This window comes from Cohnella sp. GbtcB17, assembly GCF_019091135.1.
Taxonomy (GTDB): Bacteria; Bacillota; Bacilli; order Paenibacillales; family Paenibacillaceae; genus Cohnella.
This window is the reverse complement of the sequence record NZ_JAGXJW010000005.1, coordinates 115,343-173,013: the sequence shown is the minus strand read 5'-3', so window position 1 is coordinate 173,013 and position 57,671 is coordinate 115,343. Positions and strand designations below refer to the sequence as shown.

Here is a 57,671-nt window from a genome sequence, read left to right as displayed (position 1 = left end):
CCCGTCGATGCGGGCGGATTCGAACAGCTCCTCGGGCAGGCCCTCGAAAAAGCTTTTCATAATCAGGACGTTAAAGCTCCATATCGCATTCGGCAAAATCATCGCCCAAATCGAATCGATCAAGCCGACGGACTTGACGATCAGGTAGGTCGGAATGAGGCCGCCGCTGAAAATAAGCGTGAACACGATCATGAGCAGGAAAATCCGGCGGCCGGGCAAATTTTTGCGGCTGAGCGGGTACGCCATGAGCCCCGTCAATATCAGGTTGACCGCGGTGCCGACGACGGTGATGAGCACGGTGACTTTAAACGCCTGCGGGAGATTCGACTGCGTGAGCAGCGTCTTGTAGGCCGAAAGCGTCACGTCCCTCGGGATCAGAATAAATCCGCCGTTGCGAAGCACTTCTCCGAAAGGCGTGATCGATACGGAGACGACGTAAAGAATCGGGAAGATGGCCAGCAGGGCGCAAAAGACGAGCACGGCGTAGACGAAGGCGTTGAACAGCCGGTCCTCCAGGCCCTTTACCATATCCCTTCCCCCCATCTCTTGGCTACTTTGTTGGCAAACAGGACGAGACCCATGCCGATCAGCGATTTGAACAGCCCGACGGCGGAGGCGAGGCTGAAGTTCAACTGCTGCAAGCCGGTCCGGTACACCCAAGTGTCCAAAATGTCGGCAACCGGGTACACCTGGATGTTGTAGAGAATGTAAATCTGATCGAAGCCGGCGTCGAGCAGATGCCCGAGCTTTAAAATAAAGAGCAGGACAATGACGCTGCGAATGCCGGGAATTGTAATGTGCCAGATCATCCGCATCCGGCTCGCGCCGTCCACCCGGGCCGCTTCGTACAGCGTCGGATCGATGCCCGCGATCGCGGCGAGATAGATGATCGCACCCCAGCCGAGATTTTGCCAAACCTCCGAGCCGACCAGGACGCTGCGGAACGTAGCGGTCGACGTCAGGAACGGGTAGGAACTGCCGCCGGCCTCCACGATCCAGCGGTTCACGATGCCCCCGTTTTGCGAGAACAACGCGATCAGAATGCCGAAAATGATTACCCACGACAGAAAATGAGGCATATAGGTGAGCGTTTGCACGATGGAGCGGAGCCAGCGGACCCGGCATTCGTTGAGCAGCAGGGCGAGCAGGATCGGCGGGACGGTGCCCCAGACGAGCTTGTATAGGCTGATCAGCAGCGTGTTCCGGAGCAGCTCCCCGAAGTAGGGCGATTCGTAAAACGTCTGGAAATGTTTGTACCAGGGATTCGCCCAGGGGCTGCCCAGAATGCCGTCCATGATCGAGAAATCCTTGAATGCGATCACCATGCCGTACATCGGAAAGTACCGGAAGACGAGATAAAAGAGTACGCCGGGCAACAGCATCACATAAAAGGGCCAGTATTTGCGCAGAGCGGCGAGTGCCATACTTTCCTCCTTTCAGGTTGTTCGGCTCGGATGTAAGCGTTATCTGCATTCAGTGTATGACAGACTCGGCCACGCCCGTTATGCGCAATTCCCGTAAAAATGTTCGATTTTCCAACCTTACATAGGCTGGGATAACGGCAGCTCCACGCGCACGATCGTGCCGACGCCCTTCCGCCCGCCGATGCGCAGACCGTACGGCTCGCCGAAATGGATGCGAATGCGTTCGTGGACGTTGGCGAGCCCGATGCCGGTAAAGGCGTGCTGCGAAGGCTCGGCCGCCTGCTTGCGGTACATGTCCCGGATGTCGTCCCGGCTCATGCCGACGCCGTCGTCGCGGACGTACAGGCGCAGCCTGCCGTCGCGAACGCCGCCCGTGACGACGACGCTGCCCCCGCCTTGCGGCGCGAGGCCGTGGAACAGCGCGTTCTCGACGAGCGGCTGCAGGGTCAGCTTCAACAGACGCTGCTGGAGCAGCTGCGGCTCGATCTCGATCCGGCAGTCATACTTGGCGCCGTATCGGACCTGCTGGATGTGCATGTACATCCTGAGTCCTTCGAGTTCCTCCTCCAGGGTGACGAACTCGCCCTGCCTGTCGAAGCTGAAGGTGAGCAGGCCGACCAGCGAACGGATCGTCTGCCGGACGTCGTCGATCTTCTGCTGCTTGGCCATGCTGCTGATGCAAGCGAGCGTATTGTACAAAAAATGAGGCGCAATCTGGCTGCGCAGCATTTTGAGCTCGTACTCCTTCTTTTTCTCCTCCGCGCGCTTCGTCTCGTGAAGCAGATGCTGGATGCGCGCCAGCATCGCGTTGAAGCTGCTCGCGAGCTTCCCGATCTCGTCGCGGCGGTCCTCGGGCAGCTTGGAGACGACCTGAAAGTCGTGCAGCCGGTCCATCTTGTTCACGAGTCCGCGGATCGGCCGGGTGAGCGTCCGCGACAGCATGTAGGCGCTGAACAGCAAAATGACGACCCAAAGCATGGTCGCATTGCGATAGTTGCCGTAGAGCGGCTGCAAATCCTTGTAGAAGCTGTCCTCCGGGATAAACGCGATGAGCGACCAGCCCAGCCGGTTTTTCGCCGATTTTACGGCGATGAGCCGCTCTCCCTTGACGGTCATGCTGTCCGCTCCGATGTTCAGGCCGGGCAGCTTGGCCGTAAATTCGGGGAGCAGCTCGGGCGGATACGTGCCCGGCAGGACGGGGAGCACCCGTTCGCCCGCCTCCATCCGGTTGATGACGTTGCCGTTTGCGGTCACAAGCGCGAACGCTTGATAAATAAGCGGGGAGATGCGCGATACGAGGAGATCGAGGCCCAGCTCGGCGACGATGACGCCCCGAACCTCGTTGTTGCCGTCTTTGACCGGCATCATATAGGCGAGCGTGCGGCCGGACAGTGGGGAAACGTACGGCTCGCTGACCTGGATCGAGCCGTAGTTGCCGAGCGCCTGCGCGTACAGCTCCGCCAGATGGGGATTGCCGATAATGTCGTAATTGACCTGCGTATTGGAAAACACCTTGCCGTCGCTACGCACGAAGTACAGCGTTCGGACGACGGAGCTGTTGTAGTCGGCGAAGCTTTGCAGCGTGCGAACCGCCTCCGCGTCGTTGCCGTCCTCAAGCAGATCCTGCCTCGTCGAGAGCAGGAGCAAAATGTTCTCGACGTTGTCCAGCGTCGCATCGATGTATTGGTTCGTCCTCGCCACGAGCAGCTCCGCGTCCTTCGTCACCTGGTCCTTGAGCAGCGACTCCGCTTCGCTCAGGTTGCTCCACGCCAGCAGCATAAGCAGGAGCAGCGTGACCAGAAACATATAAATAAACTGCTTCGTGGCGATTCCCATATGGCCAAGCCGTCCGATCAGCTTCATGGTCGCCGCTCCCTCTCGTCTTCGCTTCGCTCCGCCGCATAGCCCAGCCGCTTCACGTCGGTAGGCGCCGCCCCCGCCCAGTTGCGGAACGTGGACGCGAAGTACCGGTAATTCGGAATGCCGACCGCCTCCGCGACCTCGTAAACCTTCATGTCGGTCTCCCGCAGCAGCTTCAGCGCCTTTTCCATCCGGAGCCGAAGGACGAGCTGGTGCACTGTCTCCCCGGTCTCTTCCTTGAACAGCCTGCCGAAGTATTCGGCCCCGAGGCCGGCTCGCTGGGCGACGATCGGCAGCGACAGCGGCTCCCGCAGATTCGCTTCGATCCAACGCCGCGCCTCGACGATCTCGCGGCGCGGTCCGGCTTGGGGCGCCGCGCGCACGATGCCCGCCCATCTGGCCGCAAGCTCGTCCCAGGTCGGAGCGTCAACGAGCTCGGTATGCGGATCGGCATGTCCGGGACGCGAACGCGACAGCCATTCGGAGGTCCAGCCCGCGAGCCAGCGCTTCAGGGCGGCGGGGCGAAAACGGCGCTCGGCGCACCACGGCGCGACGTCGGCCTGCATCGCCTGCAAGAGGCGGTCGGCGTTTAACCCGGCTTGGCCGAGCAAGCCGGACAGATGACGACGGTGCGCGGGCTCGAGCTCGGCGAGCGGCCCTGGTGCGCCGATTCTGATGCTCGGCGACGAAGCGGCGTCGTAGAACTCGGCTTCCTGCCAGTCCGATGCAGCCTCGAGAAGCGGCGGAACGTCTTCCCGGCTTGCGGCCATGCCGTCCACCGTCGCACAGAGCGCGATGGCTTGCTTGCCGCCAAGCGGCGGCTCTCTGCGGTCCGCCTCGGCCAGCAGCGCGCCAAGCAGTCGCGCAAGGCGCGGCCTTACCGCCTCCGGCTCTTCGGCTTCCGAGAACCAGACGGCATACTCGCCGCCCCTTAACGGAAACCAGGCTTTGCAGGACGGCGTTCGCCGTTCGAATTCGAGCAGTCCCTCCTGAACGGCGTCCTGCGCGATTGCAAGCTCGTCCTCCGGCGCTTTCAGCCGAAGGTGGACGAATCGCAAAGGCTGCGGCTCGTCCGCGAAGCCCAGAAGCCTCCAGTCCTCGGCGGGAATTTCCGTCTGCGCGAACGTACGCTTTTTGCTGCCGGCTGCGGCGCGATGCGCTTTAAGCCGCGCCTCCAAATGTCTCGCCGCCTTCAGCCGGCGGAGCAGAATTGCTCTGTTCCGATGCTCCCGCTCGCGCAGCAGCGTCGCCCCGGCTTTGTGCAGTGCCTGCTTCAGCTCCTCTTCGTCCAGCGATACCTTCAGGATATAATCCGAAGCCCCTAGCGCGATTGCTTCCTTCGCATAGGCGAAGTCGCCGTGGCAGGTCAGCAGAATGATCTGCGTGACGGGATGCTTTTTGCGCAGCTCGCGGATAAAGGTCAAGCCGTCCATGATCGGCATCGCGATGTCGGTTACGACGATATCGGGCGCATGCAGCTCGCACATGGCCAGCGCCTCCGCGCCGTTTTCCGCCTCGCCGACCAGCGCCGCGCCGCACGCTTCCCAGGGAAATGCGCGCAACTCCTCGCGGATCGGATATTCGTCGTCCACGATCAATACGCCGATCGGTGTCATCGTCATGTCCCTCGAAGCCTCCTGTCTCTCTTTTGTTTTTATTTTATGCCCGGTTTCTCATAAAATGGCAACAGCAAAAAACAGGACAATGCGGATTCGTCCGCTTTGTCCTGTTTATTTTATCGTGCCATATACGCCGAGCGGTACGATTCGCCCGCGTCCGGGATTATGCGTTTTAGGTTTTGGGTCCGGGCAAGAACGCGAGCGTGAACACATTCTCGATCGGTTCCACCTTCTTAAGCACGCCCACTTCCTTCAACTGCTGCTGCAGCTCCGTCCACCGCGCTTCGCTCATCGTGCCCGTGCCGTTCGTTGCGGCGTCGCCGCCAAAGGCGAAGTCCATCTCCTTCTCGGCGCTGAACTTCATCATCTCGAGCGGCATATCCGGATTTTGCTTCTGAATCTCGGGATTGATCTCTTCGGAGTGGTCTTTATAGTAATCCCATCCTTTGACGGTCGCTTCTACGAACGCCTTGACCTGATCCGGATGGTCCTTGATCATCTTCTCCGTCGTGAAGTACACGCCGGCATAAATGTTGTAGCCGGAATCCGCATTCAGCAGGGTGCCGAATTCGACGCCTTGCTGCTGCAGCGTGTAGGTCTCCGAAGTGATGTAGCCTTGCGTGACCGACTGAGGATCGTTGACGAAGTTGACGAGCGAACCTGTATACTTCATTTCCTGCGCTTTGTCGAGGCTGAACTTGGTCTTCATGTACAGCCAGAAGCTGGCTGTCGACGCGACGTAAACCTTATGCCCGTTCAGATCGGAAAAATCCTTAATGCCGGATTCCTTGTGGTAGAACAACGCCTGCGGGCTCTTCTGGAACGCCGTGGCGATCGCCACGATCGGAATGCCCTCTTGTCTGGCGACGAGAATATCGTCCGCGTTGGCCATTCCGAAGTCCGCTTTGCCGGATGCGACGATCTGCGTCGAAGATACCGAGGGGCCTCCGTTCATCAGCGTCATATCGAATCCGGCATCCTTGTAGAAGCCCTTGGCGAGAGCGGCGAAGTTGCCGCCATGTTCCGGTTCCGCGAACCAATTCAGCACGAGCGTCGACTTGACGACCTCTTTGGGTGTCTCGGTTGCAGCCGGCATCGCCGAGCCGCTGGCGCTCGGAGAAGGCGCACCGCTTGCGCTCGGGGAAGGCGCGCCGGACGATCCGCTTGCAGTCGCGCCGGCATTCTCCGTGGCGTTGTTCCCATTGTTCGAGCCGCAGGCGGCCGTCAGAACGGATAATGCGACTACGATCGACATTGCGGCGCTTCGTTTAGCAAATTTGGATTTCATCGTTCCGCTCCCCTCCAAGGACTTGCTTCTATTTAATTTGGCTTTGCTAGGTTCATCGTATTTGTACGTCACACAAACGTCAACAATACTAACACATGATTTGGGCGGGAGCACAAAAGGAACGTTGGCGATTGTTCATCGAGCTGACTGCCGAGAGCTGACTACCGTTTTTTACAACGCGAGTTCGAAGAATGTGTTAGATATTATATCTCATCGAATGCCAAGCTAAGTCCAGATTGCCATTAAGCGGTCCCGACGACGACGCCCATTTCGCCCAGCCAACGACGGTATGCAACCGAGAAAATATCGACCCGGTGATTGAGCTCCGCTTGAAGATCGAGCGGCAACAGCTCCGGCTTCTGCGTCTCGATGACTCGCGCGTCCTGATCGAACACGATATCCTGAAAGCGGATGAAGTTCTCGTCGTCGACGTCGAAGCCGTAATTGCGCGAGACGACCATAAATACCTGGCATTCGTCATCCGCGACGGGCGTCGCAGAAATCATGATCCATAGCGTCTGGCCGTTGCCGGGGTCGGTCTTCGATAGACGACCGGACAATGCGCGATAGACTTCTTTGCGATAGATGTAGGTCGTCCCGTCCTGCTTGTCCGAACCCGAATGCGCGACAGGCTGGAAGATCGGGATGTTCTCGATATAAATGCGGTCCTTCTCCTTAATCACCTTAATCTCGGGAAGCTCTGCGTAATCCGGGTGGCCGAGCAGATCCTGATGGACGAACATCAGGTGGGCAAAATCGGTGAAATTCTCGATAACGCGCGTGCCTGCCGCCCTCACCGTATACGGCCCGCAAGGAAGAGGCCTATAGGAAGGGTCGGCGAATTCCTCGAAGTGAGGAACGCCGCCGGCCGGCTCCCCGAGGCACACCCAGATAAAGCCGTACTTCTCCTCGCAGAAATAGGGCGTCGCCTTCGCTCGCGGCGGAATGCGTTCGCCCTTGGGCTGCGCAGGGATGCACACGCAGCTGCCGTCTTTGTCGTATTGCCAGCCATGGTACGGACAGACGACCGTCCCGTTTTTCACCCACCCTTTCGAGAGCATCGCTCCCCGATGCACGCACAGATCCCGCAGCGCGTGAACCCCTTGCTCTGTGCGGAACAGGACGACCCTTTCTCCGAGCAGTGTAACGCCGATCGGTTTATCCGTCAGCTCGGAAGCCAGGCACATCGCATGCCAATCGTTTTCCAATACGGGATCGTGCAAGCGTACCATCGCCAAGAGATCAACCCTTTCGTGTAATTAGATTTTCTAATGCGCCGCCGCGAAAACGGGATATCGACTCGCCAGCTTCGCACGCAGCGTATCGACGCGGGATTGGGCCTTAAGCAAAATGTCCCGTTCGTCGACGAACGTGCAGACGCCCTTCTCCACGACGACTTGACCGCCCACCATGACGAGCTCGACATCGTTGCCGTTGGCGTTGTATACGAGCGCGGAGGAGACGCGATGAACGGGGCTGATGTGAGGCTTCAATAAATCGACGACAACGATGTCGGCCTTCTTGCCCGGCTCCAGGCTTCCCAGGTCGCGCTCCCGCCCCATGGCCTTCGCGCCGCCCAGCGTAGCCATGCTCAGCACGTCCATGGGCGGAAGCAGCGTCGAATCGAGCGTGTGGACCTTGTGCAGGCAGGCGGTAAATTTAAGCACCTCAAGATTGTCCTGGCAGTTGTTGCTGCCCGGTCCATCCGTGCCGAGCGCCACATTAATGCCGAGCCGCCTCATCTCGGGCAATCTCGCTACGCCCGAAGCCAGATACATGTTGGACACCGGGCAATGGACGACTGACGCGCGCCGCTCCCGAATCGTTTCCAGCTCGCCGTCGTCAAGCCAGATCCCGTGCACAACCTGAGTTTTCTCGCTGAGCAAACCGACCTCGCTTAACAATTCCAGGTTGCGCAAGCCGAATCGCTCCATCGTGTTGTCGATCTGGCCGCGGGTCTCCGCGACGTGAATGTGGTTGATCAAGCCGCGGTCGGCGCTGTAGCGGGCTGCATCTTCAAGGAAGGAACGCGAGCAGCCGTACAGATTAAGCGGTCCGAGCGCGATACGAACTCTTCCCGATGCAGCCCCTTCCCAGCGTTCCAGAAGTTCGTCCGTCGCCGCGAACATGCGTTCAGCCGACTCGCGCAGCTTCGGTTCGCCGGCCAGATCCGAACCGCCACGCGCCAGATGGCCGCGAATGCCGGAATCGACGAACGCCCGAAGGACGCCGGCCGTGTTTTCTAGCGAGGTATGAATGTAATGATGATCCATGAGGTAGGTGGCGCCGGATTTTAAATTTTCGATGCAACCGACGAGAGCGGCCAGATAGAAGTCCTCCGGCTCCATCGCGAGGCTGAGCGGCCATATAATCTCTCGCAACCATTGGGCGAGCGGGAAGTGGTCGGACACGCCGCGCATATAGGTTTGGAATAAATGCGTATGCGCGTTAATCAACCCGGGGATAATCGCCTTCCCCTCGGCATCGTAAACGAAGTCGCAGCTATCGCGAAGACGCTCGAATCTCTCTTCCTGCCGCCATTCCCCCACTTCCCGAATGGTGTCGCCCTCCACCAGTACGTAGCCTGGCTTGTATACGGCTCCGTCCTCTGACATCGTCAGAACGGTTCCGTTGTAGAATAGCTTGTTCGAGATCTCGTCCTCCCCCTTCCTCGTAGTTGGCGTACGGTTTATCCGATGGCGTGCCGAGGGTTGGCGCGAACGTGCTTGCCGAAGCCGGGAGCGACGATGCCTTTTTCCGCCGTATAAACGGTCTCCCCTCGGCATAAAGTGGCGACCACCTTGCATGTAAGGCGCATGCCGATATAAGGGCTGTGAGGATGGCGATGAAGCAGTTCGTCGCGGGTTAGCGTGCGGGGGCGGGACGGGTCGACGATCGCCAGATCGGCATCGAAGCCGACGGCGATCTCGCCCTTGCCAGGATAGAAGCCGAACCTTCGGGCGGGATTGGCCGACAGCAGCGCCGTCAATTGCGTGAGCGGCATGCCGCGCTTCTGCCATCCTTCCTCGAGCATCAGCTCCAGCGTGTTCTGCGCACCGGCAATGCCTCCCCAAGCGTCGAAGAACGTCAGCCCGCGGCCGAGCTTCATCGATTCCGGACAAGGAGAGTGATCGGAGGCGATCAGGTCGATCTCCCCGGCCAACAGGTGCGACCACAGCCGCTCGACCCGTTCGGAGTCGCGCAAGGGCGGCGCGCATTTGGCGACCGGACCGAGCTCCGCCATATGCCGCTCCGTCAACGTTAAATAATGAGGGCAGGTCTCTAAGCTGACGTCCATTCCGCGCCCGCGGGCCCTCGCGATTATCCGGACCGCTTCAGGCGAGCTGATGTGGACGAAGTGCAGCCGGCAGCCCGTGGCCTCCGCCATCGCAAGCGCCTCCGCCACCGCGAACGTCTCGGCTTCGACGGGCCGGGAGGCGGCAAAATCGCCAGGACCCGTGCGCCCTTCGCGCCGAGCCCGATCCGCCAGGAGGGAGGTGATCGCCTCGCTCTCCGCGTGCAGCGCGAGCAATCCGTCGATCTCGGCAATCTTCTCCATACCGGCGCGCATATCCGTCACGTTCACCTCGCGGAACCTTCCTTCGCCTTCGCCGCCCGGATTGGACATAAACGCCTTGAATCCGACGACGCCGGCGTCCGCAAGCTCCTGCAGATGGTCCAGATTCCCCGGCACGAGACCTCCCCAGAAGCGGTAATCGACGACCGAGCTTCCCTCCGCCAGTCTCTCCTTCTGCCGCAATGCATCCAGATGGACGGTCGGCGGATTGCCGTTAAGCGGCATATCCGCATATGCGGTACAACCGCCGGCGGCGAGCGCAGCGGTCCCGGTCGCGAAGCCCTCCCAGTGTCCGAAATTCGGCTCGTTCAGATGGACATGCCCGTCGATGACGCCGGCCATGACCAGATGTCCGCCGGCCATAATCGTCCGGGTCGCCAAGCGCTCGTCGATGCGTTCGTCGATCGCCGCGATCTTACCGTCCTTCACGGCAATGTCCGCTTCGACGACTTCTCCGGGCAGGACAACTGTCCCTCGCTTCACGACAAGATCGTAGCGTCCGCTCATCTTCGATCAGCTCCCTCTATACGTACTGTAGCCGCCTGGCGCTACCAACAGCGGGATGTGATAATGGGCATCCGGGTCGTTCACGCGGAATCGGACGGGCACCGAATCGAATATCGGCTCGGGAATCGCGGCGTTTGCGTCCGTCGCTTTGCGGAAGTAATCGCCTGCGTCGAATATAAGCTCATAAAGCCCTCGTTTCAGTTCGCCGTCCGCGAGCAGCGGCCGCTCCAGCCTGCCGTCCGCGTTCGTCTCCGCCGCCACGAGAAGCTCCCGGCAATTTTCGTCGGTATCATCGGAATGTTCGGCATCAGGCTTCGTAAGTCGAAGCAGCCGCACCTTGACGCCGACCGCCGGCCTGCCATTGGACAGATCCAGCACATGTGTCGTCAGACGCCCCGTCACGAAGGAATCTCCGGCGCGGACAACAGGTCGTCCCGGGTCATCGAGAAGCCCTGGAAGCCGTACGGCGGCCGAGGCTCCGTGAACACGCCGGCAGACGTGCCGTCAGCGGGCTCGACGATCGTCTCCCACGTGCGGTTGTTCGATTCGAACCGGACTTCGGCGAGCTGGGGGAAGCGGGTCAGGATGCGCTGACCGATCAGCCAGATCAGGTATTGGATCGAGGGGGTGGCGAATTCGTAGAAAACGTTCTGCGCGATATCGCGAATCTGCTCGGCCGCCACGTACTTTCCCGCCTCGGGCTTCTGCGCGTCCGCCGCGTCCTCGTATTTCCAAAGAATGTCGAGAAAGATAAAGAGCGGGCGGTCCTTCGCCTCCGGAAGGGTCGTATACTCGTCGCGGATAAAACCGTAGAAGGAGCTGCCGCTCACCTTGATCAGCTGCAGGTCCGACAGTCCGCACCAATGAGAGACGATGCGAGGGCCGGACTCGGTCTTCTCGATCGTAAGTCCCGCGCTTGCGCGCTCGTTATGCGAGCGCCGGAACACAAGGCTGCTGTCGTAAAATCCGCCCGGGCCCGGTACCTCGACCGGCTGGAACGGGATCCTGTCCGCGCTGATCTCGACCGCGTCGATATGGGCGTATTGCTCCAGAAAGCGTTCGCCCAGGAAGCCCAATAGTTCCTCTGCGGCGCATCCTTGGAACGAAGCGGCTTGCCGGAGCAGGAAGTTTTTCATCGAATCGGTGGCGACGACTTGGCCGTTATCCCCTTCCGTGAACGAGGTCAGCAGCGATTGTCCGCTGACGGCGAACTTGACGTTATGGGCGAAAATGACGTTGCGGTTGCCCGTATATGGCGACTCCGGAATCGCAAGGACCTCGAGCGGCCTGGCGTAAGTCCGATAGACGAGAACGTCTCCTTTGCCGTAATACAGCGTGCGTCCGGAAGATAAATTCAACATTTATGTTTAGCCCCTTCCAATTGGATATCAGGAATCGAGCCCCATATGGCTTAGGCGGATCTCGGCGATCCGGAGCACTTCCAGCAGCGCTTGCGCTTCCTCCTCCGCCTGCCCGTTCTCGATACGCAGTGTCATCGCCTGCGCGATTTGTTCCTTCGTTTTGCCGGATACCGCCATGATGAAGGGGAAGCCGAATCGATCTCGATAGGCACGGTTCAGACCGTCAAAGCGCCGATATTCCTCCGGCGACAGCCGATCCAGCCCCGCCCCCCGCTGCTCGCCTTCAGACCGCTCGGTAATCTTGAGTCGGGTGGCCAGGTCGGGATGAGCCCGGAACAGCGCAAGCCTCTCTTCATCCGAGCTATGCACAACCTGACTCTTCATCGCTTCGAACAACGCGTCTTTTGAACCAAACGGCCTCTTCGCCCACGCTCGCTCCGCCACCCAGGGGGAGTGCTCGAAGACATCTCCGAATACCTGCATGAAGCGGTCCCGATCCATCTTATTAACCTCTCCGATCGTTGTCTTCATCGCCAGTACCCCTCATGCGCGGCAATCGTCTCCGATTCCAGCTCAGGGAACGGCCCGATGACGACGATCGCTCTTCTTCCCTTGGCAAACACTTCCCGGCACGGGAGGTCAAGCGTCGGATTTTGCGGATGATTGCCCGTCAGCTGCCCCAGTCTCTGCTCCGATATGCCGAATACGACTTTGCCGACGTTGCCCCAGTAGATCGCACCGGCGCACATCGCGCACGGCTCGGCGGTCGAATACAACGTACAATCCCGAAGCCGTTCCTTCGAATATCGTCGCGACACTTCGTCCATGAGCTTGGTCTCCGCATGGCCGATGCACGACGATTCGGTAATCTCGACATTGCCCTGCTCCCACAGAATCGTCCCGTCAGAATCCGCAAGCAAGGCGCCGAAAGGCGTATTGCCCGATTCTCTCGCCTCTATCGACAGTTCGATGCAGCGCCTGAGAAGGCGTATATGATTTTCTCTCTCGGTCATGGGCGACTCTGTCCCTCCTCGATGGCTCGATGCACCGCACGTAGGATGCCTCCATAGCCGGTGCACCGGCACAAATTGCCCGACAGCGCCTCCTCCACTTCTTCGAACGAAGGATTCGGCTTCGCATCCAGCAGCGCCTTCACCGATACGATCATGCCCGGCGTGCAATAGCCGCATTGGTAGCCGCCTTCTTCGAGGAAAGCCCGCTGCACCGGGTGGAGATCGTCCTCGTTCGCGATTCCTTCGATCGTCACGAGCGTGCGGCCGGCGCACTGGTAAGCCATCATCAGGCAGGCATTGACCGGCGCACCGTCGACAAGCACCATGCAGGCGCCGCATCTTCCGATCTCGCACGAACGCTTCGTCCCGGTGAGACCCAGATCTTCCCGAATGATGTCGAGCAGACGCCTCGCTTGCGGCAGCTGCAGCGCTACCGCCCTCCCGTTTACTGTGCATGACCAATCCGCGATTGCCGCCGTTTCCTTATCGTTCATCGCTCATCACCGCCCATTGTCCGATAGGCATAACTTCCTGCAGAAGAGCGGGATCGATCGGCAATCGATGAATAAAAATGCCGGCGGCGTTCCGAACCGCCGAGGCGATCGCGGCAGCCAAGCCGACCGAGCCGATCTCGCCGACGCCTCTCGGCCCGTATGCGTCTCCATCCGGCAAATCCTCGATCGCCAGCACTTCGACAGGACCGCTCAGGTCGGCGATCGTCGGGATGAGATACGTATCGAAGTTGTTCGCGATGTATTGACCTTGTGCCATCGTCGACTCTTCAAGCAAAGCGAAGCCGAGCGCCATCGAGCTGCCGCCCTCGATCTGGCCAAGATAGCCCTGGGGGTTCATGACCGGGCCTGCGGCTACGGCATGGAATTGCCGTAGGACGCGAATCCGGCCAGTCAGATCGTCGATCTCGACCTTGACGACAACTGCCGCATACGAATACAGATAGTGGGCGCCGACAATGTCCGTATCGGGGACCGGGTAGCTCGTGCTCGCTTCGCATACGATCGGCTCCGCCAGCCGTTCGGCCAACGCCGGGTAGCCGATCGCCCGCTCGCCGGACTCACGGTCCCAAATGCCGCCCGGACCTAACCGCAGCCGCTGAACGGGCAGCCCGCAGCAGTTCGCCGCTTCGGTCAGCAGCTTCTCGGTGAACGGCGTCTGCAGCAGGCTTAGCGACTTCCACATCATGCTCGTCGCCCGGGACGCCGTGCTCGAGCCGCTGTCCGGAACGGCGTCGCTGTCGCCAATGACGATGCGAAGATCTTCGGCGGCGAAGCCGAACCGCTCGACCAGCATCTGCTCCAGCGTCGCGATCAACCCTTGGCCGCATTCCTCGAAGCCGAACGAGGCCTCGATCTTCCCATCCTTCCGAAGCGCAAGTCTGCCGCCGGACGGGTCCGGAATTCCGTATCCGAGCCCAGCGCCGTGCATGACGAGAGCGGCTCCAATGCCGGTGCGCTTCCAAAGCGGAAGATCCCCGCCGCCCCTCTTCGGATCAAATGTTGCTGACGAAGTTGATATAATATCAGAATTTTCTGAAATATCAAGATGCACTCGTTCCTTCCACAACGCACTGTCAGCCGCCGCGGCCCATACCTTCGCCAAGCCGTCTGTCCTTGCGATCGTCTGTCCGAATGGCCCCGGTTCATCCGCGGCCTTCATGTTCAGCCGCCGGAATTCCCACGGGTCCATGCCGACCGCTTCCGCCAGCCGATCCATCTGACCTTCGAGCGCGAAAATCGCCTGATTCCCGCCGAAGCCGCGGAACTCGCCGGACATCCCGTTGTTCGTAAAGACGGATATGCTCTCGACGTCGACGCTGCCGAACCGATACGCGCTGACGACATGCTCGGTCGCGAAGTTCAGCACCTCGGCTCCGAGCGTAGCGTAGGGCCCCGTGTCGGCCACGATCCGCACCCGATGCGCGAGGATTCGTCCGCTCTCGTCCGTTCCGGTTTTCATTCGGATCGTCATCGGATGCCGCTTCAATCCGGAGCGGACCGATTCGCGGCGAGAATTGTGAATTTTGACCGGGCGGCCTGTCACCATCGCCAGCAGCGAGCCGTAAGGCTGCACGTTCAGTTCATCCTTGCCGCCGAACGAGCCGCCGATCGGGCTGGACACGATCCGTATTCGCCGCTCCGGCATCGCCAGGATGCGAGACAGCTGCAGCCGGTCCATGAAGCCGTGCTGTGTGGGCGCATATACAGTTAAGCTGCCGTCCGGGCCAGGGACGAACAGCCCTCCTTCGGTCTCCATATAAGCATGCATCTGCCGTGTGGTGACGTACGTCTCTTCGACGACGTGAGCGCATTGGCCGAAGATCGCTTCGGCGTCTCCGCTCCGGTAAGACTTCGAATGGAGAATGTTGCCTTCGGGATGCAGCAGCGGCGCTTCGGGCAGAAGCGCCTGCTCCGGATCGCCAACAATCGGCAGCGGTTCGTATTCCACTTCGATCAGGTCCAAGGCGCTCCCGGCCAGTGCTAACGTCTCCGCCGCCACGGCGGCGACGGCATCTCCGACATACCTCGTTCGGTCTTCGCAGAATACAGGCTGATCCTGCCGGGCGATGCCGAATCGGTTCAGTCCCGGAACGTCGGCATGCGTCAGCACCGCCGCCACGCCGGGGAGACTTCGCGCCGCCTCTGTATGGATGGATACGATTCGGGCATGCGGGTGGGGGCTGCGCAGCACGAGGGCGTATAACGCTCCCGGAACGTCCATGTCGGTCAAGTAGGCGAGCGCCCCGGTGACTTTGCCCGGGCCATCCGGCCGGACGCGCCAACGTTCGCCGCTGTTCCGTCGATTCAGCAGCATCGCTCCCCCTCCTTTCCATGTGCGAATTCGCTTATTGCCCGCCATAGATGGGAAGCGGCGACGTTCGCCGCGGTTCGCTTCCGGTATTCATCCGATAAAAATGGATCTGGCGCCGGCGTATAAGACGCCATAAGTATCGCGTGAAGCAGATGCACGGAACGATCGTCTGCCGCCTTGCCCTCGAGTCTGGCTTCCGCTTCCGGATAGCGCCTCGGAATCGTCTTGCCGCCTCCTGCCGCCAGCCGAACGCGACGCAATCGGCCGCTTCCGTCTATCGTTCCGGTCAGAGCCGTCGTGACGGCCGATGGCACGAACGAATCCCGTCTTCCGATCTTTGCGTAATAAGCGAACGAATGCGCCGGATCGGCGGTTAAACTTGGATTCTCGCTTAGATTCTCGCTTGGATCAAGGTTCGCCGACTCCAGCGGCAGCCGCACCCGCAGAAGCAGCGAATCCGTCTGCGCCGTTCCGTCCTGCATTCGTCGGAGCCAATCTTCGAGCGATTCCGTGCGTTCTCCACCGTCATCGTACCAATCCAGCTGCGCCTCGTAGACGAGCAGGGCCGGAAGTGAATCTCCGACGCCGGACGAGACGTTGCCCCCGATCGTCGCCAGATTGCGTATAGAAGGAGCGGCGATCGAGCGCGACGCTTCGACGATAAGCGGATAAAGCGCCTGAAGCTGCGGATCGCTCCGGCAGGCGGATAGCGTCGTTTGAGCCCCGATCGCAAAAGTCCCGTTATCGGCGCCGGCTTCCTTCCATTCCGCTGCGCTCGACAGATCGATGAGATGGCCGGGAACGGGGCTCCCATTTTCCCATTGCGTTCTTAGCAGCGTTCCGCCCGAGACGTACGCCGCATCGTGCCCGAACTGCTTTTTGAGCCTGTAGGCTTCCTCGGCGTGACGCGGCCGCCACACGGTCGGGGTTGAAGCGGAAAACCCGACGGCATCGGACATTTGCATCACACCCCTTTAATAAGGTGATTATTACATCACTATAATGAAGTGCTACAGATACGTAAATATAGTTGACGTCATATTGTGTTCCGCTCTAATGAATTTCGCCTTTGGTTAGGCATGGCGCACAATCAACCGGTTAAATTACGTTATGTTATGTGACATAAATCTGTGCAGCGATACGCTTCGCGCGCTCTAATCCTTCCGGCGTATCTACATCCAACAAGCGCCAGGGTTCATCAAACGGCCGCTCCGCGCCGATGAATCCGGCGCTTTGCAGCAGCCGCTTGGCTCCCATGTCGCCTTCCAGCTCAATGACTCGCGAAAACGTCGAACGGGCCAGCAGAACGGGAGGCGTCATGACGTCCCCGGCGCTGCCGGCCACGTAGTCGAGCGCAGGGTTCGTTCGCCAGCAGTCGATCAAGTCTTGCACCATCGCCGGCGTGACAAACGGCTGGTCGGCAAGCATCACGATCGCGGCCTCTTGCCCGGCTGCCGCCGCTCGACCTATACCGCAGCGGAGCGAGTGAGCCATCCCCCGCTCCGCGTCGCTGCAGACGATCGTCTCCAGCAGCGTGCCGCCAGGCGCCGGCGCACTTTCTTCCGCGGTCGGTCTGTCGTCTTCAGCCGTTCCCAGACTTCTTTTCGGCTCCGGCGCAGCTTTCCGGAGCGCATCGTTCGAGAGCCCATAGAGCCATTCGAGCTCGGCTCCTGGCCGGACGATCGCGTACACGGCGTTAAGTCCGGCCGTCAACAGCGTCCGGAGCGCCAAAGCGCCCAGCGGCACGCCCGGCATCAGCTCGGCGGTCAGCTTCGGCCCGTTCATCCGCCTGCCCGCTCCGGCGGCCAAATAGATGGCCGCGATCATCGCGCTCCCACCCTTCCCTCGAAGGAAGCGCGGAGCCGACTGCGTCGTTCAATCAGCTCGGCGACGACGCTGACGGCGATCTCCGCCGCCCCCTCCGCCCGAATCGGGAGCCCGATGGGCGCCTTGACGAACGAAGGAGGAACCTCCCCTTCCAGCAAGCGGTCGATTCGGGCCTTCGAGCCGACGATGCCGAGATACGCAGGGCTCAGAGGGACCATTCGATCGTACATCTCCCTGTCCCGCCGCAGGTTGTGGCTTGCCAGCATGACGAAGTTGGTCTTCTCGACCCGAATCCGTGCGGCAATCGCGTCAGCGTCGCCTACAATCGTTTCGGACGAGGGAAACCGGCTCGCGCCGCAGAGAGCCGGACGCCAATCGGCGATTATCGTTCGGAATCCGACCCCTCTCGCCAACTGGTCTACCGCCAACGCCTCTTCTCCCGCTCCAAAGATCAATAGGCGCTCCCGCGGATAATGAAGCGATTCACAGAAAGGCGCATCCGCGATCTTATGGCTTGAGGTCCGGCCGCCATAGGGCAACAACGGACGGACTTCATAAGCGAGACGGCCGCCGATCAAGCGGCGGGAGAGCTGCCCGCCCAAGCCTTCGCGCACGAAGCGGACGACTTCGCCCAGCGCCTTCCGCAGTTCATCGGTGACGGGCTCGAGCAGCACCCGCATCGTTCCGCCGCATCCGATCTCCTCGCCCCACACGGCATCTTCCTCGGGTCTCAGATTGTACTCGGCGATCGTGTATCGGCCTGCGGCCAACGCCTCCTCGGCTTTGTACGCAAGGTCCTCCTCCAGGCAGCCGGGGCTGAGACTGCCTACAGTCTTGCCGTGCGCCATCAGGAGCATGACGGCTCCAGCTTTGCGGTAAGAATGCCCTTGCACCTCGATGAGCGTCGCCAGCACCGCGGGATATAGCGATCGTTCGGCAACTGCGAATATCGTCTCCGCGTCCATGGACCGTCCCTCCCTGTCTTGTTTGCGATTGCCGCTATCGATGCCGCGTATTGGGATCATACGTCCGGCGCGGAAAATGGCGAAGCCGGGCGGCATCGTCATGCCCCCGGCTTCGTGCCTGGCGTTCGGCTCGCCATCGGCGATTCATTGATACATTCCGCCCGTCCCTTCCGCTCGGGACCCCGGCGTCTCGCCTATGCCCGCTTCAAGCGGGAGCGGCGGTAATCGATTCCCGTGAGCAGCGTCGCCTCGTTCACAAGACGCCGGGCTGCCGCCTGAGCCCGCTCTGCCGCCGCTTCTTCGTCGATGCCGACGAGCCGGCCGTCCTTGACGACGACTCGGCCTCCGACGATCGTCATGTCGACCGGCCCTGCGCTCCCCGTCACGACGGGGAGCGCCATGTCGTCGAACAGCGCGCCGGCGAACGCCAGTCTGCGCGAATCGATCATGAACAGATCGGCCGCCTTGCCGACCTCGAGAGAGCCGATCGCATCCGCCCAGCCGAGCACCGAGGCCGAGCCGCGCGTTCCGATCGCAAGCGCGTCCGCCGCGTCGATTGAATCCGCTCCGTGCGAGAGCTTGTGGAGCAGGTACGCCATTCTCGCTTCGGTCAGCATATGGCCGCCGTCGTTGGAAGCCGATCCGTCTACGCCGAGCCCGACCCGCACGCCGGCGCGCTGCATCTTAAGAAGCGGCAGCACGCCCGATGACAGCTTCATGTTGCTGGAGGGGCAATGGGCGACGCCGCAGCTGTGCTTCCCGAGCAGCGAGATCTCGCCGTCCTGAAAGTGGATGCCGTGCGCGAACCAGACGTCGTCGCCGACCCAGCCGTGCCGTTCCATATACGCAAGCGGTCGGACGCCGAATCTCTCGAGGCAGTACTGCTCCTCGTCGAGCGTTTCCGCCAGATGCGTGTGCAGCCGCACCTTGTAGCTTCTGGCTAACGCCGCCGACTCGCGAAGCAGGTCCGATGTCACGTTGAAGGGCGCGCATGGCGCCACGCCGACGCGTACCATGGCGAATTTGTCGGCGCTGTGGTACTTTTCGATGACGCGTATCGTATCCTTAAGCGCAACTTCATCGGATTGGCATACGACATCCGGCGGCAGCCCGCCCTTCGATTGGCCCAGCGTCATCGAGCCGCGGGTCGGATAGAAGCGGATGCCAAGCTCGGCCGCCGCGCGAATCTCCTCGTCGATCAGCTCGCCGGAGATGCCGTCGGGGAAGCAATAGAAGTGGTCCGCCGCCGTCGTGCAACCGGACTTGAGCAGTTCGCCGAGCCCCACGACGGCGCCGGTGTAGACATCCTCCGGGCGCATGTGCCGCCAGATGTCGTACAGTGTGACGAGCCAGTCGAACAAGCCGCAATCTTGGGCGAGAGGAATGTTGCGGGTCAGCGTCTGATTCAAATGATGATGCGTATTGATCAATCCCGGATAGACGATCATCCCGGCGGCGTCGATGACGGTGTCGGCGTCCTCATACGGAATGTCCTCGCCGATGGCGACGATCTCTTGGCCGATCGCATACAGGCTTCCGCCTTCGACGACGTCCCGGGCATCGTTCATGGTGACGATCGATCTGGCGTTTTTGATTAGCAGCGTGCCCATGCTCCATCGCCCCTTTCTTCTTCCCACGGAACCGAAGCCAAATTTCCTGATTTTCGTCCGTCCTGCAGCTCTTTCTCTACGCTATTCCGCCGTCAACCGATTTTGCCCGGATTGAGCAGACCGAGCGGATCGTTCGCATCCTTCCGCCGGCGCATGCCCGGAACGGCGCCGCGCCCGCCGTTATTCAGCAGCCAGGTGTGCGGATCGTAGATTTCGACTCCGATCGATCGGCAAGTATCGATGATCTCGTACAAACGTTCCTCCGTCGTAAACTTGACGACCGGCAGCGCGTTGGGCAGCAGCCGTCCGCCGTCAAGCACCCATTCGAAGTGCATGAGAAGCTCGTCCCCGAACCTCTCTTTCAGCTCGCGAAGCTGCTCTATATAGCGATCGGGAGCGAAGCCGGCCTGCAAATACGTATACGCGGAGTCCGCTTTCAGCGCCCAGAGCGTCGTATGGTTCCAGGTAAAATCGGACAGCCCGATCGTCTTGCGGTACATTTCCGGGGAGATGACGTGACAGATGGCTCCGCCGTACTCGTCGGCCAGCCTTTCGAGCTGCGATAGCGAGCCTCCGTCCGTCTCCGCAAAGACGACGGACTTGTTCGGATGCAGCGCCTTGGCCAGCGGCTTGAAGAACGACGGCAGCGGCCACTCGATCGGCGTCACAAGGCGCTTCGGTACGCTGCCGTCGCGGGAGAGCGCCTCCCCGAATTGAACGGCCGATTCGAAGTCGTCGAACGCCGCGACCGTCTGCATCCAATCTCTTCTCGCGGCGAGCGGAAGTACAATTTCGGTTAAAATGCCCGTCGTCCCGTAGTTGTGGATATAGTCGAACAGTTCGGGGCCTTCGATCTCCAATCGTCGCGGATGCTGTTCCATCGTGTAGACGACGGCGCTCCGCACATTGCCGTCCCACAGATTGCCCCACGCGATCGAACCGACGCCGCCGGAGCCGCCGCATACGAAGCCGCCGACTGTCGCCTTGGCGTACGTGCTGGGGTAGATGCGCAGCTCCTGCCCTTCCTCGCGCGCCCGCTTTTCCAAGACGCCCAGCTTAACGCCGCATTGCACCCGTGCATAACCCGGCCCGATCTCGAGTATGCGGTCAAGACCGCTCAGATCCATGACGATGCCGCCTTCAAGCGGAATCGCCTGGCCGTAATTGCCCGTTCCTGCGCCGCGAACCGTCACCGGTATCCGATGTCGGTAGGCGAAGGCGAGCGCCGCTTTCACTTCGTCTTCGTTCTTAGGCGCGAAAACAGCTTCCGCTTTCTTCGATTTAAGCTTCCGCTCCAGCACCGGCGAGTACCAATAAAAGTCCTTCGACAGCTTCTCGACGGTCGCTTCGTCCGTATACACCGGGATGCCGTCTAGACCGGTTTCCGCTTCTAGTTTCCATGCGTGGGTCATGATCTTCCTCCTCCTCCATTCGATTACAACGCGGGCTGCTCGAGCTCGCCTGCCTGCCGAACGGGATTCGTCAGCGAAGCGAAGCCGGAGATCCGGCATTCTGCGGTAACCCCGCTGGCAATCTCGACCGAGCCCGGCGTTCCGGTCATAATGATGTCGCCGGGGAGCAGCGTCATGATGCGGGAAAAATAAGAAATGATGAAAGGAATCGTATAGATCATTTCGGCTACCGAAGCGCGATGCATCACGCGGCCGTTCAACGCCGTCTCCACCCGGAGCGAAGCGAGATCATCGATCTCCTCCGGCGTGATCAGCTCAGGGCCGATGCTGAAGAAGGTATCGAAGCTTTTGGACCGGCCGAGAAAACGCGGATTGCGCGCGTGAATATGCTGCGCCGTCATGTCGAGCGTCGCGGCGAAGCCTGCGACAACGTCAAGCGCCTTTTCCTCCGGGACATCTTTGCACGTCCGCCCGATGACGATGCCAAGCTCCGCCTCTGCGGTATAGCGGCCATCCTCCGAAGGCAGCACGATGGCGTCCCCGGGACCAATCAGACTCGTGTCCGGCTTCAAGAAGCAGATTGGCTCCGCATCCGGCGGAACGACGCTCATGTCCGCGGCTTTATCCCGGTAGTTCGCGCCGATCCCCCATATTTTCCGCGGGCGCCGATAGAGCGGCGCGTATTCTGCCCTCTCAAGCGGGATCGCTTCGAGGGTCGAGAGTACAGCAGCGCCTTTATCCTGCAGCCAGCCGTTCAATCGGGCAAGCTGTTCGCTATCGAGCAGATGCTGTACGGTGTCGCCCCACTCGGTCCCCGCCGCTTCGTTGAGCAGGCGAACGGGAACGAGACCGTACGCCGTTCGGACAACGGCTTCCTCCCTGCCGGCCGTTCGGATCGAAGTCAGCTTCATGGCGAGACCTTCGAAGCGCCGCGTACGTCGGCCACATCGAATGCGCACAGCTCCGCGAACGCTTCCGCCAAGATGTCGGCCACCCGCTCTTGGATGATCTCTCCCTTGGCCGCGGTCGCCTTCGTGGCGTCTCCGCAGATGCCGCTCTCCGAGATATCGGCCATCCGCCAAGCGAATCGAATGCCGCCTTCGAGCGTAAGGAACCGCTTGTCGCCGATATTCGGCAGCTCCGATGCGAGCCATTGACCCTGCACCCACTGCGGCTTGATCGCCATGACGATCGAAGTCTCGTAGTCGCCGCCGTGGATGCCGTATTCCAGCTCATGCGGATCGATCACGCCATCCGCCGCCCCCAGGCTGGAAGGAGACAAATAGAACACCGTCATGTCATGGGCGATCCGGATCTCGCGGGAGACGACATTCAGCAGGTCGACATTGCCGCCGTGCGTATTGAACAGCAGCAGCTTGCCGAAGCCGCTCAGCTTCAGGCTTGCCGCGATATCCGTCACGAGTCCCTGCAGCGTCGCCGCGGAGATGGACACGGTTCCCGGCAGGCCCAGGTGCTCGTTGCTCTTGCCGTAGGCGATCGGCGGGAGCAGCCACACCGGCGCGTCGGCCGGGAGGCGTTCGAGCGCGAGCGTGAGCGTCGCTTCCCCGATCAGCGCATCCGTCATGACGGGAAGATGGGGGCCGTGCTGCTCGACGGCGCCGATCGGCAAAATAACAAGGGCGTCCGCCTTGGGCATTTCGCGTATTTGTCTGCTGGTCAGCCGGGGCAGGAACCGCTCTTCCCAAGCGACCCCTTCATATCGGGCAAACATAGGCACGTTCCTTTCCTCGGGGAGAGTTTCTCTCAAGTCGCTGCCGTGCGATCCGGCTTCGAGCTTCGTCTGTATGCCGCCGTTTCGTCATTCCGCCAGCCCTAACGCTTCGTTCAGCCGGTCGCCGCTCGGCCTTGAACCGATAGCGCGGACTCCTCGCTTACCCAGCGAAGCAGGCGTCTATCCCGCTGCGGTCCGGCGATGAACGACAGTCCGACGCACAAACCGCCCGGGCCGTCAAGCGGAATCGTTACTTGAGGCAGCCCGCCGAGGCCGGCAATGCAGGACAGCTGCATCACTTTCGTTCGCGTCCGCTCGACTTCTTCGTCCGGCAGTCCGATGCGCGGAGCCGCACCCGGCACGGTCGGAACGACGAGCAGCCCGTCATCGCCAAGCAACGAGACGAGCCGCTCCCGTGCCCATTGCCGTTTGGGCAAGGCTGCATCGTAATCTTCCTGTCGAAGCTTGCTCGCCCAAGCGAACCGATCGGCGATGTCCCGGCCGAATCGAGGCTTGCGACGCTCGATCCATTCGCCATGCGCCGCCCAGATCTCGAAGCCTTGAAGCGTTCGGAAGGTGGCCGCCCAGTCTGCCAGTCCCGTCGGGGTCAAGGAGACCGTCTTGGCTTCCATTTTCCGCATCAATGCGTCTAGTGGAGTCCGCAGCGCCTGTCTGCAGCCGTCATCGGCGATCCCCCAGGCGTCGTCCGCTACGAGGAGACGGCGGAATTCGCCTCCATCCTTAACGAAGTCGCCGATCAGCGCCTCCCCGACGAGCCGAAGCGTCCGGGCGTCTCTAGCCATCCAGCCGACCGTGTCGAAGCTAGAAGCCAACGGGATGACGCCGTCGACCGGAACGAGCCCATGAGTCGGGCGAATGCCGTACAGCCCGCAATAGGCGGACGGAACGCGAACAGAGCCGCCGGTATCGGTGCCGAGCCCGAAGTCGGCGAGTCCGGCGGCGGCCGCGACGGCCGAGCCGCTCGAAGAGCCTCCGGGAATGCATCCGGGTGCGCGCGGGTTGATCGGCGTTCCGTAATGGCGGTTCTCTCCGTTCAAGCTGAACATGAGCTCGTCCGTGACGGCCGCCCCTTTGACGCGAGCGCCATGGCGCAGCAGGCGCTCCACCGCTGCCGCATGCTTCCGGGCCGGCTCGTGGCTGTCCAGCCAATCCGGATTGCCCGCGGAACTCGCGTGTCCGGCGATCTCGAATACGTCTTTGACGGCGAAGGTCAGCTTGTCGAGCAAGCCGGCGCCGGTCGGCTCCACCGTCAGCGCTTCTTTGATATAAGCGTTCCAGCCGCTCGGCATCGGTTCTCCTCCGTTTCTCTCTATCGATCCGTCGAATGCGGCCGGGAGCGGCATCAGCCCAGCTTCTGCTGCGCAGTCCCGCGTGCGCCGTTCAGAACGCGCAGGTCATCCTCGTCGAGCATGGCTTCGGGGCCGGACTTGATCAGATCGGAAAATCCCTCGTCCGGCACCATGGTCGTCAGCACGTATAGACGGCCCGAGCCGGTGTTGCGCACTTGATGGTTGTTGCCGGGTGGGACAACAAAAAACGATCCGGTCCCGATCGCCGCCTCCTTGTCGCCGACGACGGCGACGCCTTCTCCCGACAACACATAGAAGTATTCGTGCGCTTCCGCATGCTCGTTCGGCGGCGTCTGTCCGTCCTTATCGAAGATCTCGACGACCGACACGAACGGCGCCTGCGTGCCGTCGCAGAGAAGGACAAATTTGTTCGTATCCTTAGCCGATATTTTTCGCACCGGACATTGCTCGAAGCGGCCAAGCACCAGTTCGTTCATCGCAATCTCTCCTCCGCCATGCCGAGGGCGGCGCCCATCGCTCCGAGTAACGCGTCGGAGCCGGCGACGAAGCCGTAGCATTGCTTGATATTGTAATAGGTTGCCTCCGCGCAGAACGGCGGCGAGCTGGTCGCGCAGCAGTCCGCCAGCAGAACCGCGTCATAGCCCAGGCAGATGGCATCCTGCAGCGTGTGCATGACGCATTGGTCCAAGTTCACCCCTGCGAACAGCAGCGTCGTGACGCCGAGATTGCGAAGAATGCTGTCGAGCGGCGTATCCCACAGCCCGCTCATCCGATATTTGTCCACGAAGATATCTTCCGATTCGAGGATCAGACCGTCGACAACGGCCGCCCCCCAGCTTCCCTTCTCCAGCACGCGAGAACCGTTGGCCGGCAGCGGACTGCCTAGGCCTCGGCCTTCGCCGCTCGGATCGTAAACGTGAAGCACGGAAGGACTCAGATTCAAGCGATCGTCCCGGTTGCCCCAATTCAGCCAAATGACGGGAACGCCGGCGGATCGAAGAGCGGGCAGAAGCCGGTTCAGCGGCCGGACCGGCGCGAGCAGCGGCGCCGTATCGACGCCGATCGAAGCGAGCCAGCCGCCCGGAGAGCAGAAGTCGTTCTGCATGTCGACGACGACGATCGCGCATCTGCCCAGATCGAGCCGAAGACGCTGCGGCTTTGCATCGAACTCGACGACAACGGGCTTAAACGTCTCTCGCCGAAGGTCGGCCAGATCCTGCGAGACGTGCCAGCTGTTCTGTTTGTGACCCAACTTTCGCATCATGGCTATGTCACCTCGCGTCAACCGTTAATGGCGGAATCGTGCCAGGAGCGAAGCAGCCGGTTGGACAATGCGTTAATCAACAGGAAGAAGACGATTCCCATCACCGCCGCGCTCAGTCCGCAGGCGAACAAGTAAGCGGTTTGCAGCCGGGTCGAAGCGACCGTTATCGCATAGCCAAGACCGCCCTGCAGGCCGCCGATTCCCGCGATGTATTCGCCGACGATGGCGCCGACGACCGACAGCGAGCAGGAGATTTTCATCCCGGCGAGAATGTACGGCAGCGCGGCGGGGATGCGAAGCTTCCAGATCGTCTGCCACTTGGTCGCGTTGTACAAGTAGAACAAGTTTTTCATGTTCGCTTCCGTAGAATTGAGGCCGATGAGCGTGTTGGACAATATCGGGAAAAAGGCGATGAGAAAGGCGATCATGACGATGGCGTTCATCCCGGCGCCGAACCAGATGACGATGATCGGTGCGACGGCGACGATCGGTATCGTCTGGAGAATGATCGCGTAAGGATACACGCTTCGCTCCACCGTCTTGGACAGCGCAAGCACGATCGCGAACGCGACGCCAAGGATGACGCTGAACGCGAAGCCGAGCACGGCCTCGACAATCGTCGTCCGGACGGAGACGAGGAGGTTATGCCCGTTTTCGGCCGCGGCCTTCACGATATCCGACGGCTTCGGGAATAAGTAGGGCTTCACGTCGGCCAGGCGGATCGCAAGCTCCCAAAAGCCGAGAAACAAGATGAGCACGATTAGCGGAGGCGCGATATGAGTCGCGAATTTACGAAGCGGCGAGCCGGACGAGGCGCCGGCTTTCCGTTTTTGCGGTGCCGGTTCAAGCTTCTGCACGGAAGTCGCTTCGACGCCCCCTTGCTCCGGAATTCCGTTCACGCTGACAACCAACTTTTCCATTCGGAAATCCCCTTTCGCCATGTCATTATGGCAATGCTGCGTCTGTTCAATCGGCTTGAACGGACCCCATGCCCCGTTTGCCGCTAGTGCTTAAGCGACTCGTTAACGGCGTGGACGTAACCGCCAAACTCCGGCGACGACCGAAAGTCGTCCGTTCTCGGGAACGGCGCTTCGATGTCGACGATGTCCGCCACCTTCCCCGGCCTCGGCGTCATCACGACAACCCGAGTCGATAGGTACACGGCTTCGAACACGTTGTGGGTAATGAACAGCACCGTCATCTTCCGATCGCTGCACCATATGTTCAGCAACTCGTCCTGAAGGGTTTGGCGGGTAATCTCGTCCAGCGCGCCGAACGGTTCATCCATCAGCAGCAGCTTCGGCCTGGAGATGAGCGCCCTTGCGATGGACACCCTCATTTTCATGCCGCCGGACAGTTGCCGGGGCAGAACCTTCATGTAATCCTTCAATCCGACGAGCTCGAGCACCCGCTCGCCCTCTTGTATACGTTCCTTCTTGGACACCCCCCGGAGCGTGAGCGGCATCGTGACATTATCGATCAGCTTCGACCAGGGCAGCAGCGTATGCTCCTGGAAGACGAACGCAATCTCGTTCTGCTTGCGGGCATCCTTCGGCGTCGTTCCAAGCACCGCCAGCTCGCCCGACGTATGATCGGTCAACCCGGCGATCATGTTAAAAATCGTGGACTTGCCGCAGCCCGAAGGACCGACGAAGCACAGGAATTCGCGCTCCCCTGCCAGCAAGTTAACGTTTTGTACCGCAATCGTACCGTTCGGATAAGTCTTGCCGATATTTTGCATACCGACGAGGATTCCGGATGGTTCGCCGCTCGGGGCCGGCATACCCGGGCTTGAACCTGCCAACATCGTTGAATTCATCGCATTCCCTCCCAAAGGTAGATGGCTTGGGCTTATTCGCATTCGCCGTCGCGGGCGAATCACTGCAAGGACTCGTTTTAACGCGCAGCTATTTGTGTCACATTATATAACGCAATTTTCTGAAAACTCAACGAACAACTAGCAATTGTGTGCATGCTTACAATGAGAAGGCTGTCTTATTGGTCTTCGTTACGATGACAAAAACAAGATATGGAATGTTATCTCACATTTACGGCCGGCCGCCCGCCCCACATGAAGCACATGCCGATTTTATTGATCGAGAAATCCGGATTGACGGAGCGCTGAGGCGACGGCGGCCACCCGTTTTCCGAGTCTCCCGGCCATCTTGAGCTCTCTCTCGTCCGGCACGCGGGAGCTGTCCGGTCCTGCGATCGTCGAAGCGCCGTAAGGCGAACCGCCGATCGCATCCGCGGTCAAATACTCGGGATTTTTCGAATACGGCAAGCCGACCATGATCATGCCGAAGTGGAAAAGCGGAACCATCGACGTGAGCAGCGTCGCTTCTTGACCCGTATGGATCGAGCCCGAGCTCGTGATCAAGCCAGCGGGCTTGCCCTCAAGGCTGCCATCCGCGCATAAGTCGGAGGCGAATTCAAGGAACAGCTTGACTTGGGCCGGCATGAATCCGTAATAGGTCGGGAACCCCCAGACGATGCCGTCCGCCCAGCGCAGATCGTCGTTATTCGCGAACGGAATGTCTTTCTGCAGCTCGAGCGCGCGCTCGTACTTCTCGAACCGTCCGACGGTATTGAAATGAACGGCTAAGCCGGATTCGGCCTCCTTTTTCTTGAACTTATCCTGATAGGGCGTACGATTCCGCTCGGCTTCAAGCTCCGGAATTCGACGCAGTCTAACCTCGCAGCCGTTCGCAGCCGCGCCATCCGCCGCCGCTTTAACCAAATCGAATACGTGCCCGTAGGCGCTGCAATAAATGACGAGCACTTTGGTCATACGCGCACGCGCCTTCCACCGATCGATATCCTCTCGCTCGCGTCATCCCACCATTGCGCCAAAGCCCCGGACTGCCACGACGGCCGGCTCCCGGCGACCTTTATACAGGCGCCCTTCTGCCATACCCAGCGCCGCTCAGGCACCATCGTCAACAACTCCTCCGGCGTCGATGCGTCGAACAGAACGAGGTCGGCGTCGTTGCCGGGCTCGATGCCGCGTCCGGTCAACCCCATCACGGCATTCGGACGTTCGGCGATCATCCGCAGCACCTCGCGGATATCCGCAGGGCTGCCCATGTGCGCGGCGTAAGCCGTAATCAAGCCGATCTGCAGCAGATCCCCCTTGCCGAACGGGTGGAACGGATCATGGATGTTGTCCGACGCGGCGGCAAGCGGCACGCCGGCTGCGAGCAGTTCGCGGACGCGGGTCACGCCTCTGCGGACAGGGAAGCGATCTCGCCTTCCCTGCAAATACAAATTCGCCCCCGGCAGTGTCACCGCGCCGACGCGCGCCTCCGCGAGACGCGCGATGACATCGGCCGCTTCATCGTCCGTCATGGCCGCGAGCGAACACAGATGGCCGACCGCCACCTTTCCCTCCCAGCCGTATTCGATCGTTTTGCCTGCGATGTATGCGGCCGTACGGACGTTCGGATCGTCGCTCTCGTCCGAATGCAGGTCGACGGGACATCCATGCCTGCCCGCAAGCTCGAACAGCTTGTCGATGTCCGGCTCCGGCGAAGCCGAGATGTGCGGGGCGCCCCCGACGCCGGTCACCCCCATCCTTAACGCCTCCTCGCCGAGGGCGAGCGCTTCATCGTTCAAGTCGTAGCAAGGCAGCATCGGAAACGTCTGAATGGAGACGTACGGCGCGAGCGCCTCCTTCACCTCGAGAGCCGCTTCGATCGTGCGCAGCGCCACTTCCCTTCCGTGGCGGACGTGAAAATCCAGATGGGTGCGGATCGCCGTCGTGCCGCACGAGATCGCCTGCAGCGCCGATCGCATCATTCTCGCCTTCAATTCTTCCTTGGAAAACGCCGGAACGGCGGACGCGTAATTCGCGATCGCCTCTTCCAGCGTACCGGTTGCGTTGCCCACCTTCGGAAGAGAGAACGCCTTGTCGAGATGCATGTGGGCATCGGCCATCGCCGGCAATGCCGCTCTGCCTTCCGCATCGAGGCAGATCGCCTGCCCGGGCCCGGCCGCGGAACCATCCCAAGCGTCGATCGGCACCCGGCGATCCGCTTCCCGCTCCGGCGGCAAGCTGTCGCTAGCTTGCGGTTCGACCGCCGTCCATCGGCCGTCGGCCGCGATCAAGGTATACAACCGCGATTCGTCGCGAAGCGGCAGCGACACGTTTACGATTTTCAAAACGGATCCCATTGACGGTCACGCTCCTGTCGAATATTCAGCATTCATCCTGGCCCGCTCACGGGTATGAGAACGATTCGTTTGTCGGTTCAACCGCTCCCGCTCGTTCCGCGAACGATCGGCAGCTCCAGCACGGAGGCGCAGTCCGGCTTGCTGTCGACCGCGACCGCCGCGATACGAAGATCGCCTGCGCCGGCCAATACCGCTTCTGCGATCGATCGTCCGTTCGGATGACGCAGCAGCAGCGGGAATCCGCTGCCCGTCAGCTCCAGCCGAATCGAAGCGCCGGCCGGACAACGGATCGCGAATGGCCTTAGCTCGATCTCGGCCGTCTCCCAGCCGCAGACTCCGCCCTCGTTCCGGGTGGCCACTCCGATTTCCGTGCGCCCCGCGGACAGGAATCTCGCTTCGCCTCCCGGGAGCAGCAACGACAGCGAAGCGACCAGGTCGGTCGGCCCATCCATCACCTGGCATCGCACGCTCAGCTTCGCAGAGCCGAACAATTGAAGCTCTTCGGCCAGCGGCGCGCTTGTGTATACGAGAATCTCGTAGCGATCCTGGCGGCCGCTAACATCCGTAGGGACAGTCTGGGATAACGGCATCGGCAGTCTTGCATCGTAGACGAACACGTCAGGCGCAGACTCGGCCTGGATCGATTCGCTCCGTTCCACGAGCCGGCCTCCGCCAAGCGCTCCGTTCGCCGGCGTTTCCGAGCCCGATAAATAAAGGCATCTAACGTCTCCCTCTTGCAAGGGGGATTCATAGCGTTCCTTTCGCACCCAGCTCCTTGTCATCGGCTCGAAATACCGGACAGGCGGTTCTTCGAACAAGTCGTTGTCCCGATCGTCTTTCAACCAGTAATCGAACCAACGCACCTGAAGCAGATGCATCCCGCCGTCCGCTTCAGGTCCGTGATCGTACCCGCCCGCCCTGCGCCCCCACGGGATGTGCATCCACGGCCCGATCTCCAAGCGGTGAAATAACGACGGAGAGTACGCGTCTTGCAGCGCGGTATAGGATCGGATGGTTCCGTGAAGCAGAAAGTCGTACCAGCCTCCGATATGCAGGGCCGGAATCGGTTGCTTGCAAAACGGCTCCAACCAATTGAACCGTTCCCAGTAGTCGTCATACTCCGGATGTCGCGCCCAATCGAAGTAGGCAGGCATGTATCGTTCCAGAAGCGGGTGCCCCTCCGAATAAGGGAGCTGCCGCAGAATCGATCCGGACTCCGCCATGATGCGGGTACAGGCGGCTTCGGCTTCCGTATCCCCGGCCCGGCGGGCTGTGTCGCGAGCCAGCTGGTATGCCCAAGGCAGACAGTTATTCACATCGAAGCTGCCGTACGGATACATCCAGCCGCTGTACAGGTCGGCAGCCGTCATGCTGGGCGCGATCGCAACCAAGCGCTCGGGATGCAAGGACGCCGCAGCCCACTGGGTCGCTCCTTGATAGGAAAATCCGTACATGCCGACGCGGCCGTTCGATCCGGGCAGCGCAGCCGCCCATTCGACTGTGTCATAGCCGTCTTGGGCTTCGTGCGCGAACGGCACGAATTCGCCCTCCGAGTCTCCTCGGCCGCGCACGTCCTGTACGACGACCATATATCCTCGCGACGCGTACCAAACCGGGTGGGCATGGCTGACCGTCGAAGCGATCATTCTTCCGTAGGGCTGCCGCATGAGCAAGACAGGATATGGGTTGGCATCGGACGGCCTGTAGATGTCGGCATATAGCGTCACGCCGTCGCGCAGCATGCAGGGGACTTTCCGTTGAATCGTCACGTTCGCAAATTCCACGGCAACCCCCTCCTTTTTTTAGAAGCTCGCTTTTATGTAAGTATATATAACATTTATTCGATCCATAAAAGTGTCACGAGGGGCGGATTGTACGCATACACAATAAATCACCTATTGATTTGTAAATGCTTATAGCCTAAAATGAGTAAAAATCAAAGGCGTTGGCTTTTGTGTGATGTAATATTACATCCGGACACATTATCGATCGTCTGCTCTTTCCTTCCAAACAACAAACCCCAGCTCTTCCGCCGGGTCCGTGAAAAAGCTTCTTTTTTTCAGCTCGCCTAACTCGCCTAAGTTGCCGTTGGCAAAGGAAAATATCGGGAATTGCGATCGAGGAGGGATTCGGCCATGTATCTCACCGTGGAAGACGCGCTCAAAATTTATCCCCTATCCGAGGGTAAACTTACGGCCGGGCAAGATGGGGTCAATCGGATCGTCAAGTCCGTCAACGTGATGGACGCTCCGGATATTACCGATTGGGTTCGCGAAGGCGATATTCTGTTCACGACCGCCTATCTGATGAAGGACGCGCCTTCCGACGGGGTACAATTGCTCCGCAAGCTGGCTCAGAAGGGTGCCGCCGGAATCGGCATCAAACTCGGGAGGTTCTGGGCGCAAGTCCCCGACGATATGCTGGCGGAAGCCGACAGGCTTGGATTCCCGCTGATCGAGCTTCCGTTCCCCTTCACCTTCTCCGATCAGATGAAAGGACTGTTCAACGCCGAGCTGCAACGCAGCACCAAGCTTCTGCACGGCGTGCTCGACAAGCAAAAGGAGTTGATGCGCTTCGCGCTGGCGCCCGGACCTACGAGCGACATGCTCCGAACGATCGACGCCATCCTCGGCGTACCGATGGCGATCGTCGGCCTTCGCGGGCAAGTTCTCCATTGCAGCTTGAACCCCGCAGATCTGGATCCGATCCTGAAGCAGCCGCAGAAGCCGATTGCCCAGTGGCTCCGGACGGCGAATGCGCACATTTTGCGGCTGCCGCTAAAAAGCGCGGTCGCAGGCCAGGATATTATCGGCAGCGTCGTCTTCCAGCTCTCCCGGGCCTTGCCTCCTAAAGAGGAAGAAGGCTTGTACCATCAAGCCGCGGAGATGATCTCCCACCACCTGAACGCCGTCGAGCGGCATTATCTGGAGCAATCGACGCAAAACGAGTTCGTATCGCTGCTCCACAATTACTTGAAGCACAACATCTCGGTCGATACGCTTTTGGAATGCGCCGCGAGACTCGGCATCCCGTTCGGCAGCGGATCTTACCGATGCGCGTTATTCCATGTCACCGCCATAAGCGAGACGAAAAAGGAACGGCTGCTGCGGATGATTCGCCAGGAGCTTCAATACAATCCTTTGCTCAAGGAGTCTAGCAATCTTCACTTCCAAGTCGGCGATTCGATCTTGTCGATCCTGCCGACCGGCCCTTCCGCCGTCGCCAGAGGAAAAGCGGCCCCGCTGCTCACCCGCATTTTCTCCGACTTCGCCTCCGATACGGGCGGAAGCCTGCGAATCTCTCTCAGCTATACGAAGCATAAGCCGGAGCAGCTCGAACAGGCGTACCGCGAATGCGCGGACGCCAGGGATACAGCCGAGAAGCTCGGCATGGAATCATTAGTGACGGAATATGAAACGGTCGAGATGGCCTACATTTTCCAATCGGTTCCCGAGGAGAAGATGCGCCGCTTCCTCGACATGACGCTGTCACCGATCATTGACAAGGCGCCGGACTCCGCGCAGGATTTGCTTCGCACGCTCGAGCTTTATATCGAGAACAACGGCCAGATTAACGAGACGGCGAAGCAGCTCTTTATTCACCGCAATACGGCCGCGTACCGTCTCGATAAGATCGGCGAGCTGCTTCAGGTCGACTTCAAATCGCATGCCAATCTGCTGAAGCTGAAGCTCGTTCTTCTATTTAAGCACATGCTGAATCAACGGACCGTGTGACATCGAGGCTTTCCGGAAAACGGAGGGGCGGCAGTGGCGCTACCAACCGATGGCCGCCCCATCCGCCGCGGCGTTTGTCTCACTTATGGCGCCTTGCCTCCAGCGGATGGCCGATCACGGGAAATTCCCCGATTCTGAGCTTGGCGCCGCCGTACGGCACGAGCTCGAGATCCGCGATCGGCTGACCGTCCACGTTCGGGTGGAGCGGAGGCGTGCCCGCGCTGTTGCCCTCCATCCGCCAATCGCGGATCAGCTGTCCTTGCGTCTTCAGGCGAACGGGCGACGCGCCGGCCAAGAACGGTTGATACGGGATCTCGGACAGCTCGACCGCGAACTCGCCGCCGTACAACAAGCCGTACTTCCACGGAGAACCGGGATAAATCTCCCAATCGTGGAACTTCTCCCGCTTCGCGAGCAGCTGCCAGTTCTCCTGGATCGGCAGCGCGTAGACGAGCGGCCCCCTTTCGACGTTTGCCGCGTACAGATTGCGAGTCGTCGTCTTTACCGTCATCGGCAAATTCAGCGTCAATCGGTCGCCGCTCTCCCAACGGCGCGATATCTTGGCGTAGCCGTCTTTGACCTCGAGGCCGATTTCTTCGCCGTTCACCATAAGCGTCGGGTTCGCGCACCACGCCGGAATACGAAGCGAAATCCCAAACGCAGCCGAACGGCTCAGCTTCAGCGAGATCGCGACCGATTCGCGGAACGGGTAGCCGCCGGAAACCTCAAGCTCCAGGGCCGTACCTCGCTCCTCTCCCTGTCCAACCTCCGCCTTCACCGCGCAAGGCGCATAGGACACCGCCGCCAGCCCGCCAGCGCGGTCCGTCATCCACAGGTGCGAGACAAGTTTCGGCCACCCTTGGTGCATATTCGCCGTACAGCAGCCGAAGTGCGGCTCCAGGCCGAACACGTTCGCATCCGCGCCATTGCACCAGGCGCGCGGCGCGACGTTGCACATCATCTGGTTCACCTGCTGATCGTACTGGTGGGACGTCCAGTCTCCGGAGATCGCCGCAGGCAAGGCGTTAAACGCCACCTTTTCCAAAATGTCGCCGAACCGGCCTTCCCCGAACACGCGCGTGAGCTGCGCCATGGAGAACATATACTCCACGACGGCGCACAGCTCGACGCCCTGGCTCGGATGCGTGCCGGACAGCCATTCGTCGCCCGAGAACATGCCGTGGGCTTGTCCGTGGTACGTCATCAGGCTGTCGATGCCGCGATGCACGGCCTCTTTTTCCTTCACGTCTCCCGTAAGCTCGTAGCGCGCGCCCGGCGCCTTGATGCCCATCGCGACGTTAACGACATGGGTCTTCAGGTCCCACTGCTCGACCTTGCGCCAGAACGGGAAGTCGTGGAATACCTCGGTCCAGCCCGTCGTCTGCCCGGCTACGATCTCGGCCAGCTCCAGCAAAGAGGCGTCCTGCGTTCTCCGATGGAGCCACTGGATGCTGAGCAGCATCTCCATGCCGCGAGCCTCCGCCCACTCGAGCAACGGCCGACCTTCGATCGTCTGCCGCACGTAACGGAAAAACGACGTCATAAACGGGACGACCCGCTGATCCCCGGTGGCTTCCGCGTGTTGCGTCATCACCTTGAGCATGATCATAAAAGGCCACCAGTCGTGATTTTTGTCTACGCCGCTAACCATCTCCTTCATGTACGGGCCGAACGAGCCGTCCTCGCGCTGACTGGCGAGCGACCATTCGATCCAGCGCTGCGCCTTGGCGATCAGCCGCTCGTCCTCGAGCAGGTAAGCCAGCGGGAGCAGCCCGTCCACATAATACGGTCCCCGTTCCCAGCTCTCTCCCTTGCCCCCGAGCCAGCCGTTGTCGTCGCCGACGTCCGCCCAATGCTCGTCGAGATGCCCGGTGAGGCCGTCCGCTTGAATGCGCAATTGATCGTGCAGCCACTCACGGGGCTTGATCGCGCCGAGCGGCAACGCTTCGAATGCCGTGTGGTTTGTTGCGATTGTCGTCATCTTCTCGCACCTCGCATATTCGGAATATGTACGAATATAGCATGCGGACGCCAGGTTCGCCGATAGCCTAACGCACACAATGATTGTCCGATCGCAACCTCATATCGTCCCCTTGAAGACTTGCCCGATCCAATCCTTTATACTGTAAAATAGGCAAAATAAAAGGCTCACACCATCGTCACTGGAGGATACCAATGTTCCAATTCATCTCTCCGCCCTTGCCGCACTTCATCTACTGCGGGGAAGCTCTGTATCCGGTCTCCGAACAGCATTCCGATCGCTCTAGCATCGGCGTCTTCGATCTGCTGATCGTGACGCGCGGCTGTCTCTACATGGCCGAGGAGTCGATCCCGCTCGAGATTCCCGCAGGCTCGTTCGCCCTTCTCCGGCCGGACCGCGCGCATCGGTCGACGGCGCCTTGCCGGGAGGAAACGCATTTTTACTGGGTCCACTTCCAGACGCTTGGCAGCTGGCACGAGACGGAAGGGGCGCCGGATGCCGCCGAGCTTCGCCCGGACGACGCGCTTCACGAGATCCATCGCTTCGCATTTTATTTGCCGCGATCCGGGAAGCTGTCGTCGCCGGACGCCGCATACGACTGGCTGCGCCAGCTGTTGGCCTTGCAGGCGGACACCGGTTCGTCCTCGCAATGGCGCCAGCAGCTCGTCTTCCAGGAGCTGCTGCTGCGCCTCCAAGCGGACGCAACGCTGCCCGAGCGCGATTCTTACTTGGCGATCGCCGAGGAAGCCGCGGCTTATTTGCGCCGGCATTACCGGGATACGCTCTCCTACAAAGCGATGTCGGAGACGCTTCATTTCCATGCCAACTATGTGTCCCTCTGCATGAAGCGCGCCTTTGGCTATACGCCGCTCCAGTACTTGACCCGTTATCGCGTCGAACAGGCCAAGCGGCTGCTCATCGATACAAACGAATCCGTCGGCCGCATCGCCGAAGAGACCGGCTTCGGCTCGTTTCCGTACTTCGTACGTTGCTTCGGCAGGCAGGTCGGCACCACGCCCAAGTCCTTCAGGATGCGATTCAGGCAAGGCTGACAAGACCGCGTTTTAAAAATCCTATTTCCGGTATTAAGTATTTGACGTGAAAATACTTCATGCGGGAGGCTGAACAATTTGAAAATGGCGTCGCATTCAGGCAATACGCCTTTGTATAGATGATCTTGTCATCCGACAATTCGGGATTGCTGGCACCCCTCCCGCTCCCGGTTTCCTAAGAAAAATCATGATTCAGCAAACTTCATCCCCTGTCATTCACCTTTTCTTTTTTTCCTGAATAACCATAATAAATAAAGTCCGCCTATGCTGATGCAGCGAAACAGATGCAATAACGATGGAGGATTTCGTTCATGAATAATCAAGTTTTATTTTACTGTGGCTATCCGTACAGCTATCCTTATTATTACAACTATTATCCAGCTAATTATGATGCCCGGAACTATATCCGTGATTTCAGATCCCCTGACGAGCTTCAAATACCGGATTCAGCCAAAACGAAGCGGGTTTATCCGATCGGTGAGGAGTTTTTTGTTCCTGAATTTAAGCTCGCTCAATGCGGCTCAAATAGATTCAGTGACTTCTATGATCGTCGAGGATTCAAAATTAGTATGAACCGTACAAAACGAGCCTTTCGAAGCGCAACCGAGAGCGTTAAAGATATAGGAAGGAAATGGAATGAGGAATTCAATAAACTTCTTGGAGACAACAGTGCTGAGATTAATCGGATAGAGAAAGAAATAAGTGATAAATGGTCTCGGATTAGACAAATTTCTCGACTTCGTTGCACGCCCAGTAATATCGAAACAAGCCCGTATTGCCTTGCTAACGTTCAAATCAAACAACTTTATGACGAGATTAAAGCTTTAGAAAGACGGCTGCGAAGCTTGAGGAGTAAACGAAGCATTTGGGGAGCTGTCGATAGCGCAAGGAAGACGTTTCAAAATAACATGAAAGAACTTGCAGCTCAACAGATTCCCAATATCAATTGGCCAAAGAACTGGCCTACACTGGAAGAAGTAGAGTTCTTTCCCGTCCTGATCAACCGAGAGCTGGAATTGCCTAAGACATTGAAAGATTTAAATATCGATCCGGATTTGATTCAAAACATTCAGCTTCCAGATAATATTCAAGATATGCTTAATATCCCTGAAGGTCTAAAAGCCCAATTGGATTTGGACGCGTTAAAGGATCAGATCCAGTTCGATGATCTGCAGCAGAATGTCGAAAAAGTTCTGACTGACGTAAAAAATAAAGCATTAGCCGAGCTAGAAAAATATAATATGTGTCTATTTATTAAAAACAGTCCATATAGGCTGGAAATCCAGCTAGAATACGTATCGAGTTTAAGGGATCTCGTAGAAAATTATATTTACGGATGTATCGAGAAAGCTAAAAATGCAGCCTTATTCGTGTTAATTGGTTATATCCCCTCAATTATCAATTCATATGGAGCAACCCTTCCATTAGCATTATCCAATGCATTCTCTACGTTTTGGACCACGCTCAAAAAATGTTTTTTTGATGTGTATAACGCGTTTAAAGATAATATTAACACCCTAGTGCAGGCAGATGATTTCGCCGGTTTTATTGAAGCCATTGAAAAATACGTCTCACTCGATATTGTATTGGAGAAACGGACGGTACCGTGGGAAAATAAAGGCTCTTTACTGGATTTAGTCAGCGGTCGCTCAAACAAGTGGAATTTCCGCCAGTTACCTTTCGATATTCCTCTCGATACTGAATATACGCAAAGCGATCCGCAACAATCAGTTCCCATCGATGATTATGTGCTAGATGAGGAATCGTTAAAACAAATTATCGATAAATGCGCAAAGCATGGAATGTGGATTTTTGTTATTTATAACCAAAAGGATGTGTTCGGCAAGTGGATAGGCACTTGGCTGAATGTCAGAAGCTTTACTAATGATATTTTGTCCGGTTATACCATTACAAGAACCGCTGCCGGAAAAGTGAAAAACAACACGCAAATTCCATTAAACACGATTAGAAATTTAAAATGCTATGATCCTTCAATCGATTCAACCGATAACCCACAAGACCTTTTAGCAAAACACCATATAGTCAATCCCTGCACATCGGACTTTTTAGGAGATTTCTTTGGAAAAGGTTTTATTGACATCGGAAAAGGCGTGTACATCTACTACGAAATTCATGAATGCGGCGTGAAAACAGGCATCTATCTGCATGGATCGTTAAAATCCGAATTTTATCTTCCCCGTTTCGGCAATCGGGTAGAGCATGTTTATAATTATCAGCTGACACCGACGCAATCCTACAGCATTAAGATTGAAATTACGAAAAATGAGGAAGAGATTCAGGAAAGATTACAAATAAAGTTTTCCGAAAACGTACTCGACGGATTGGTGAACCTGAACTTTTGGAAAATGAAGCTCCCTTGGTAAACGAAAACAAAAGGGACAAAGCGGAGAAATCCCCCTGCTTTGTCCCTTTGGCGTCTTTGCCCTGCTACAGTCTTTAGCCGAATATTAGGACGGAGACAGCACCAGTGCGTCATCGAAAGCGACATCCGCCGAGGTGGTTCGGAATCCGATTTTCCCCGCCGTCAGTTCCATGACCGGATTGGTCCACTGCGTCTTTAACGCGTCGTTCACATAACCTTTGACGGCATTGCCTTTCACTGAAGCCTTGATCGTGTACCATTGGTTGGTTTGTGCAGCGAAGGCCGTGCTGGATACGAGCGTCAGCTGCCCGTTCACGGATTTGTACAGCTCCAGCTTCTGGTTCGATAAATTGATGCGATACATATAGTAATTGTTCGCATCCTGCACCCTGAACAACAGACCGGCATTGGCATTCGCATCGGCGGCGGGCATTTTTACTTTGGCTTCATACGAATAATCCGTCCACGAATCGCCGGCGGTCATGATCGCGGTCGTCCAATTGTGCTGCTTCAGCACCTTCAAGCCGGCCGTGGACACGCTCCAGGAACCGGAAGAAGCGGTCCACCCCGCCGTATTTCCATCCTCAAAATCGTCGCTGAACCGAACGATCGGGGACACCTTCGCATCGTCGAAGTGAACGCCCGCCGAGGTTGTGCGGAATCCGATCCCCCCTGTCGTCAATTCCGTTACGGGATTGGTCCATTCCATTTTTAATTGTCCGTCGACATAACCGGAAATTTTGTTGCCCTGCACGACCGCCTTGACGGTATACCACTGCTTCTCGCGGGCCGTGAACGGCGCGCTTGCCGCAAGCGTCAATTGTCCGTTGACGGATTTGTGCAGCTCCAGCTTCTGATTGGACGAATTAATCCGATACATATAGTAGTTATTGGCGTCCTGCACCCGGAAAACAAGGCCCGCATTGGCATCGGTCATACCCATCCGCGTCTTGGCTTCGAACGCATAGTCCGCCCACGAGCCGCCGGCATTGGCGGTCATCAGCGACGTGGAGGTCTGGCTCCCGCTGGACAGCACGTTATTCGCGCCGACCGTCGGTACGTTCCAGCCGCCCGACACGGACGTCCAGCCCGCCGTATCTCCGTCTTCGAAATTGTCGCCGAACAGCTGCGCGGAATTGGCGAACACGACATCGTTCACATTGCTGCCGACGTTGATCTTCAAGTCGCTCAGGCTCTCGGCCAACTTGCCTTTCACGTATACATCCGAGAACGTGACGCCGTTTACCGTTCCGCCTTTTGTGGCATTCCCGGAAATTCGGGAGGGATCGCCGCCGAGCTGGCGGATATTTATATTTTTCACCTTGACGTTGCTGACATCGCCGGACGTGCTCGTAGACAGCCCCAGCCAATAGTTCCCGAACTGCGTAATCTCGACGCGTTCGATATCGATATTTTCAAACGTAATGTTTTGGGCATAGCCCTCCTGCGGAAGCGTGTTGTATTGGTAGCCGTGATCGACCAGCAGCGCCCGGGAGCTCTGATATACGTACGAATTTCGCACGGTCACTCCGATCTGGGGCTGGGCTACGCCCATGCCGACCTTAAAGGCCGCGCATCGGGTCCATGCCAGCGCGTCGTCAAAGACGACGTTTTCCAAATGCTCAAGCGCGCCCGGCCATCCGCTGGACATCCCCGTTTGCAGCCACGTCTTCGTCGAATACGTGTCGTCGTCCGAGATGGCGATCGCATGCTTCACGAGCACGTCCTGACTTTCGTTGATATCGATGACGTCATTCTCGATCTTGTACAGATCCTGGAATCCCTTCAGATTTTTAATGGTGACATGATCGGAACGAACGACCATGAACGACCAGAAGCCCGCGTCCCGCAAGGTCAAGCCGTCAAACGTAAAATTCGTCGTTGCGATCGGGACGAGCAGGTTGTTCAGGAGGCCTTCGTTTTTGTTCGGCGCCGGCATTTTCCGCTCCCGCATCGCGATGCCGTTGCCGTCGATCGTGCCCCGTCCCCGTACGGTAATATTGCTGGAGTTTACGGCGGTGCGAATAAAATACGTGCCGTCCGCATTGCGCGAATCCTTGCGGAAATCGATCGCGTAGTCTTCCCCCTTGCCCGTCCCGACGATGACGGCGCCGCCGGCCACATAGAAGGTCACATTGCTTTTTAACGTCAGATTGCCGCTCTTGTAGACGCCCGCCGGGACGAATACGATGCCGCCGCCGGCTTGATTGGCGTCGTCGATCGCCCGCTGGATCGCGCCCGACGCCATCGTGGCACCCGTCTTATCCGCATTGTACGGCGCCTGGGTGACATTGTAGATGCCGGCGCCCGAAGACGCCGGAATATCCGTCTCCAAAGGATCTGCCGCGATGACAAGCTTTTTCTTCAAATCATTGATTTTGACGATCGCATAGGTCGATTCGGACAGCGTAAAGGTCAGCTTGTTCCCGCTGGCCGTCCCCTCGATGTTTTTGGCCAACGGACTGATGGAGAAGGATGTAATCGGCACATTGGCGGTTACTTCGATCGTAACCGTGCCGGAAAAAGAAAATTGCGCGTAATCGTAATCGTCCTTGTAGCCGATGACGGGAATCGACTGGCTGTCCGCCTTTAACGAATATACGCCGGATGCGGCATAGATGGAGGGCATCGGGTAATTTTGAATCGTGGCCGGCGCGGCGGCGGCTTGCGCCGAAGCTGCCGGGGCAGCGTCCGCGCTCTCGTCCGCGGCGGCAACTTGGGGTAAAGCACCGGTGATCCAGAGGACAAGCACGACCAGAAAACCGACCGTTTTTCTCGAAATGATAGACATAAATACCTCCCATGGTCATGATTATGCTTCATAAGAAAGCGCTAACATTTCTTTTGAGAACAATCGCCTCCCGATGGCCCGCCCCCTTTGATCGAATATATCGCTGCAAACGGATTATAATCCTTGTCGCAGAACAAAGGAGAGCGGCCGACCCACTCTCCAGGGATACAGATTAACTGTTCGGCCGTCCTTTTGGACGCGGGAATTTGTGGAATTCGGGCCGTTGCTGCCGCGATCCGTCTATCCTTCGGCCATTTATCGACTTTTTTGTGATAAGATAAAGACTAACGAAATGCAATTGGAAACGGAGAAGTGCGGGTTAATTCCGAACCGTAGGGGGTAATTACCCTATGCTTATTTTTTCCCTGGCAGGAGAAAGGAGGTGTTGGTCGTGAAGCGCAACGAAGAAGACGTGCTTCTTCTCCAGGCTATGAAGGATACGCAGGACAAACGGATGTTTCAACGCTATCAGGCCGTTTTTATGTACAAGAACGGCTACTCGGTCAGAGATATTCAAGGGGTCTCCCAACTGAGCGAGAAGACGATATACACGTATATCCGCTCGTACGAGCAGTCCGGCCTTGAGGGATTGTCCATCGGAAGCTCGCCCGGAGCGCCTCGCAAGCTGACGGCAGAGCAAGAGGCCCGCCTGATCCAATTGGTCACGTCCAAACGGCCCGACGAACTGGAGCTTGCCGGGCAGACGAGATGGACGCTGAGGCTCGTGTCGGCTTTGATCGAGCGCGAGTTCAACCAAACGTACACGCCCAGAGGAACGTCAAGGCTGCTGCAGGACTTGGGACTCGTGTATTCGGACCCCAGAACGTCGCAGGCGCTCGGCGATAAAAAGAAAACCCGCCCTCACCGCACGATACGCATCCCGACGATTTTCCTCGTGCACAAGCCCGGGCCGGACAGCGACTCGCATCTGCGGTTCATCGAGAACACGCTGCAGTTGTATCCGACGGGGCGAATCGCGCTGATGCTCGATCCGGAGCAGTTGGCGGAGCCGAACGCCGAGGAAGGGCTGTATGACCTTATGTATTACCATCCCGTAGGCAGGCCGTGAACCGGGCATCGTCCGGCGCGCTGCCCCGGCACTCCAGAGGTTGTCCCCGGTCGGCTTCGCGACTGCGGGACAGCCTCTTACGCAATCGCCGGCCTTTAGGGGAGCCGGCCCGCGTCGAACAGCACTTCAAGCGATTCGACGCTGTCCCACGTTTTCTGAAGCATCTCGATCGATGCCGTGTCCACGGGAATCGCACTGCCCTGCTCGCTCTCCTTCGGCGCTTCGCCTTCAGGTTGGCTTCGCGTATAAAAAATGATATGGTCCGCTTCTTCTCCCTTCTCCAGGAAGATCGACTCGACCACGATGTTTTCGCTTCTCATCGTCTCGTACACAAACTCCATTTTGTTCACCTGCATGTCTTTGACGAAATCTATAAATTCCTGGGTCATCCCCGGCTTGATTTTTACTTTCAGACATTGGACTTCCACGTGAATCCCACCTCTCATCGTGAATGGCGAGCGCTTGAACGAGGTCAATCTGGTGTATTTAATTCTAAAATTAACCGTTCGTCTGCGTGATGAAACCGATGCCCTGCGCTTCGCGCCTTGCGACTGTCCAAACCTTCTTCTCCGATTCGATCGGTGTTCGTCGCTGTCAAGCGCCTGTGCCGCTATTTTTTATGAATCAATGTTTTACTTATTTACGCATGCTGATTTCCTTGTCATGAAGCTCTTTATTCATCCTATTGAGGTCGTTATAGAAAACCCCTTTAGTTCATCGGTTGAAGAAAAACAAACCATCCGCCTCGATGCTCGACCAGCGTTCAGCCCGCCTCCCGACCATGTCGGACTATCTGCAAGCAGTTGTCCGGCGAACGTTCCGAAGCCGCTCCATCAATCAGAAGCAAATCGATTGCGGCGGTGTGTGCCGCCTTGGCGCCCTTGCTCGGCCCTTCCCTACGGAGCCTTCCGATCGATTTTGCCGAAGCGCACAGAAAAAACGAAAACCGTGCCGGGTTCGCCGGACGGTTCTACGCGAATGTTTCCTTCCATCAGCTCGCACAACGTTTTGCAGATCGACAGGCCTAATCCGCTGCCGCCGTACTTGCGGGTAGTCGAGACGTTCGCCTGCGAGAAAGGCAAAAACAACCGGTCGATCTCGTCTGCGGCAATGCCCATGCCGGTATCCTTCACGACGAATTCGAGCGCGATCCGTTCTTCCGTTTCCTCCAGCAGGCTCACCTTTACGTCGACGCCGCCTTTTTCCGTAAACTTTATCGAATTGCCGATCAGATTGGCGAGAATCTGCTGCAGGCGAAATCGGTCGCCCCGCACAAATTCAGGAACGCCGGGCTCGACGGCAAACGTGTAGGAGAGTCGTTTTTCGCGCATTTGGGACATGAATAGCTTCCCGGCTCCATCCAGACAGTCCTCCAGCAAAAAGAGCTCCTGCTCCAACTCCATCCGGCCAGCCTCGATTCGGGACAAATCGAGCACGTCGTTGACGATTTTCAGGAGTGCATGACCGTTATCGGACACGATCTCTGCCATTTCCGATTGTTCGGATGTCAGACCGGAGTCCTTCAGCAGATCCATCATGCCGATAATGCCGTTCAATGGCGTGCGGATCTCGGGGCTCATAAACGTCAAAAATTCCATTCTCGCCCTGGCGATGCGCTCGGCCTCTTCCTTCGCTTCGAGCCATTCACGCTCAGACTGCTTGCGGCGCGCGATATCGCGCACGGTACAAGCCAGCAGCCCGGGAATGCCGGCGGAGATGCTCCAGTGGACCTCGGCGGGGAAGGACGTGCCGTCCTTGCGACGCGGCTCCATTTCCAACAGCTTGCCGAACGGAAGATCCGATCGTACGTCCATCGAAATGGCGGAGGGAAAAAGCAGCGAGATATGAAGGCCGATTAATTCACCTTTGTCGTACCCGAACATGCCTGCGGCAGCGCGATTCGCTTCCAAAATGACGCCTGACGCATCAAGCACCAGCATCGCATCGATGGAGGCGTCCATCACGACGCGAGCGTGCACCTCTTCCTGCGCAAGCTGCCGGTTCGTGTTTGCGGGCTCGGGGGCTTGCTGGCTTAATGCTGTCCGGTCGCGGCAGAGACTGACCAGTTCCTTGATCTTGGCCTTGAATATATACGGAATGAGCGGCATGCTCAAATAGTCTATCGCGCCGACGGCATAGCCTGCCGCCAACTGATCGGCATCCGCGTCGGATTCGGATATAAAAATGACTGGAATCGATTTGAAGCAGCTATAGGATTTGATAAAGCCCGCCGTCTCGAATCCGCTCATGCCGGACAGGTGAACGCCGATCAGGATGACGGCGATCTCCTCGCGCAGCAAACAGCGTACCGCTTCGGACCCGGAGCATGCGCGGACGAAACGGTACGGTTCTCCGTCGAGAGCGGCTTCGATCGCAAGCGAATGCGCCGAATTGTCGCCAACGACGAGGATGTTAGCGGAGTAGCCCTGTTCCACCTATTCGCCTCCCCTGTTGTGTAATCGTTATTCGCATGCGCTTGGATGCCGCTCGCAGTCATCCTCGAATCGGCATACGGTTTAATCGAGATCGGGGCGGAACCCCCGGTGTAATTGTAGAATTAATTCCCATTTTCATATTATACGGGGTTCATAATGCAGGTTCAATGCGATATTTAAATTAGTCACAAAAGAATTTGTAATTAATATTTACCTATGTCAATAAAATGAATGATGAGTGGTATCCTATTTCCCGAGACAATCCCCGGTTTAGACGCAAAAATGCCTCGATCCATGCTGATCGACGCCGAATTGCGAGCTTAGTTGCCCTATACTATGTAACAAAAGACCGCTCTCTCTTTACTTTGACAATGCCGGAATTTTCACGGTCACGGTCGTCCCATGATCGATCCGGCTGTCAATTGTGATCCCGTACCTCTCTCCAAAAAGCAGCCGGAGCCTATTGTGAATATTGGTCAGTCCAATGCTTTGCGACGATTGGACGGCTAACGCGCGTTCCGGATACTCCGTGTCCAGCTTGGCCTGCACGGCGGCCAGTTGCTCCGGCTCCATTCCTTTCCCGGTATCCCTAATACAAAAGCACACATCTCCCTGCGCATCCATGCGCCCGGCAACCTCAAGCCGCCCCCCTTGATCCATCCGTTCAAGCCCATGATAGACTGCATTCTCGACAATAGGTTGAAGAATCATTTTGGGGGTACTCATCTCGAGCAGATCCTCTTCGACATCGATGTTCATGTCGAATTTATATGCGTAACGAATAGAGATAATCTTCATATAGGCCTGAATACAGTCTACTTCTTCCTTGATCTGTACAAGCTCATCTTGTTGGATGCTGTACCTGAAAATTTTGGACATAGATGACGTTATTTGCGCAATTTCCCTGCTTCCGTAATCCAATCCGATGCTGCTGATGCAATTCAGCGTATTGTACAGGAAATGCGGGTTGATCTGGCTCTGCAGGGCGGAAAACTCCGCTTGCTTCTGACTGAGCTCGGATTTGTACAATCTCGCTTGGGTATTAAACATATCTCGGGTCATTTCCTCCATCTCATCCATCATCCGATTGATGTCTTGGGCAAGCGACCCTACTTCATTGGTAGACCGGACTTTAATCCGGAAGCTCCTGTCCCTTCCCCCTACCCGTTTCATATCCAAAACAAGCCCCATCACCGGTTTCATCAGGCTATTCATAAAGAAAATGCCCATGATGATCAAAATGAAAATCATGCCGATCCCCACAATCACGCTGACTTTTCTCATAGGGCTCATGTCGGAAGTCAATTCATGAACCGGTATCATACTCACGATCCGCCACCCGTCCGCCTGCTCCAAACCTTTGACCTGAACGAGAATTTGTTCTCCGTCGATGGTTGCTTTCACTCCGTTAAGCAGGTTGTCCTTATCCATAGACAATACATCCTTGAACAACGTGCCGCGAGCTTTCGCATTCGTGGAAGCAATGACCTCATCCTGGCTGTCCAGAATGTACAACGTGGAGTGCGGCGTCAATTCTGTATTTTCAACAAGCCCACGCAGCTTGTCCATATTGACCATGATGGTGAAGTAACCCGTTATTTCGGAGAAATGGATTCCCCCTAACGATTCGATAATCGGTTCAATATAAAAAAACTGTGCCGATCCCGTGTTATCGTCTTTTAACGTCGTGGTGAATTGACCCTTTTCCCGAAGCGAAGCGTCCTTCTTATACGTTTGGATGAAGCTGTCATAACGTTTGAGAAAGAAAATATCTCCGCTCGAGGAATTCAGACTGTAAAGCTTCTTCCCGCGGACGTCATCAATGACGATTCCGCTCACATACGAATTAAAGGATCTCATATAATCCATGAGATCCAGTGCATAATTACCGCTATCAAACGCTCTCTTGTAATCGTCATCCACTACGGTATATTCCTGAATCAGTTTGCTGTTGACCGCAATGCCGGTGCTGACCCGGATATCATTAAAGACGGTATCGATCTTGCTTCGCGTTTGCTCAATCATTTGGTTCCCGAAGTTGGCAGCCCTATTCTGGGTGAGATGAGAAAAGCTATAAAAGAAATACAACACCATAGCTGTAAATATAACGATCGCGAAAAAAAAGATAAGCCATATCTGATGTTTTAATTTCAGCCTGCTGGTCTTCATCTCTGCCGCTCCGTTCATCGTTAATTGCTTTTTCTGAATTTTGAAGGGGTGATCCCGCAATGCTTCTTGAAAACTTTATTGAAATAGTAATATTCCACATACCCGGTCTGAACGGCGATCTCCTCAATGGATAAGTCGGTTTTCTTCAATAGCTCACGGGCTTTCTTGATTCGGAGCTCCGACACATATTCGGAGAAGGTTTTGCCGAGTTTTTTCTTGAACAATTGACAGCAATACACTTGATTAATGTAGAACTGGGCGGATAAATCTTTCAAATACAATTTCTGTTCATAGTGACCGTCGATATAGGCTACCATCTTGTTGAAGTGAGACACGATGTCTCCTTCGTGCAAAGAGCGGTTGGTCCCTTGCCTGATCGAAGCGAGGACGTCATGCAAAAAGCTGCACAACGATTCGAAGTGTTCGAATCGTTCCTTAATCTCGGCATAATTAAGGAAATCCAGCTCCATATCTTTCAATTGCTCCGCATAAGCGTTGATCAGGACCCCGACGGCCTGATTCCATAAGTAAACAACTTCGCTCATGCCAAGCCGCCGATCCTTGAAGTAAGTCTGCAGACCTTTGATGTACGCATCCATATCGCCAAGTTGATACCCTTGTATAATCCGGTACATCTCATCGATACATGGTTTCACCAATTGAACCTTCGGCTCGTAATGAACGACTTTTGCGCCTTCGTCCAAAAAAGCTTGGGAAGCGGACAGATCCGCTTCTTTAATCAGCTTGCTCATATGCGTGAGCTGGCTGGAAACGCTGCTGATGCCAACGGTATTCATGCCAGTATTTTTCAGAATCAATTCATCCCATACCAAACAAGCTTTATGTTCCGTCATCAGAACAATCAACTTTTTATTCGTTCCGGCTTCAACTTCCATCGCCGTAACAGGCTTTCCTTCCAAAGAGAGCAGCTTTCTGAAATCCAGATGATCGCCTTTGAAATCGATGGAAAGCACCTGGTAGTAACATTCATCCGCACCCTCGGGAAGCGGCAGATAACGTTTGATCTCTTCCGTATTGGGGGAGGTAAGCGCATCCAGAAGAAGTTGATTGCGTGCCGCACATCTTTTGGAGAAATGCAGGGCAAGCTCCGCAATAAACGAATCGGCCATATCTACGTCCAGCGGCTTCAGGAAATAATTAAGCGCGCCGTAGCGCAGCGCTTCCTGAGCGTATTTAAATTCCGCATATCCGCTAACGACGACAAACTCGGTGTCCAATTCATGCGCTTTGGCTCTCTGCATAAGATCGAGTCCGGAAATGTCCGGCATCCGGATATCCGTAAGTACCAAGTCAGGTTTTTCTGTCAGGATCGCATCCCACGCCTTATAAGCGCTTGTAAATTGGCCTATAATTTCAAAACCGTTTTTCTCCCAGTCAAAGGCGTTGCGGATTCCTCGAATTGCCCACGACTCATCATCTACAATCATGACCTTGTGCATGGGTATCCCCCTGAACCTATAAATTTCTATCGAATGATAGCAGAGCTTCCCGGCAATCGCAATTCAAAATACGGATAAACCACGATGTACAATGGTTTATCCGTATGTGATGACTTACTTGCTGCTCTCTTTAATTTCTCTGTAATGCTTGATGTTCTCCTCTTGAACGGCTTTACCGCCAGCGTCCATATATTCTTTTACCAGCTTGTCATACAAGGTATCAAATTCTGCCGGCTTGGCAACGATCAGCCTATCCATCATTTGCTTGTTCATATCATCCAGCGTTTTGCCGTATTTGATGCTGGCTTCGTTCGGAACCCCATAGTAGAAGGCGGTAAAGCCGTCTGTCGTATTGATTCTGTATGAATCGACAGCCATTTTCTCATAGGTCTTATCTCCGGCCGCCAAGGCTGCTGCGTACGTTTTGACAATCTTTTCGATGTCGCCCAGCTCCGCGCCGTTTACAATCGGCGTATAATCCAGATTGAGATTGCTCATCTGCATATTTTCGCCGGTTTGCACAATCCCCTGCGGGATGCCATCCACCATGGTGTGGTTGACGCCTTCTTCGCCGAACTGCAGGAAGAACAACACTTCCGGATCGGCCATCCAGTTCAGATACTTCATAGCCAGCTCCGCATGTTTGCTGCTTTTCGGAATGAACGAGAAAATTCCGTTCTCATTATACGTCTCTTTTATATATTTCCCATCCGCGTTCTTGAAGGTATCGATCGGAATATAGTTCGCATCCGGCGCATTTTGTTTCAGCGGCTCGCGAATTTTTTGCGACAACGGATAATCCCAGTTGGCTCCAAAGAAGCCTACCTTTCCGTTCGTTACGTCGGCATCCGCTTGCTTAGCCGTTTTGTCTAAGGCGAAGTCGGGACTGATCAGTTTTTCCGCGTACAGCTTGTTCAGCCATTTATACGCGTCCTTGTTGCCGGGCTTCAGCCAGTTGGGGGTGGTAACGAATTGTTCCTCCGACATGGGGCCCCAGAAGGATGGAACCAGATTGCCAAACGTGTAGTTCATGCCGGCTGCCGCTGTCGCCCAAGGAATTAGACCATTTACATTTCCAGGGTTTTTATCGCGGAAGGCAACAAGCGTATGATACAATTCGTCCTTATTCGTCGGAACGGGCAGTCCCAGCTTATCGAGCCAATCTTTGCGGATAAACAATCCGTTCCAGGCAAGCAAAGTCCGCTTCGCCGGAATGGAGACTTGTTTGCCCTCATATTTCCCGTAGTCGAGAACGATATCGCCAAGATAAGATTTTAATTGCTGGCCATGCTTCTCGATCAATTCGTCCAGCGTATATAGACCCTTGTTTTTGGCAAAACGGGTTACGGTTGTACCGTCATAAGTGAAGGAAATATCCGGCGCTTCGTTGGCAGCCATCAACACATTAAGCTTGTCGACTTCCTGGGAACGAGGTACCGGAACATATTTTACAATGGCATGATTAGGCTTGCCGAATTTCTCGTTGACGTACTTGGTCCACGTATTGTTATTCAAGTCCGGCTGTCCCTGAATACCTCTGTCGAACACTTCTACAGTCAAGGTTTCTACCGGACCGGAAGCTGCTTCTGCTGCCGGAGATCCGCCGCTTGATGCCGCTGTTTCATTATTGCCGTTATTTCCACCGCAACCTGCCATAACGCCGACCAGTAACGCTGTACTAAGCAGAAAACCTGCTCTTTTCTTTGTGCCCGTACGCACTTGAAACCACCCTTTCAAATGATAGCTATCGAAATGATTCATACCGCAAATCCTCTTTACATCCATCAGCCCAGCCTCGGAATCACCCCTTTCAATCGGGTTTTGTCCTGATCAGCCCTTAATAGCTCCCGTCATCACGCCGTCTACGAAATACTTCTGCAGCTTGGGATAGATGAGCAGAATGGGGATGGTTGTAAACATAACGCTGGCCGCCTTCAGCGACTCCGGCACAATAAAGGAACCGGCGCTGCCTTCTCCGCCATGTTGGCTGTCCAGCTGCTGATTGGCCGAAATGATCTGGTACAGCTTCATCTGCATCGGATACAGATGTTTGTCTGTAATGTAGAACAGCGCATCCTGGAATCCGTTCCATCTGTCCACCGCATAAAATAGGCTCAATGTGGCGATAGAGGGCAGCGACAGCGGAAGCACAATTTTCATCAGAATGCCCATATCCGTGCAGCCGTCAATAGCGGCCGATTCTTCCAGACTTTCCGGGAGGCTGGTGAAGAACGTCTTCAGAATGATCAAGTTAAACACACTCATGGCGCCCGGCAACACCAAACTCCATACCGTATTCATCATCCCCAGGTTTTTAACCAGCATATAAGAAGGAATCAAACCGCCGCTGAAATACATCGTGAAGACGAGCGCGGACAAAATAAAGCTTCTTCCCATCAGCCTTTTTTTCGTTAATGGATACGCGCCGCAAATGGTCAGGAACATACACACCACGGTGTAGAATACCGTAAGCAGAATACTGTAACCAAGCGTATACAGCATTTCCACGTCGCTTAAGATCGTTTTGTACGTTTCCAGCGTGAAGCCTACTGGCCACAGCCCTACTTTTTGAGAAATAATCGCTTCGTTGGAGCTTAAGGAAAGCGCAATCATATAGAGGAACGGAACGATACATGTGAACGATAATGCCACGATAAACACGATAATGACCCTATCCGCCACGCTCATTTTTTTCTTGTTGCCCAAGCTGCTCGCCTTGTTCACCATATCCCGTCCTCACCCAATCTCTTCGCGATATAGTTAGCGCCGATCAGCAGGATCAGGCCGACGACGGATTGGAACAAGCCTACCGCTGTTGCCTGGGAGAAATCCCCCGAACTAATGCCAACTCTGTATACGAATGTACTGATAACGTCGGAATAGTCGCTCACCAATGAATTGCCCATGACAAACGGTCGATCGAAACCGATGGACACCATCCTGCCAATCTGGAGAATCAGCAAAATATTAATCGTGGACTTAATGCCGGGCAATGTAATATGCCATACTTTGCGAAGTCTGCTGCAGCCGTCCATATCGGAGGCTTCGTACAATTCTTTATTAATTCCCGTCATAGCGGCCAGATAGATGATCGTCCCCCAGCCGATTTGCTGCCATACGCCAACGGAGATATACGTCATTAGCCAAGGTATCTTCTGCGACAGAAACTCGATTTTTGCAAGGCCGAGGTTGGCCAGGAACGTGTTGACCATGCCGCTGTTGGAGAACATCAGATAGACCATACCGCCAATAATCACCCAGGACAAAAAGTGAGGCAGGTATAACACGGTTTGCGAAAATTTCTTGAATTTTGCCACTCTCACTTCATTGAGCAGGATCGCCAGAATAATAGGCGCCGGGAAGCCCGCGATCAAGTCATAAACATTCAGAAGCAGCGTATTCTTAAGCGCACGGTAGAAGCTGTCCTGCTGGAAGATGAACTGGAACACGTCCATCCCAACCCACTCGCTCCCCTTAATGCCCGCAAACATGTTGTAATCCTGAAACGCCATAACGACGCCGTATATCGGGGCATATCTGAAGATCAGGATATAGGCAAAGGGCAGCAGCAAGAGCGCGTATAACCATTTGTCTCTTTTGACGTTGTGAAGAAATTTGTTTTTCTTCTTTGCTGAAGCGTAGCCTTGTTCTAAAACCGCTTTCACTATTCTCATCCCTCCGGCTGTATAAAGGAGCTCTTGTATTTTCATTATAGCTGCCGGGGAAATTATAAAAATGTAATCGCTTTAATGAATTTGGTAATCACTTAAAATCGTCATGTATGCTGTGCCTTAGTGGTCGTCAACATCGTCATGGAAGAAGAGGCGGTTCGTACCGAGACTGGACGGGCTCACTGATCCGATCTTTGGCTGTGCGCGAAAATGGAAAAGGCAGAGGGGGCGCCCCTCTGCCTTTTAATCGCCTTGACCGCCCGGCGTCGCCGTACTCTGCCGAACGATGAGCCTGGGCTCGAGCGGCGTGAGCTTCCTCGCTGCTGCGCCTCCCATCAGCTCGCGGAGCACGCGCACGGCGGTTCGCCCGAGCTCCCCCGCCTGCTGCGACACCGTCGTCAGCTCGGGGATGACGTGGCGCGCCAGCAAAATGTCGTCAAAGCCGACGACGGACATGTCCGCCGGCACGTTCAGTCCATGCTCGGCCGCCGTCTTGATCGCGCCAATCGCGGTGAAGTCGTTCACGCAGCATACCGCCGTGGGCAAATCGCGAAGCGACAGCAGCCGATTCATCTGCTCGCGGCCGGCATCGGCGGAGAAGCCGCCGGGAATCGTCCAGGCGTCGTGCACGGCCAGCCCCGCTTCCTTCATGGTCCGGCGGAAGGCACGAACCTTCACCGCCGTCGTCGACATGTGCCGGGCGCCACCTAGAAATCCGATGCGCGTATGCCCGAGCCCGATCAGATGGCGCACGGCCAGCGTCGTGCCTGCAGCCTCGTCCGTGGCGACGCGGGTCAAGCCGGCATCCTTGACGTCGCCGTTCAACAGTACGAGCGGAATGCTGCGCGCATGCTCGGCGAGCTCACGGGCGAGCGCAGGATCGCAGACTCTGAGATTCACGCGGCCGCCCATGAACAGGATGCCGTCCACCCGTTTTTCCCGCATCAAGTTGAGAAAATGCGATTCCTTGCCGTAATCCCCAAGCGTGTTGCAAAGAAAAAAGGTATGTCCGGACGCAAGTCCCTCCTGCTCGATCCCGGAAAATACCTCGGGGAAAAACGGATTTGTGATATCGGGCAATATAACGCCGATGATGCCCGTCTCTTTTTTCGTCAGACTGCGCGCCACGGCGTTGGGCTGGTATTGATGCTTGTGCATGATCGCCTCGATCTTCGCGCGCGTCGTCCGGCTGACGGGTGCCGAACCGTTCAAGACGCGGGACACGGTCGCCACGGACACCTGGGCTTCTTCGGCGATATCGTACACCGTCACTTGCTGCTTCATTGAACCTTTCCTTTCCTCCGGCAAATCTTCGCGCACGGTTCTACGCAGCTCCTCTTCGGATCATTCCTTTTGGCGGAAGGCCGTTACCGTCTCTCCCGTAACCTCCTTGAACACTTTGCAAAAATAAGAAGCGTCGTGATAGCCCACCTTGCTGGCAACCTCATACACCTTCAGCTGCATATCCCGCAGCAGGCGCTTCGCTACCTCCATGCGGACCCGATTCACATATTCGGTCACGCGCAGCCCGGTCTCGCTGCGGAACAGATTGGACAAATAATTCGCGCTGAAGCCCAATTGACCTGACAGGCCGGCGACGGAAATGTCCTCCGCGTAGTGACTTCGGATATACGCGATCGCCTGCCGAATCTCTTTGCGGTTGGCCGGCACCGCCTCGGACTCGGGGAATCGTTCGCGGCAGAACGCGGCGAAATCCGCCTCCATGCGCCGGATCGGATCGAGCCGGTCAATGCTGCCCGAGAGCACGGACCACCAGTCCGGCACGGCATGCGCGGCCGGATCGGCATGGTGATAGAGCGAAGCGTACAGGTCGACGAGCTGCCGCTGAAGTACCACCTTCGCGGGCTTCGCGCGGGACAGCAGATCGAATTGGCAGGCCGCGGCAGCCGCCATGTCCTCGCCCGAGCCTGACCGCACCGCGGCTTGCCAGCGCCGGGCCGCCTCCTCCGCCTCCGCTGCTTGATTCGCGGGGGCCGGCGGCTTCGGCTCCGCTTCGAATAAGCGGCCCCAGCCTTCGTACACGGCAAGGAACAGCGCCCGCTCCGCTTCCTCGTACGCCTCGCGAAGTCCGTACAGACCGGCGCTGCCCCGACCCGCGGCGATCGCGGCCGCCCTCGAGCAGCGATCTTCGCCCTGACCGAGCCAGCGTCCCGCCAGCTCCCTCGCCGCCCGGCCGCTCCCGCAGCCTCGCGCGCCGTCATCGGGCACGCCTGCCACGAGCGCCAGCCTGCCGGATCGAATCGGGATCGCAAGCGTCCTTCCGCATTCGAGCTCGGTAGCCCCGTCCTGGGCTGCCTGCTGGATCCTATCGCCGTCCATCTCCCCGCATTCCCGCGACGCCAGAAGGATGAGCCTGTAGTCGCCCGCGGGCAGCAGTTCGGCCAAGCCGTCATCCGCAGCGGGATGGGCATTCGCTTCTCCTGTCATCCACTGCTTCAGACGTGCGGCCTGCGCTTCCGACCGGTTCGACCGCTCCTTTTTCCTGCTGCTCCGGAGCCTGCTCAGCTTCTCTTTGACCTGGCCCAACATCGCGACCATCGTATCCGGCTCCATCTCCTGCTTGAGCAAGTAGTCATCGGCGCCGAGCTTCAGCGAATCCTTCACGAATTGAAAATCGTCGTAGGCGCTGAGCATGACGATCACCGTGTCCTCGCCTCTTTCGTTAACGGCCTTCACTAAGTCGATGCCGTTCATCTCCGGCATGCTGACGTCGGTCAGAATCAGATCAAACCGCTGCTCCGCCATCTTCTCCAGCGCTTGCTTGCCGTTGACCGCCTCCGCCGCGATCCTGAAGCCGCTGCGCTCCCAATCGATCAGCGTCCGTATCGCGTGCCGATAGACGGCGTTGTCTTCTACGATCATCGTTTGGTAACGGCTCAAACAGCATCCTCCTCCCGCCGGTAGGGCAATGTCAGATAGATCGTCGTGCCGCGGCCGGACGCCGTGTCGAACGACAACCCGTATCGCTCGCCGCACAGCGTGCGGATGCGCTCGTGCACATGGCGGACGCCGATGCCGTTGAGGCCCGGGTATCGCCGCTCCCTGTCCGCTAAGAGCAAGGTCGCCGCGTAGTCCGGCTCCATGCCGATGCCGTTGTCCGCGACCGCGATCCGCAGATCCGGTCCGACACGCTCCGCGGCGATGCGGATGCGTCCGGCGCCCTTCGATATTTCAAGTCCGTGCATGATGGCGTTCTCCACCAGCGGCTGCAGAATGAAACCGGGCACGAGCGCGTCCAGCAGGGCGCCGCCCACGTCATAGCGGATCTCGAACGCATCGCCAAGCCCGATCTTCTGCAGATGCACGTAATCCCGTACGTTGGCCAGCTCCATCTCAAGACGCTCCAGTCCGCCGGAATGGCGGATCGACGACTTCAAGAGCCCGGTCAGCGCGCTCACCATCGACTCGATCTCCTCCTGGCCCCGGCTGCGGGCGAACCAGCGGATCGTCCCGAGCGCGTTGTACAGAAAATGCGGGTTGATCCTGGACAGCAGTACCGTGTATTCAGCCCGCTGCGTGGCGAGCCGCTCCTCGGACACGCGCACGACCAGCTCGTTGATCCGCGACACCATCATATTGAATCTCACGGCGAGCATGCCGATCTCGTCTCGCCCGGCGGGCTTCGCCTTGACGCTCAGATCGCCGTCCTCTACCTTCCTCATCGTGCGCTCCAGCTGCTTGATGTCTCTCGTCGTGCCTGCGGAAAACCAGAACGCGACCGCCATCGCGATAAAAATGAACAATACGCATATAAAGACGATGATCGTTTCCAGAATGCGCGTCCCCTCCAGAAGCCGGGAGAGCGGGATGAAGCACAGGACGCTCCATCCGGTGTCCGAGGATTGAAACCGCATGAGCAGCGACTGCATGCCGCCGATCCTGACCGTTTGCCCATCCGCAAACCCGTAGCGCAAACCCTGGTCCGGCACCCGCAGCGCCTCGGATTCCACGTCCGGGCTGCCCTTGTAGAGCGGGTCCCCGTTTTCGTTCAGAATGAACAGATTGTCCGCCTGGATGATGGAGCCGTCGGAGAGCAGACTTTTGAAGTAGGCTTTGTCGAGATGGAATACGATGACGCCGAAACTTCGGTTGATCTGGTTGATGTCGAGATAATATCGGGAGAGCGCCACTTCGTCCGTTCCGTGCAGCGAAGCGGACCAATAAATGCCCGTCCCGGCATCCGCAAGCTTCATTCGCGCGGATTCGGCGATCGCCCTCGCGTTCCGCTCGTTCAGGTCTCCGGCGGCGGCCGATCGCTGCCACCAATACAGCCGCCCTTGCTCGTTCATGATCGTAATGGAATTGATAAAAGGATTGTTGTTGCCGTATTGATAGAGCAATCCGGCGACGCGGTTGAAGTCGAGCGCGTACCGGTCCTCTCCGGCCTGCGCTTCCTGCTCCGACACGATATGCGTGAGCAGCTTGTCGTTCAAGAGAAACAGCGTCGAGGAGACGAAGTCCTTCACGTGGTTATCCACGTTTTTGGAATATTGGTCGATCACGTGTCTGCTTAGCTCCCGCGTATTCGCTTCGATAAAGTAGCGCGAGGCAAGCGTGGCCGCGGTGCCGATCGACAGCGCCAGCATCAGGATGATGACCATATTGGAGAGCAGAATCTTCCTGCGAATGCGCATATCGCGCAACCGCCTCATCGGATTCAGCCGTTCATGAAGAAGTCGCATCGCCGCCGATCATTCTCCCTTCTCGCCCGCCCGTGGGCGGATCCGGTCAAACGCCGCGTCAAGCTGGGCCATGCATCGGTCGACGTCGTGCCGCGGGTCGGCCAGCAGGCCGATCAGTTCGTTGCGGAACGCTTCGGCGAGCTCGACGTTCACGAATTCCGGGTAGAAAGCGGAATAATCGAGCACGCGACCGGTCTGAATGTATTCGCGATCCAGCTCCTCGTACGCCGGATCGAAGTCGAGCTTCGCGTTCGGCGCGATCGATATCCCTTTCTTGTTGTCCTGCATGACCGCGGCCATCTCTGCCGAAGAAAAGTACCGCACGAGCGAGACCGCTTCATCCGCGTGCCGGGATTTCGGATTGACGACGAAGCCGCCGGTCGTCTTCATCGCGAACTTTGACGAAGACGCGTTGTTTGTCGAAGGGAACGCGA

General features: G+C 57.6%; 46 protein-coding genes (2 of these 46 running past the window's edge). 4 read left to right on the top strand and 42 right to left on the bottom strand.

From position 1 onward, the window contains the following. The 29 genes from KVT38_RS04100 to KVT38_RS03960 form a co-directional block, all read right to left on the bottom strand. Nucleotides 1–528 carry the 5' portion of a carbohydrate ABC transporter permease gene (locus KVT38_RS04100; RefSeq protein WP_217592412.1) on the bottom strand. Its footprint begins 333 nt before the window's first position, so only the first 528 of its 861 coding nucleotides appear in the window; the start codon lies at nucleotides 526–528; its stop codon lies beyond the left edge, outside the window. After that, nucleotides 522–1,424 carry an ABC transporter permease gene (locus tag KVT38_RS04095; RefSeq protein ID WP_217592411.1) on the bottom strand — a complete coding sequence of 301 codons (903 nt, stop codon included), beginning with the start codon at nucleotides 1,422–1,424 and terminating at the stop codon, nucleotides 522–524. Before KVT38_RS04095 ends, KVT38_RS04100 begins: the two co-directional genes overlap by 7 nt. Nucleotides 1,425–1,541: 117 nt before the next feature. After that, nucleotides 1,542–3,287, bottom strand: a complete 1,746-nt coding sequence (locus KVT38_RS04090; protein ID WP_217592410.1) for a sensor histidine kinase — start codon at nucleotides 3,285–3,287, stop codon at nucleotides 1,542–1,544. Beyond that, nucleotides 3,284–4,906 (bottom strand): response regulator, encoded by a 1,623-nt coding sequence (locus KVT38_RS04085; protein WP_217592409.1) that lies wholly within the window; start codon nucleotides 4,904–4,906, stop codon nucleotides 3,284–3,286. The genes KVT38_RS04090 and KVT38_RS04085 overlap by 4 nt, the downstream gene beginning before the upstream one ends. Before the next feature lie 169 nt (nucleotides 4,907–5,075). Beyond that, nucleotides 5,076–6,191, bottom strand: a complete 1,116-nt coding sequence (locus KVT38_RS04080; protein ID WP_254638961.1) for an ABC transporter substrate-binding protein — start codon at nucleotides 6,189–6,191, stop codon at nucleotides 5,076–5,078. A gap of 242 nt (nucleotides 6,192–6,433) precedes the next feature. Further along, nucleotides 6,434–7,423, bottom strand: coding sequence for an aromatic ring-hydroxylating dioxygenase subunit alpha (locus KVT38_RS04075; RefSeq protein ID WP_217592452.1), 990 nt, complete (start codon nucleotides 7,421–7,423; stop codon nucleotides 6,434–6,436). A 36-nt stretch (nucleotides 7,424–7,459) separates the two neighbouring features. After that, nucleotides 7,460–8,806 (bottom strand): amidohydrolase family protein, encoded by a 1,347-nt coding sequence (locus KVT38_RS04070; RefSeq protein ID WP_217592408.1) that lies wholly within the window; start codon nucleotides 8,804–8,806, stop codon nucleotides 7,460–7,462. Between the two features lie 74 nt (nucleotides 8,807–8,880). Continuing rightward, complete coding sequence (gene allB, locus KVT38_RS04065) at nucleotides 8,881–10,275, bottom strand: allantoinase AllB (protein WP_217592407.1); 1,395 nt, start codon at nucleotides 10,273–10,275, stop codon at nucleotides 8,881–8,883. A 6-nt stretch (nucleotides 10,276–10,281) separates the two neighbouring features. After that, complete coding sequence (gene uraH / locus KVT38_RS04060; RefSeq protein ID WP_217592406.1) at nucleotides 10,282–10,677, bottom strand: hydroxyisourate hydrolase; 396 nt, start codon at nucleotides 10,675–10,677, stop codon at nucleotides 10,282–10,284. Continuing rightward, nucleotides 10,674–11,636 (bottom strand): factor-independent urate hydroxylase, encoded by a 963-nt coding sequence (gene pucL / locus KVT38_RS04055; RefSeq protein WP_217592405.1) that lies wholly within the window; start codon nucleotides 11,634–11,636, stop codon nucleotides 10,674–10,676. Before pucL ends, uraH begins: the two co-directional genes overlap by 4 nt. Nucleotides 11,637–11,663: 27 nt before the next feature. After that, on the bottom strand, nucleotides 11,664–12,167 hold the full coding sequence (uraD, locus tag KVT38_RS04050) for a 2-oxo-4-hydroxy-4-carboxy-5-ureidoimidazoline decarboxylase (RefSeq protein ID WP_217592404.1): 504 nt from the start codon (nucleotides 12,165–12,167) through the stop codon (nucleotides 11,664–11,666). Then, nucleotides 12,164–12,649, bottom strand: a complete 486-nt coding sequence (locus KVT38_RS04045; protein WP_217592403.1) for a nucleoside deaminase — start codon at nucleotides 12,647–12,649, stop codon at nucleotides 12,164–12,166. Before KVT38_RS04045 ends, uraD begins: the two co-directional genes overlap by 4 nt. Further along, entirely contained in the window at nucleotides 12,646–13,143 is a 498-nt protein-coding gene (locus tag KVT38_RS04040; RefSeq protein ID WP_217592402.1) for a (2Fe-2S)-binding protein, read from the bottom strand. The genes KVT38_RS04045 and KVT38_RS04040 overlap by 4 nt, the downstream gene beginning before the upstream one ends. Continuing rightward, complete coding sequence (gene pucD, locus KVT38_RS04035; RefSeq protein ID WP_217592401.1) at nucleotides 13,133–15,478, bottom strand: xanthine dehydrogenase subunit D; 2,346 nt, start codon at nucleotides 15,476–15,478, stop codon at nucleotides 13,133–13,135. Before pucD ends, KVT38_RS04040 begins: the two co-directional genes overlap by 11 nt. Beyond that, nucleotides 15,469–16,434 carry an FAD binding domain-containing protein gene (locus KVT38_RS04030; RefSeq protein WP_217592400.1) on the bottom strand — a complete coding sequence of 322 codons (966 nt, stop codon included), beginning with the start codon at nucleotides 16,432–16,434 and terminating at the stop codon, nucleotides 15,469–15,471. Before KVT38_RS04030 ends, pucD begins: the two co-directional genes overlap by 10 nt. A gap of 154 nt (nucleotides 16,435–16,588) precedes the next feature. Beyond that, the gene (locus KVT38_RS04025; protein ID WP_217592399.1) at nucleotides 16,589–17,302 is read right to left on the bottom strand and encodes a nucleotidyltransferase family protein; all 714 of its coding nucleotides are present in this window, start codon (nucleotides 17,300–17,302) and stop codon (nucleotides 16,589–16,591) included. Further along, a complete protein-coding gene (locus tag KVT38_RS04020; protein WP_217592398.1) occupies nucleotides 17,299–18,267 on the bottom strand; it encodes an XdhC family protein in 969 nt (322 codons plus the stop codon). Before KVT38_RS04020 ends, KVT38_RS04025 begins: the two co-directional genes overlap by 4 nt. Before the next feature lie 194 nt (nucleotides 18,268–18,461). Next, entirely contained in the window at nucleotides 18,462–19,877 is a 1,416-nt protein-coding gene (locus KVT38_RS04015; protein WP_217592397.1) for an 8-oxoguanine deaminase, read from the bottom strand. 92 nt (nucleotides 19,878–19,969) lie between these two features. Continuing rightward, nucleotides 19,970–21,289: an FAD-binding oxidoreductase gene (locus tag KVT38_RS04010; protein ID WP_217592396.1), complete on the bottom strand. Its 1,320-nt coding sequence runs from the start codon at nucleotides 21,287–21,289 to the stop codon at nucleotides 19,970–19,972. Nucleotides 21,290–21,312: 23 nt separating this feature from the next. Then, nucleotides 21,313–22,200 carry a fumarylacetoacetate hydrolase family protein gene (locus tag KVT38_RS04005; RefSeq protein ID WP_217592395.1) on the bottom strand — a complete coding sequence of 296 codons (888 nt, stop codon included), beginning with the start codon at nucleotides 22,198–22,200 and terminating at the stop codon, nucleotides 21,313–21,315. Further along, nucleotides 22,197–23,021: a creatininase family protein gene (locus KVT38_RS04000; RefSeq protein WP_217592394.1), complete on the bottom strand. Its 825-nt coding sequence runs from the start codon at nucleotides 23,019–23,021 to the stop codon at nucleotides 22,197–22,199. Before KVT38_RS04000 ends, KVT38_RS04005 begins: the two co-directional genes overlap by 4 nt. A gap of 113 nt (nucleotides 23,022–23,134) precedes the next feature. Next, nucleotides 23,135–24,331: an amidase gene (locus KVT38_RS03995; protein WP_217592393.1), complete on the bottom strand. Its 1,197-nt coding sequence runs from the start codon at nucleotides 24,329–24,331 to the stop codon at nucleotides 23,135–23,137. 53 nt (nucleotides 24,332–24,384) lie between these two features. Beyond that, complete coding sequence (locus tag KVT38_RS03990) at nucleotides 24,385–24,828, bottom strand: cupin domain-containing protein (protein WP_217592392.1); 444 nt, start codon at nucleotides 24,826–24,828, stop codon at nucleotides 24,385–24,387. After that, a complete protein-coding gene (locus KVT38_RS03985) occupies nucleotides 24,825–25,616 on the bottom strand; it encodes a cysteine hydrolase family protein (RefSeq protein WP_254638960.1) in 792 nt (263 codons plus the stop codon). Before KVT38_RS03985 ends, KVT38_RS03990 begins: the two co-directional genes overlap by 4 nt. 17 nt (nucleotides 25,617–25,633) lie before the next feature. Further along, a complete protein-coding gene (locus tag KVT38_RS03980; RefSeq protein WP_217592391.1) occupies nucleotides 25,634–26,536 on the bottom strand; it encodes an ABC transporter permease in 903 nt (300 codons plus the stop codon). Nucleotides 26,537–26,619: 83 nt separating this feature from the next. Next, nucleotides 26,620–27,423, bottom strand: a complete 804-nt coding sequence (locus KVT38_RS03975) for an ABC transporter ATP-binding protein (protein ID WP_254638978.1) — start codon at nucleotides 27,421–27,423, stop codon at nucleotides 26,620–26,622. A 282-nt stretch (nucleotides 27,424–27,705) separates the two neighbouring features. Then, a complete protein-coding gene (wrbA, locus tag KVT38_RS03970) occupies nucleotides 27,706–28,407 on the bottom strand; it encodes an NAD(P)H:quinone oxidoreductase type IV (protein ID WP_217592390.1) in 702 nt (233 codons plus the stop codon). Continuing rightward, nucleotides 28,404–29,789, bottom strand: coding sequence for an amidohydrolase family protein (locus KVT38_RS03965; RefSeq protein ID WP_217592389.1), 1,386 nt, complete (start codon nucleotides 29,787–29,789; stop codon nucleotides 28,404–28,406). Before KVT38_RS03965 ends, wrbA begins: the two co-directional genes overlap by 4 nt. Nucleotides 29,790–29,866: 77 nt before the next feature. Then, on the bottom strand, nucleotides 29,867–31,573 hold the full coding sequence (locus tag KVT38_RS03960) for a CocE/NonD family hydrolase (protein WP_217592388.1): 1,707 nt from the start codon (nucleotides 31,571–31,573) through the stop codon (nucleotides 29,867–29,869). 351 nt (nucleotides 31,574–31,924) lie between these two features. On the opposite strand from KVT38_RS03960, the gene KVT38_RS03955 reads away from it, so the two are divergent. Next, on the top strand, nucleotides 31,925–33,523 hold the full coding sequence (locus tag KVT38_RS03955) for a PucR family transcriptional regulator (RefSeq protein WP_217592387.1): 1,599 nt from the start codon (nucleotides 31,925–31,927) through the stop codon (nucleotides 33,521–33,523). Nucleotides 33,524–33,602: 79 nt separating this feature from the next. Here the strand turns inward: KVT38_RS03955 and KVT38_RS03950 are convergent, their stop codons facing one another. Continuing rightward, the gene (locus KVT38_RS03950; protein ID WP_217592386.1) at nucleotides 33,603–35,504 is read right to left on the bottom strand and encodes a beta-L-arabinofuranosidase domain-containing protein; all 1,902 of its coding nucleotides are present in this window, start codon (nucleotides 35,502–35,504) and stop codon (nucleotides 33,603–33,605) included. A 194-nt stretch (nucleotides 35,505–35,698) separates the two neighbouring features. On the opposite strand from KVT38_RS03950, the gene KVT38_RS03945 reads away from it, so the two are divergent. Together KVT38_RS03945 and KVT38_RS03940 are read left to right on the top strand one after the other, a co-directional pair. Then, nucleotides 35,699–36,556, top strand: a complete 858-nt coding sequence (locus KVT38_RS03945) for a helix-turn-helix transcriptional regulator (protein ID WP_217592385.1) — start codon at nucleotides 35,699–35,701, stop codon at nucleotides 36,554–36,556. A 311-nt stretch (nucleotides 36,557–36,867) separates the two neighbouring features. After that, a complete protein-coding gene (locus KVT38_RS03940) occupies nucleotides 36,868–38,940 on the top strand; it encodes a hypothetical protein (protein WP_217592384.1) in 2,073 nt (690 codons plus the stop codon). Between the two features lie 84 nt (nucleotides 38,941–39,024). Here the strand turns inward: KVT38_RS03940 and KVT38_RS03935 are convergent, their stop codons facing one another. Next, the gene (locus KVT38_RS03935) at nucleotides 39,025–41,730 is read right to left on the bottom strand and encodes a 3-keto-alpha-glucoside-1,2-lyase-like domain-containing protein (protein WP_217592383.1); all 2,706 of its coding nucleotides are present in this window, start codon (nucleotides 41,728–41,730) and stop codon (nucleotides 39,025–39,027) included. Between the two features lie 391 nt (nucleotides 41,731–42,121). Between KVT38_RS03935 and KVT38_RS03930 the strand changes: the two genes are divergently transcribed. Then, on the top strand, nucleotides 42,122–42,799 hold the full coding sequence (locus KVT38_RS03930; protein ID WP_217592382.1) for a helix-turn-helix domain-containing protein: 678 nt from the start codon (nucleotides 42,122–42,124) through the stop codon (nucleotides 42,797–42,799). Nucleotides 42,800–42,894: 95 nt separating this feature from the next. Here KVT38_RS03930 and KVT38_RS03925 read toward each other — a convergent pair whose 3' ends face one another. The 11 genes from KVT38_RS03925 to KVT38_RS03875 form a co-directional block, all read right to left on the bottom strand. Continuing rightward, on the bottom strand, nucleotides 42,895–43,227 hold the full coding sequence (locus KVT38_RS03925) for a DUF6176 family protein (RefSeq protein WP_217592381.1): 333 nt from the start codon (nucleotides 43,225–43,227) through the stop codon (nucleotides 42,895–42,897). A 468-nt stretch (nucleotides 43,228–43,695) separates the two neighbouring features. After that, on the bottom strand, nucleotides 43,696–45,234 hold the full coding sequence (locus KVT38_RS35520) for an ATP-binding response regulator (protein WP_217592380.1): 1,539 nt from the start codon (nucleotides 45,232–45,234) through the stop codon (nucleotides 43,696–43,698). A 360-nt stretch (nucleotides 45,235–45,594) separates the two neighbouring features. Continuing rightward, nucleotides 45,595–47,403, bottom strand: coding sequence for a cache domain-containing sensor histidine kinase (locus KVT38_RS03915; protein WP_217592379.1), 1,809 nt, complete (start codon nucleotides 47,401–47,403; stop codon nucleotides 45,595–45,597). A gap of 20 nt (nucleotides 47,404–47,423) precedes the next feature. Further along, the gene (locus tag KVT38_RS03910; protein WP_217592378.1) at nucleotides 47,424–48,863 is read right to left on the bottom strand and encodes a response regulator transcription factor; all 1,440 of its coding nucleotides are present in this window, start codon (nucleotides 48,861–48,863) and stop codon (nucleotides 47,424–47,426) included. Nucleotides 48,864–48,977: 114 nt separating this feature from the next. Then, nucleotides 48,978–50,624, bottom strand: a complete 1,647-nt coding sequence (locus tag KVT38_RS03905) for an extracellular solute-binding protein (protein WP_254638959.1) — start codon at nucleotides 50,622–50,624, stop codon at nucleotides 48,978–48,980. A gap of 69 nt (nucleotides 50,625–50,693) precedes the next feature. Then, nucleotides 50,694–51,590 (bottom strand): carbohydrate ABC transporter permease, encoded by an 897-nt coding sequence (locus KVT38_RS03900; protein WP_217592377.1) that lies wholly within the window; start codon nucleotides 51,588–51,590, stop codon nucleotides 50,694–50,696. After that, nucleotides 51,584–52,528 (bottom strand): ABC transporter permease, encoded by a 945-nt coding sequence (locus KVT38_RS03895; protein WP_217592376.1) that lies wholly within the window; start codon nucleotides 52,526–52,528, stop codon nucleotides 51,584–51,586. The genes KVT38_RS03900 and KVT38_RS03895 overlap by 7 nt, the downstream gene beginning before the upstream one ends. A gap of 249 nt (nucleotides 52,529–52,777) precedes the next feature. Continuing rightward, nucleotides 52,778–53,818 (bottom strand): LacI family DNA-binding transcriptional regulator, encoded by a 1,041-nt coding sequence (locus tag KVT38_RS03890; protein ID WP_217592375.1) that lies wholly within the window; start codon nucleotides 53,816–53,818, stop codon nucleotides 52,778–52,780. Between the two features lie 60 nt (nucleotides 53,819–53,878). Continuing rightward, the gene (locus KVT38_RS03885) at nucleotides 53,879–55,435 is read right to left on the bottom strand and encodes a response regulator (protein WP_217592374.1); all 1,557 of its coding nucleotides are present in this window, start codon (nucleotides 55,433–55,435) and stop codon (nucleotides 53,879–53,881) included. After that, a complete protein-coding gene (locus KVT38_RS03880; protein ID WP_217592373.1) occupies nucleotides 55,432–57,189 on the bottom strand; it encodes a cache domain-containing sensor histidine kinase in 1,758 nt (585 codons plus the stop codon). Before KVT38_RS03880 ends, KVT38_RS03885 begins: the two co-directional genes overlap by 4 nt. Before the next feature lie 57 nt (nucleotides 57,190–57,246). Continuing rightward, on the bottom strand, nucleotides 57,247–57,671 hold the 3' end of the coding sequence (locus KVT38_RS03875; protein ID WP_217592372.1) for an ABC transporter substrate-binding protein. It continues 904 nt past the right edge of the window; only the last 425 of its 1,329 coding nucleotides appear in the window; its start codon lies off the right edge, out of view — the gene reads right to left on this strand; the stop codon is at nucleotides 57,247–57,249.

Coding starts and splice junctions, on each gene's coding strand:
- allB (WP_217592407.1), bottom strand. CDS start 10,275: ATGAGCGGACGCTACGATCTTGTCGTGAAGCGAGGGACAGTTGTCCTG.
- KVT38_RS03900 (WP_217592377.1), bottom strand. CDS start 51,590: ATGGTGAACAAGGCGAGCAGCTTGGGCAACAAGAAAAAAATGAGCGTG.
- KVT38_RS03935 (WP_217592383.1), bottom strand. CDS start 41,730: ATGTCTATCATTTCGAGAAAAACGGTCGGTTTTCTGGTCGTGCTTGTC.
- KVT38_RS04040 (WP_217592402.1), bottom strand. CDS start 13,143: ATGAACGATAAGGAAACGGCGGCAATCGCGGATTGGTCATGCACAGTA.
- KVT38_RS04010 (WP_217592396.1), bottom strand. CDS start 21,289: ATGACCCACGCATGGAAACTAGAAGCGGAAACCGGTCTAGACGGCATC.
- KVT38_RS04090 (WP_217592410.1), bottom strand. CDS start 3,287: ATGAAGCTGATCGGACGGCTTGGCCATATGGGAATCGCCACGAAGCAG.
- KVT38_RS03975 (WP_254638978.1), bottom strand. CDS start 27,423: ATGTTGGCAGGTTCAAGCCCGGGTATGCCGGCCCCGAGCGGCGAACCA.
- KVT38_RS04025 (WP_217592399.1), bottom strand. CDS start 17,302: ATGATCGCGGCCATCTATTTGGCCGCCGGAGCGGGCAGGCGGATGAAC.
- pucL (WP_217592405.1), bottom strand. CDS start 11,636: ATGTTGAATTTATCTTCCGGACGCACGCTGTATTACGGCAAAGGAGAC.
- uraD (WP_217592404.1), bottom strand. CDS start 12,167: ATGAAGACAACGATCGGAGAGGTTAATAAGATGGATCGGGACCGCTTC.
- KVT38_RS04000 (WP_217592394.1), bottom strand. CDS start 23,021: ATGTTTGCCCGATATGAAGGGGTCGCTTGGGAAGAGCGGTTCCTGCCC.
- KVT38_RS04095 (WP_217592411.1), bottom strand. CDS start 1,424: ATGGCACTCGCCGCTCTGCGCAAATACTGGCCCTTTTATGTGATGCTG.
- KVT38_RS03890 (WP_217592375.1), bottom strand. CDS start 53,818: ATGAAGCAGCAAGTGACGGTGTACGATATCGCCGAAGAAGCCCAGGTG.
- KVT38_RS04020 (WP_217592398.1), bottom strand. CDS start 18,267: ATGGACGCGGAGACGATATTCGCAGTTGCCGAACGATCGCTATATCCC.
- KVT38_RS04015 (WP_217592397.1), bottom strand. CDS start 19,877: ATGGGCACGCTGCTAATCAAAAACGCCAGATCGATCGTCACCATGAAC.
- KVT38_RS03880 (WP_217592373.1), bottom strand. CDS start 57,189: ATGCGCATTCGCAGGAAGATTCTGCTCTCCAATATGGTCATCATCCTG.
- KVT38_RS03995 (WP_217592393.1), bottom strand. CDS start 24,331: ATGCCGAGCGGCTGGAACGCTTATATCAAAGAAGCGCTGACGGTGGAG.
- KVT38_RS04080 (WP_254638961.1), bottom strand. CDS start 6,191: ATGAAATCCAAATTTGCTAAACGAAGCGCCGCAATGTCGATCGTAGTC.
- KVT38_RS03985 (WP_254638960.1), bottom strand. CDS start 25,616: ATGATGCGAAAGTTGGGTCACAAACAGAACAGCTGGCACGTCTCGCAG.
- KVT38_RS03950 (WP_217592386.1), bottom strand. CDS start 35,504: ATGACGACAATCGCAACAAACCACACGGCATTCGAAGCGTTGCCGCTC.
- KVT38_RS03910 (WP_217592378.1), bottom strand. CDS start 48,863: ATGCACAAGGTCATGATTGTAGATGATGAGTCGTGGGCAATTCGAGGA.
- wrbA (WP_217592390.1), bottom strand. CDS start 28,407: ATGACCAAAGTGCTCGTCATTTATTGCAGCGCCTACGGGCACGTATTC.
- KVT38_RS03990 (WP_217592392.1), bottom strand. CDS start 24,828: ATGAACGAACTGGTGCTTGGCCGCTTCGAGCAATGTCCGGTGCGAAAA.
- KVT38_RS03955 (WP_217592387.1), top strand. CDS start 31,925: ATGTATCTCACCGTGGAAGACGCGCTCAAAATTTATCCCCTATCCGAG.
- KVT38_RS03945 (WP_217592385.1), top strand. CDS start 35,699: ATGTTCCAATTCATCTCTCCGCCCTTGCCGCACTTCATCTACTGCGGG.
- KVT38_RS03965 (WP_217592389.1), bottom strand. CDS start 29,789: ATGGGATCCGTTTTGAAAATCGTAAACGTGTCGCTGCCGCTTCGCGAC.
- KVT38_RS04070 (WP_217592408.1), bottom strand. CDS start 8,806: ATGTCAGAGGACGGAGCCGTATACAAGCCAGGCTACGTACTGGTGGAG.
- KVT38_RS03905 (WP_254638959.1), bottom strand. CDS start 50,624: ATGAATCATTTCGATAGCTATCATTTGAAAGGGTGGTTTCAAGTGCGT.
- KVT38_RS04085 (WP_217592409.1), bottom strand. CDS start 4,906: ATGACGATGACACCGATCGGCGTATTGATCGTGGACGACGAATATCCG.
- KVT38_RS04045 (WP_217592403.1), bottom strand. CDS start 12,649: ATGACCGAGAGAGAAAATCATATACGCCTTCTCAGGCGCTGCATCGAA.
- KVT38_RS04075 (WP_217592452.1), bottom strand. CDS start 7,423: ATGGTACGCTTGCACGATCCCGTATTGGAAAACGATTGGCATGCGATG.
- KVT38_RS04005 (WP_217592395.1), bottom strand. CDS start 22,200: ATGAAGCTGACTTCGATCCGAACGGCCGGCAGGGAGGAAGCCGTTGTC.
- KVT38_RS03940 (WP_217592384.1), top strand. CDS start 36,868: ATGAATAATCAAGTTTTATTTTACTGTGGCTATCCGTACAGCTATCCT.
- pucD (WP_217592401.1), bottom strand. CDS start 15,478: ATGCTGCTGAATCGACGGAACAGCGGCGAACGTTGGCGCGTCCGGCCG.
- KVT38_RS03980 (WP_217592391.1), bottom strand. CDS start 26,536: ATGGAAAAGTTGGTTGTCAGCGTGAACGGAATTCCGGAGCAAGGGGGC.
- KVT38_RS03915 (WP_217592379.1), bottom strand. CDS start 47,403: ATGAAGACCAGCAGGCTGAAATTAAAACATCAGATATGGCTTATCTTT.
- KVT38_RS04030 (WP_217592400.1), bottom strand. CDS start 16,434: ATGTCCGATGCCGTCGGGTTTTCCGCTTCAACCCCGACCGTGTGGCGG.